Source organism: Pseudoalteromonas sp. 2CM36K (assembly GCF_023161865.1).
GTDB lineage: Bacteria > Pseudomonadota > Gammaproteobacteria > Enterobacterales > Alteromonadaceae > Pseudoalteromonas > Pseudoalteromonas tetraodonis.
In genome coordinates, this window is record NZ_JALNTK010000029.1 from 1 (window position 1) to 50907 (window position 50907).

Sequence of the window (50907 nt, forward strand, 5' to 3'; positions counted from 1 at the left end):
CGGCAATACGAAGGGTTGAATCAAAGTTCAACAGTAAACAAAGCGACTTCTTGTCGCACCTAACCGCTTGTACCACAGTGCAAATCCCGTTCTATCCCAGTAAACCAACTTGAGTTTATCTTTCGCCTTATTACAAAACAAAAACAACGCGCCAGTGTAGGCATCACGTTCAAGCTCGCGCAGTAATTGGCCTAGATACGATGCAGACGTTGTGGGTGGTAAGCTGACTTTTACTTTACTAATCGAGAGGATGATTGGCTGTTACGGTTCGAGGATATCGACGTGTTTTGTGACGTTTGCTCGAACAAAGCTGCCTGATGAGGCATTAAGTTTACCTCGCGCGGCATAAAACGTTGTTTTTGATAAAGCATTTTGCTTGCAATAGTCAGTGATAGTTAAATCACTGGCTTGTTATTTTTCAATAATACTGCGCCACTGTTCTAGGCTACGCGTTTTTCTCATGACTATCTCCTCAGTGAAATTTGGAAATAGCTTAATCATTTTACTGAGTTACTGGCAGGTGTATTTTGCTAGACGCTTACGATCTATCACCGCAGGTATTGTTTACCAGTCAGAATGGTTAGAAGGCTTTAGTGTAACAGCCGATTACTGGGAAATTGATATTGATGACACAATTAGTGGTATTGGTTTCCAAACAATTATCGATCGTTGTGTAGATTCACCAACTGGTATTGACAATCAATTCTGTGGTCTTATAACTCGTGATCCAAATACAAGTGAAATTACCTTATTAAAAGGTTTTGCACTTAATATCGCACGCAGTCTTAATTCTGGTGTAGATTTTGAGGTGGGTTATGATTTTGATGCTCTAGGTGGTAGTTTTGGTACTAGCTTTATTGGTACTTATTTGATTGAAGCAAAGGATTATCCTTTCTCAGCTGAGCCTGAAAATTACACAGACTATGAAGGTGTATTAGGTAATGAAACATGGCAGGGTAGTATTTCTGTTGATTATACTTATGAAAACCTGGTTGTAGATTTTAGCACACGCTTTATTAACGGTGTTGAGTTATTCGATCCTACACAAATAGAAGCAAACCCTAACCCGTCAAATGAAATGCGTTACGGTTAATACTTTATAACTGATGCTTCAGTCGCTTATAACTTTGACAGTGGTGTTGGTTTTAAGTTAGGTGTTGATAACTTATTCAATCGTGGCTTACCAGGAAGTACGACTGGCACAGGTGCAGGCTCAGCGATTTACGATAATATTGGTCGATTTGCCTACCTACAAGCTACTTACAAATTCTAAAGCTACTATTTATTAGTATAAAAATTTTATACTAATAAAGTTCCTTAGAATTGCAGATAAGTTAAGTATGTAATTAAATACCTTTAATCATTTTGATTAAGGGTATTTTTTTATATTTATACATAATATAGTGCTCAAAATTTATAAACAGTTTGAATATTAGTTTATGAATATAAATTATTTAAACAAATATGAAATAAAGCTGTCTTCCTAAAACATAACCATTAATTAGATTAAGAATTCTTACCTTTGATGACCTACACCCTTAGACCCTACCAAAGCGAGGCGGTTGAACGAACCGTTTTACACTTTAGAAAAACCAATGATCCTGCTGTTATTGTGTTGCCTACGGGGGCGGGTAAAAGTTTAGTGATAGCTGAACTTGCGCGTATTGCTAAACAAAAAATATTGGTGTTGGCGCACGTAAAAGAATTAGTGGAGCAAAATGCTCAAAAGTATAAAAGCTTTGGCCTTGAAGCGAGTATATTTTCCGCAGGACTCAAAGAGAAGTCGTTAACCCATCAGGTCACTTTTGCGAGTGTGCAGTCGTTATCGCGTAATCTAAATAAACTTAATGAGCACTACTCATTACTTATTATTGATGAGTGTCACAGAGTAAATGGCGAAAAGAAAAGCCAGTACGGAAAAGTTATTAATGCACTTAAATCTCACAACCCTGAATTAAAAGTATTAGGTTTAACCGCGACGCCTTACCGACTAGGGTTAGGCTGGATTTATCAGCATCATTACCATGGTTTTGTAAGAGGCAATAAAGAGAGTCCATTCAAACACTGTATTTTTGAACTACCTTTGCGCTATATGATTAAGCATAACTACTTAACTCCCCCTAAAGAGGTTGATGCTGCAATTAGCCATTATGACTTTTCATCTTTAACTAGCAATGCATTTGGGCAATATAGCAATGAGGATATGAATGCGCTGTTAAAAAAATCGACCCGTGCAACTCAAACAATTCTGCAGCAGGTTATTCAATATAGTGAGAACCGCCATGGTGTGATGATATTTGCAGCTACGGTTTTGCATGCACAAGAGATAATGACTTATCTACCAGAGGATCACAGTGCGCTGATCACTGGAGATACGCCAAATAGCGAACGCGATAAAATAATAAAGCAATTTAAAGCTAAACAGTTAAAATATTTAGTGAATATATCAGTACTGACGACGGGTTTTGATGCCCCCCATGTTGATTTTATTGCTATTTTACGCCCCACGGAGTCGGTAAGTTTATACCAGCAAATTGTCGGTCGAGGCTTGAGGTTAGCTGAGGGTAAAGATGATTGTTTAGTGATTGACTATGCGGGCAATGGCTTTGATTTATTCTACCCAGAAGTTGGCGATAAAAAAGGTGATAGCGATAATGAACCCGTGCAAGTGCTGTGTCCTGGGTGTGGCTTTGCCAACATATTTTGGGGAAAGACAGATGCTGATGGCAAAGTAATCGAGCACTTTGGTAGGCGTTGTAAAGGTTTGCTAGAAGATGATAACGGTTTAAGCGAGCAATGCGATTACCGCTTTCGTTTTAAAGAGTGTGAGCAGTGCGGCGCACAAAATGATATTGCTGCTCGAAAATGCCATGATTGTGACGCTGTGATGGCCGACCCTGATGATAAGCTTCGTAATGCGTTAAACCTTAAAGATGCATTAGTCCTTCGTTGCAGTGGCTTGAGTGTGACTAAACTTAAAGAGCAATTGTTAAAAATTACTTATTTTGATGAAGACGGAGCCAGTTGTGATGAAATTTTTGATTTATCAAACAAAGGTGCTCGGTATTACTTTAATCAGCAATTTGGTAAGCGTGTAGGGCAGGGACAGTCACCAGTTGAATTTAGCAGTGCAGAGCAAGTTATAAAAGCGCAGTTTGATTTAATACCACCGGACTTTGTGATTGCGCGAAAAAGTAAAAAATATGGCTGGAAAGTAGCAGATAAACTTTTTGATTATAAAGGCAGCTTTAGAAAAGCAAACCAGCTAAGTCGATAGACTAAGCTGGGTATCTCATTCATTATTTAAATTAGGGATTATGCTTCTTCTGCGTCTAATCCCCAACCATCACCATAGCCATTAAAACTGTTCGCTATGCTTTCAATGTATTGTTCTGCTTGGCCTAACAGTGCATGTTCAGGCACCATTTGTACATGGGCAATTACTTCCCAAACGCCGGTATCTTTACATTTTTCAACATCAGCAGTTTGCACTAATGCATCGTTTACAATCTCAGTTGCAAATTTTTCGGCATCAGCCTGTTGTTCAAATAAAATGTAAAAATCAATTTGTTGCATTTTACTTAAATCTACACCGGCGGCGGAAATTTCAGCAAGAAGCTGGCCATTGTCATCATCAGGGAATTGCATTAAAAACTCATTAATTTTATTTTGTACTCGTTATAGCTATTGTAACCAAAATAAACCGTTAACGCGTACTAAATTTTGACTGCATCTTTGAGTGTTAATTGCGATTAAGTTAATGTTAGGCTCATTGTGGCTATGGTATGATATTTCTGTCTAACGGTTTATTTTATGGATACCACAGTAAGGATATTTACTTGTTCAATCAGCTTTTAAAGTTTTTTTGTTTTTTTTGCTTATTAGTAAGCCTGTCTTCTATTGCCTCTGAAAATATAATTGAAGATTATGAAATTAAAGGGATCAGTGGCGACTTAGAAAATAACGTTGCACTTTATTTAAAACAACTTGTTGGTGAAAAACCAACCCGTACACTTCGTCGGTATGCAAAAACGCAAGTTGAGAATAGTATCAAAGCCTTAGGTTATTACACTCCAGTAGTAAATATTGATTTTGATAAAGACGAGCGCGAACTTGTTGTAAATATAGAGCGAGGCCCAGCCACACGTATTGAGTCACTTAATATAACTATTAATGGTGAAGCAAAACAGGATCCGTTCGTTCAAAAAACGATTGAAGATCTTAATTTAAAACAAGGTGATATTTTAAATCATGGGGTTTATAGCAGCGCGCATCAAAAAATAGAGTCAGTGTTGCTAGAGTATGGATATTTCGATGCAAAATGGCCTGTTAGAAAATTTGAAGTATCACTTAAAAAACACAGCGCAACCATTACTTTTACTATTGATAGCGGAGTTCGTTATCAGTTTGGTGATATTTTAATTGCCAGAAATACTCCAGCTGAAAAATATATCCGCTCTTTGGCGCCATTTAAAATGGGTCAGTCGTACAAAGCATCCTATATTGCCGATTATAATTTTGATTTATCAAGTACCCCTTATTTTAAGAGCGTGCGTGTTTATGCCGATATTACAGCGAGAAAAAACAAGCAAGTTCCTATAAAAGTAGATGTGTTACATAAACCAGAAAATAGTTATGAAATTGGTGGTGGCTTTAGTACAGATTTAGGGCCGAAAGTACGTTTTAAATGGAGTAAACCATGGATCACCGATAACGGGCACTATCTTGAAAGCAATTTAAATGTTTCTCAAAAACAGCAAGATATTTCCATGGCTTACACCGTGCCGGTGAATGATCCGAACGATGATTTATGGCGCTTTTCTGTCGGTTATAAGTTGGAAGATGAATTAACCAATCAAACCTACAGTGAAATATTAACAGGGCAGTTACAGCGCCAGTGGTTAACTGAGCATGAATGGGTACGAACGGCTTTTTTAAGGCGTGAGCAAGAAACCTACCGCATAGGGGATGACGAAGAAAAAACAACTGAAATGTTAATGCCTGGGATCAGTTATGCGCGTAAACAATCAAAGGGTGGCACCACACCTTATTGGGGGGAGCAGTGGTCTATTTCAGCTGAGTTTGGACTCGATAGCGTACTCTCAAGTACCAATTTGGTTAGAGTTCAATTACAGCATGCTTGGTTACGTACTTACCTTGACCGCCATCTGATCTTTTTAAAAGCAAACGTGGGCGCAATGATTGTTAATGATATAAATAACGTGCCATTTTCTTTGCGATTTTATGCCGGTGGCGATCAAAGTGTCAGGGGTTTTGCTTATCAGTCGATTTCTCCGCAAAACGAGCAGGGTGAGCGTATTGGTGGTAAATATTTATTAGCGAGTACCGTTGAATACAACTACCAATTTGCTAAAAATTGGCGGGCTGCGCTGTTTGTTGATGGGGGGACCGCAACCAATGATTTTTCAGAACAATTTGAAGTAGGTGCAGGATTTGGTTTTCGTTATTTAACACCGGTTGGTCCGATAAGAGTTGATCACGCGTGGGGGCTCACAAAAGAAAGTAAAAGTACCCGTTTAAGTATTACCATAGGGCCTGAAATTTAATGTCAGTATTTAAAAAAGTAACGGCGATAATTAGCGCCGTTTTAGCAACGCTGTTAGTTACACTGTTTTGCGTTTTGTTTACCGCCCCAGGTAATCAATTGCTTGCTTACACAGCGAATAAATTGGTTGATGGATTAACCATTGAAATAAAAAATGGCCGATTTTTATACAATGACGCGTTTAACTTACAGTTTGACCAAAATGGCGTAAGTGTTAATGCACAGCAACTAAAGATAGATTTATTTTGGTGGCAATGTGATGGTATTTGTATTGATAATTTAAGTGCTAAGTCGATTAAATTAACCTTGCCAAAAAGCGCTGAGAATAAAGACGATACGCCAACCGAAGCATTAGAACAAATAACCTTACCCTTTAATATTGCATTAAAAAATCTAGCTATTGATGAATTTATTTTAAATCATTCAAGTGCAAACGTAACACTTAACACTCTGCAATTGTCGGCAAAGGCTGAAGGGTCTGATATTACAATTAAACGTTTAACCACTCCTCGCATTAATGTGGTATTGAAAGAGCAAACCGCAGCTCAACAAGCAGCGGCTAATCAACAAACAACAACGGCTATTAATGAATTGCCAGCTTTACCCAATATCGATTTTATCTCACCACTTAACATCAATGTTGAGCAGTTCAATATCACCAACGTGACAATAAATCAGGGCGAGCAACACTATTCAATTAATGATATTGCTCTGCAAATGAGCGTAGAAGATGCCACTATTAAGGTACAGTCACTATCGGCAGGTTATCAGCAGTGGCAGTTAAAAACTCAGCTTGATGCAACACTTGAAGGGGCAATGCCAATTAACGGCAACATTAGCTTAAAAGGGAATGAACATGGAGCTACTCTTGATATAAATGGTGATCTAGCCAAGCTTAACATTGCGCTTGATACCACAGGATTATTTCCTTTAAATTTGAGAGCAACAGCCAATCTCAAACAGAAAAATTATCCCTTTAGTGTTAATGGCAAAATTAATCAATGGCTTATTAATACACAAAGTAATGAGCTAAAGGTTAAAAACATCAATTTAAGTGCCCAAGGTAATGCTAACGACTATCAATTAAGTTTAACGGGTAATACTCAGCTAGATGCTTATCCAAGTGTAGATTTAAATGCTCAGCTAAAAGGCACACTAAACAAGGCAACGCTTGAAACGCTTGCTTTAAAAGCTAACGATAGCGCTGCGAATATTAAAGCACAGCTTGATTGGCAACAGGGAATTAAAGCGGATTTCACCGGCGTTTTATCAAATTTAAAAGCGCAATACTTAACCGATGCCCTAACTAGTGATGTTTCAGGGACGTTTAAAGGCGTATTTAACGCCCAAGCCGATACCTGGCAGCTAAGAATGAACAATACTAAGCTAGCCGGCTTACTGAACAACGTTCCCTTAGAGTTTGCTGCAAACTTTAAGTTAGATAATCAATTAAAAGCCGATATCGATAGTTTTTATTTAAGTAGTGGTACTAACAAGTTAACTTTGAATGGGCAGGTAGATGATACATGGCAAGTTGACGGTGATATTACGCTTAATAGTGATGAGCAGGCTAATCTGCCTTTTATTGCTAACGGTAAAGCGGACTTAAAAGTACGCGGCAACAGATTAACCCCTTCGGTTGACTTAGTTGTTATGCTAGAGCGCTTTATTTTTAATGAGATAAACATTAATAAACTCGCTATAAAATCTCAATTAGATACGGCCGCTGATTGGCAAACTGATCTCAGTGTTAATGTTGCATCTGCACTGGTCGCTGGGCAGCAAATTAATAATATAAACATAGCTGCCAGTGGTGATAAAACAGATCATCAACTTAGCGCGTCGATTGATGCCGAAAAAGGCGCGGTGGAACTTGAGCTTAATGGCAAAATGAAAAATGCCATTTGGAATGGTGAGCTAAGTGACATCACCCTTAGTGATAAAAAGCTGAGTTTTAATAATACTAAAAAAATATCCGTTATGGTGAATACACAAAACGGGGATTTTGATGTGAGCGCTCATTGTTGGCAATCAGATCAGAGCAAGTTGTGTATAGATACCTTGTCGCAAACAAAAGCGCTAGGGCAGTTTAATGCAAAGCTTGCTAACCTCTCACTTGCAGAGCTTAAGCACTTATTACCAGATAATATTCGCACACGCGGAGACTTAACAGGTGATTTTGCTGCTAATTGGCAGTCAGGTGCACTTAAAACGCTCAGAGCGAATGTAAATTCTAATGGGTTAAATGCAGTGCTAACCTCAGAAGAGGATCGATTTAAACTCCCAATAGAAACACTCAATATTAGTGCTTTTTCAGATTCGCAGATTGGTAAAATTGAAGCTAACTTGGCATCCAGTGTGCTAGGTAAAATAGCTACCGAGATAAATATTGACGACATTCAAAATACACAAACACTCTCTGGTAACGTTAATATAGATAAAATTTTACTCTCAGACATTCAGCCATTTTTAGATACGCTTGAGCAACTTAAAGGGGCAATCAGTGGGCAGGTTTCATTAGCAGGAACGCTCAAAGATCCTCAGTTAGATGGTGAGCTTAATATTGCAGACATTAATTTAGAGGGAGAGCAATTACCCGTTGCACTTAAAGACTCTAATATACATATTTTATTTAATAAAACCACGGCAACAATTAATGGCAACTTAAGTGATCCTCAAGGCGGGCAAGTTAAACTTACCGGTGATGTTGATTGGCAAGGCGAGCAACCCGCGGTTAATGTTGCAGTTATTGGCAATGAGTTTTTTGTTAGAGCGCAGCAGGGTGTGATATTTAAAGTATCACCTGATCTAAAAATCGGCATAGCAGATAACGCGCTTAACCTTGTTGGTGAAGTGGTTGTGCCTTATGGACGTATAGAAATTGAAGAGCTGCCCGAGGGCGCAGTGCAAGTAAGCGATGATGAAATAATTATTGATCAAAAAACACAAGCGGCTAAAAAAGTCCCTTTTGATTATGATATAGACTTAAAAGTAACAGTAAAAAATGATGTAAAAGTTGAATCGTTTGGGCTCGAGTCTAAAGTGACTGGTGATTTAGCGCTTAAAATGAGCCAAGGTACGCCAATTATTGCCACCGGAGAGCTTAATTTAATAGAAGGGACGTATTTAGCCTTCGGGCAAGACTTGATAATTAGAACAGGGCAAATAGGCTTTAGTGGCGCAATCGACAAACCGTATCTCAATATTAAAGCGATTCGTAACCCAGATAATACCGCTGATGGTGTGATTGCCGGAGTGACTTTAACCGGCAGTGTTGAGCAACCTACGTTAAAAGTATTTTCTGAGCCTGCGATGGATCAAGCCCAAGCCTTAGCCTATTTACTCAATGGGCAACCATTAGGAGAGGGCGACAGCTCTACAGATGCTATGTTAACTCAGTTATTACTTTCTCAAGGTGTGAGTCGCAGTGAGGGAGTGGTTTCTAAGGTGGGTGAAACCTTTGGTTTATCTGATGTAAGCTTAAGCTCTAAAGGCAGTGGTGAACAAACAAAAGTAGAGATATCGGGTTATATAGCTCCAAGCTTGCAGGTTAAGTACAGTGTTGGGGTGTTTGACTCACTCAGTGAAGTGGCTGTGCGCTATCAGTTACTCTCTAAACTATACATAGAAATAACCAGTGGCTTATACCAAAACGTAGATATACTGTATAAGTTTGATTGGGACTAGGGTCTGTTGACCTTTGCGGATTAAAATTTGTTCAAACTAGGGGCGGTTTAATCGCGGCGCGAGGTTTGTAACCTAGTGGGCTAAGTAAAAACCGAGTAACAAAGAGTAAATTGCCCCTAGGCAGAACCCGAAGGGCAGCGCCTGTTTGGCATTGATGCTGCGTTATCGCCTATTTATGGGGAATAACCACACCACATAGGCTCTGCCTTGCCTAAATACCAAACAGGCTGCTGCAAATTTAACCTTGAAAGGTCAACAGACCCTAATAGATAACTATAAAAAAGGAAAGGTATGAAAAAGTGTGTAGTGACCCTTTTAGTGTCGGCTTTGTTAGGTGGGTGTGCCCAGCAGACTACTCAATCACCAGCCTCGTCGGCTAAAAAGCTAACAAGCAGTGAGATTATTGCGGCGGCTAAAGATGATGAATGGCGATGGGTCGAATCAGAGAATATTCTAAAGTTAACCCTGCCCACAGGCGCTGCATATATTGAGCTTAACCCCAAACTTGCGCCTAAACACACTGCGAATATTAAAAAACTGGCAAGACAAGGCTTTTATCAAGGTACTCACATTTACCGTTTTGTTGAAGGATTTGTAGCCCAAGGTGGCGATAGTACGGGTAAAAAGTTAGCCAAAACTAAAGATAACACGGTGCCAGCGGAATTTTATTTAACCACCACTGAGCCACTTTCAATAACCGAGATGGGCAGTGATGGTTATGCACCCGTAACGGGGTTTTTAGGTGGTTTTGCGGTTGCACAAAACCAAGCGCATACACAAACGTGGCAAGTCCATTGTCATGGCATATTTGCAATGGCGCGCGATAACGATATAAACAGTGCCAGCAGTGAGTTTTTTGTCACCATAGGTCAAGGGCCGCGTTATTTAGACAAAAATATTACCGTGTTTGGTCGGGTGCTTAAAGGCATGGCACATTTTCATCAGCTAGCGCGAACGCCAACTGAGAATACCGAGTTTAACCCCATTACTGATCTACAAGTATTAGCGGATGTAGCAGACGATAGCAGCCAATTTAAAGTAATGAAAACAGACTCTGATTCATTCAAACAATTAATTATTGCTCGGGGTAACCGCAGCGAGGAATGGTTTGCGTACAGCCATAATTATATTGATGTGTGTGGCATGGCGGTGCCAACTAAGCAACTTAATGACTAAAAAAGGAGCCTGAGGCTCCTTTTTTGTTAAGGTAACGCGACACTTATTGGCGGTTTATTTTTACCGAAAATGGGGTTTCGTTATAATGTGTTGAGCGATATGGGTTTATATCAAGCCCACCACGGCGCGTATAACGCGCGTATACTTCAAGTTCTTTAATATTGAGTTGAGTGGTTAAGTCGCTATAAATACGCTCCACACATTGCTCATGAAATTCATTATGGGTTCTAAATGAAATTAAATAGCGTAATAAGGACTCACGACAAACTTGCTCACCAGTATAGCGAATAATAATACTCGCCCAATCTGGTTGTGAAGTAATTAAACAGTTAGACTTAAGCAAGTGGCTATGCAAAGTTTCGGTGACTATTTTATTGCTTTGTGATTTAAGTGAATGGGCATCAATATGGTAGTTATCTATCTCAATATCTAACTCATCTATACACTCACCTGGAAGCGGTGTGCAAGGAATACAATTGTAGTCATCAGCGCTGTATAAGGTTACCTTTACAGGGCTGTTTACCGCATTGGATAAGTCGTCAATTAAATGTTGTTTAACAATTTCAATACTCCCAAAACGGCTTTGATTAAAGCTGTTTAAATAAAGCTTAAACGACTTTGATTCAATAATATGACTACTTTGACATTCGAAAGTAAACAATGCCACCGCAACTTGAGGCTTACCTTTAGTATTTAACCAAGACAGTTCGTAACCTGTCCATATGTCTTGGCCTTTAAACGGCAGCGCAGTTTCATCAATACTTAATGAATCACGATTAAGCTTGCGAGCAATAGGAAAAAGCAAGCTGGGCGTGTATTGAGCGACATACTCAGTAGATTGACCAAGTACGCTGCCTTTAAGATCGGGAGAATTGCTGTAATCTGTCATGTTTGCTCTTAAATAGTTACAATGGGGGCATTATATATAAATTAAATGAGTTTCACAGTATGTCTGTTGCAATGCAATTAGCTCAACTTCACGAAAAATTTAGCCAACAAACGATTACTAATACACAAAGGCGCCCATTAATCGTCCACGATGAGCAATGGCCAAGCCCATGTGAAATAGGTAGCGCCGATGAACATGGTATGATCCAATGGCAAGCGATAGTTAGAGAGCCTACAGGTTCATTAACCGATCTCGCTAACGCATTGGAGCTTGAGTTTCCAGAGGCGTTGAGTCAATTTTATGGTCATATGTTTGCTGGCAGTGTTGTAGCCAATATTGACGGACATCAAGTGGAATTATTACAAGCATGGAATGAAGATGATTTTGACCTACTGCAACAAAATATCACCGGTCATGTTTTAATGAAACGTAAACTCAAACAAGCGCCAAGTGTATTTATTGGGTTAACCGACCAAGACGATTTGCTTGTTACCGTATTAGTAGAAACAGGTGAGGTGTGCCTAGAATATGTAGGTAAAAAACCACATCATGTACTTGCCAAAAACCTCAGTGAATTTATAGCATCGTTGTCAGTATAATTATAAGGTAGTTTTAAGGTGCGATGTTTTTAGACATAGCACCTTAAGTGTGGGATTTATTGAAAATCCCACGAAATATTAGAGACTATACCACACGGTTCACACCTAAAATCAAACAAGCCAAACCAAGGCTCGGGTAATTTCCATTCACCATGGCAACTCGGGCATTTACGCTCAAGTTCAGAGGCTTTATCAACCCCCCCTACACGGTATAAATAATAGTAAACAGGCTTTTTAGTTAAAAAACTAATCCGTTTAGTTATATCTTTACCACGGCGGTATAAATCACTTTGGGTGCTGGCTATTTCTTCAAGCGCTGGAAATTCACAGCGTGTTGCACCATTAATTTGAATTTGATCGCACGCTTGCCAATCTTCTTGCCATTTAATTAGTGTTTTATAGTCACCATTAGCAATCGCAGGAATATTAAATAGCGGCACGGGTAAAAAGTCATCGCCACAATACAGTGGGCTACATGTATGCACATAGGTGGTATATAAAATATAGCTTGATGGCTCTTTACAGCCATCGGCACCATTGGAGTGAATATCTTGGCCGATGACCTTTACTTTGGGAGCAAGCAAACCAGCGCCATGAAGCTTTTCAACACTGTGTTTAACAAACGCACTGTTATTAAGTGGGTGCATGGCGTCTTCGGTCGGGCACATTACACGAGTAATAAAATAGCCATCTTTTAACACCGTTGGAAATTCCTCTCCAATGATTTGGCCATTAAAGCGTAATGCATTCACTAAGCGGTTTATTGCCTGCTCGGCTTGCTCTAGGGTTGTGTCTTGGTAGCAATCAAATGTTAAATCAACAACAAACATTTATAGTCTCAAATTATTTTTGCTCTAGCAAAGCAAGTAATCGATCAAGTTTTTGCTCAATTCTATCTAACTGAGTGTTTTTAGGAGCTGAGTTACTTGCTTGCTCGGGTGTTTTCATTAAATTATAAATTGAATCGGGATTATTTTTATATTGACTCACTGCTGCAATAATAACCGGCATAGGAAGTGGTTTTACTAAACGGCTTTTAGTTAGTGCAACAGTGGGGACTTTGCCTTCATCAAGAAGGACTTTAATAGCTTCAAATACAGCAGCATTCATTCGATTTATAACTCTTTAATAAAGTAAGCTCGCAACATGGAAGTTGCGAGCAGGTATGGTAACAATAAAGTGGCTCAGACACATTAAAATGTGCGATTTAATTCTTTTGACGAAGGCGAGAGTCGAGTTCGTCAATTACCTCACTCCAATCGCCATCAACCGCCAGCGATTCAGCAATAAAGTGTTGTTGGGCTTCATCCCAAAAGGGAGCATCTTGCAATAATGTGGTATCCGAAATGGCATGCGATGCTATAAATGCATCTATTTCTGCTTCTGTATTAGGTAACCCTAATTGTGCGAACAATGTATTTATGTCGTGCTTAGTCGTATCCATAATCGTGCTCCTTAATGAATTAATACTTAATACTTATTAACTCTAGGGGGGAATGATATATCTTGCCAGTTTAACCCTTACTGAATTTACGCTTTATTTACTCAGTAGTAAGTCGCTAAAGCATGATCTGACTCAACGCAGTGGATGAGCGTACTAACTAAAATGTAAATTCGCTTATTTGTCCCACTTAGGTCTATAGTTATATGAGCATTTGGTCATCGTTGTAGTTCAAAATTAATCCCAAACAAGTTACGCGGCGTAATGACAAAAGGTATAAAATAATAAAGGAAATAAAATGACAGCCACAGCAGAATCCACAGACACGTTTAGCGTGCAACATATTGCACCAGAAGATATCAGTACCGCTGCAAGCCTTATATATCAGGCCTACCAAAATGACCCTATTTTACAAACTCTGCTCGGGTATAACGAAAAAAGCCCTCTGGACTATGAAAAAAAACTCCGTGCGCTTATTCGCGAAGAGCTCAGTAGCTTTTGGCAAGAAAAACAGCCTTTAATTGGCCTTTACCGTAACGATAAGTTAAAAGCAGTTGCTTGTGTATTTGAGTCAAATAGCCAACTTCAAGCAGAGCGTTATTGGCATTGGCGATTAAAGTTGATGTTAAGTGCCGGTTATTTGCAAACGAATCAATTAATTGAAAAAGAAAAAACTATTCGTGATGCACTAAAGCCGCAAGGCAATTACTACTTTTTAGCGTTTATAGCCGTTGACCCACATTTTCATGGTCAAGGGTTTGGCCGCCAATTACTTAAAGGCTTAGATGGTTTATTACATGACAATCCTGAGTCCTCTGGTATAGCGGTATTTGTGACTCGTGACGAACATACGCAATTTTTTAAATCACAAGGCTTTGAGCACTTTAAGCAGCTCACATTTAACCGAGTTAAAGGTGAATTACTTTTTAAAACTGCTCTATCTGTACAAGGCTAGGTGTTTAGAATTGTGATTATGTAAGCCAATGTTCCAAATAGGGCGCACTTACGTGAGATATATCCTACATTAACGTGCGCCTTGTCAGTTTAACTCCATATTTTATCTTCTTAAAAATATCAAGCCATTGTATTTATTTTTATTTTTCAATTTTATGACGTAATTTTTTTGTTTTCCTCACTATCATACTAAGCCGCTTGCTTTAAACTTTACTTTGTCAAAACGACATAGCCCAATGATTGAGCTACTGCCACGGATAAGGAATAAGTAGTTACTAGCAGGAAGCACAAAGGACAAGTTAACACGGATGCAGGGATGAAACAGGAAGTACACTGAGGACTAAAATAGCTGGGAGCTATTTAAAGGACACCAAGGATGATGCGATAGGAAATTGCAGGAGCGTTAGTTTACGCAGGATAGCCAAGGCGGCAAGTGGATATTGCAGGATGCAATGGAGAGTAAACACGGTAGTTTGCTCGTTCAGAGGATGATAAACAGGGAACAGGTAAAGGATACCTTACAGGATGTTGGCAATTGGGGCGTAACTGAGGTTACGCCTTAGTTTTTTGTGCTAAGAAATTATATTCTATGTGGTGGCACAACCACACTTTTTAGTTTTTCATCTTCCATGATTAATACCCCTTGGTAGGCGTTTTCACCGTCACTTGAAAACTCAAAAATAAATTCGCTTTTCATGCCCGGTTTACCACTTTTTAAAATGCCAAATCGACGCTTGTTGCAAGCTACACTCATAAGTTGCACTTGCAATTGCTCGCTTTGGCGTTTGGCATGAACGTTCGCGGCTTCGGCTATTTTACGATTTAGCCAAAAAAAATAAATTACAGCACCAATAAGTATGAACGTCCATAAACTAGCCATTTAAGAGAATAACCTTCCAATTGCGCGAGCTAATGTCTCGCTTCTGTTTTCTTCACGTAATAAAGCTAATAAGTGAGGGCGAATAGTCGCAATTGCAACTAAATCTGCAAAAACGCTAGGAAATAATTCAGCTATTTCCTTATGATGCGCGCATTTATCCATAAAAACATGTAAACGCTGTGGCTGTTCTAACTGTTTAAAGCAGCGACCAGCAATGGTCAACAAAATATCAGAATCCTGCCCTAAAGGTGAGTTAAGCGCGCAATCAACAAGCTGTGCACTCAGCCCAGTAGCTTGCCCTGATGATATTGCACGCAGCGCGGCAGAGGCCGCAACAACATCATTATTACTAAGGGCGGTTTGCCCATAACTTAACAATAACTCACTTAACGAGGGCGGTATTTCGATATGTTCAAGCATTGCACTTAATGGCTGTAATACTTCAACTGGTAATTTAGGCCACGCTGCTTGTAAGTGCTTTAAGTTATCAGCACTATGAAGACGATAAGCAAAATCGGCAATGCCTTGTAACGCGACATTTTGCCAATTATCAAAGCCAATTTGGCCACTAAAGTAGAGTTGGGCGTGCTCGTAGTATTGCGACGCTGGTTGCTTTAGTAACACTTTAACTTGTGCATTAAACGCCGCTAATTTATTTGCGTTCGGAGTAAATACATAAGGGTTGTTATCGAGTGTGCCATCGGCTTGCTCGCCGGTAATTTCTGTTCCTAGTGCCTGAATAACCATATCTGCAAAGTGATCACGGCTCGCGCTTACTAACTTACTTTGCTCATCAAGTGGGAATTTTAAAAACCACACATAAGGTTCTTTACTGGCTTTGCTATCCCAAAACTGAATAGCTAACCATGCATGACCTGCTAATGGGTAAGGGTAAGGAATTTGCGCTTGTTCAACGGCTAAAAATTGTTGTTTATCAAGCTTGGTAATGTGCCTGCCAATATCAAAAGCACGCCATTGAGTGCCTGCACCATCTAAAAGCTGGCCTAACGTAGCTATATGTTCACTCATGGATTTCCAACTGTTTTTACTACAAAATTACCCCAATTATACGCCATAGCGACTGTTGTGGGAACAGGGTATAATTGCATAATACACAAACCAAAGGGTGATTATGTACCAGCAAACCCACATATATTTACAGCAATTAGTGGCGCTACTTAAAAAGCATCAACTGTGGCAGGTTGAGCCGCTGAATCCCGATTTATTAGATTCTAGCGTACCGTTTTGTCACGATACACTGGCATTTGAACAATGGTTGCAGTTTGTATTTATTGAAAAGTTACAGCGGCTAATTGACAACAAGCAGCCGTTACCGCGCAATTTTGCAGTCGCCCCGATGGCGCAAATGACACTCACTGATAAATCAGGCAGCGAAGACATTATCGCTTTACTGACCCAATTAGACTCATTGCTAGGAGAGTCAGATGAGTGAGCGCCTAGAGCCTATTGAATACGGCGAACTGTCGATTCTTTATCAAGATGAAAATTATGTAGCAATAGATAAACCCTCTGGGCTACTTGTTCATCGCTCATTTTTAGATAAACATGAAACTCAATTTGCAATGCAAATGCTGCGCGATCAAATAGGGCAACATGTGTTTCCGGTTCACCGTCTTGATAGGCCTACTTCGGGTGTATTACTGTTTGCATTAAGCTCAGAGGCGGCGCGTGATATGAATCAATTATTTATTGAGGGCACAATAACAAAACGTTATTTAGCGTTGGTACGCGGGTTTGCGCCTGAATCTGTTTTTTTAGATAAACCGTTAAAAGAAGAACTCGACAAAATAGCCGATAAGTTTGCTGATCAAGACAAAGCCGCGCAAGAAGCACAAACCCAATTTAATTGTTTGCATCAAGCTGCGCTGCCTATCCCAATAGGAAAATACCCAACGGTTCGTTATTCTTTGGTAGAGTGTTTTCCTAAAACGGGTCGCAAACATCAAATACGTCGGCATTTAAAGCACTTGTCTTTGCCTATTATTGGTGATGTAAATCATGGCGATAACCAGCATAATCAGTTTTTTAGGGAGCATTTTTCGCTTCGCCGTCTAATGTTGTTTGCATCAGAGCTTAGCTTTGTGCACCCTTATAGTAATAAACCTATAACAATTAAAGCGCCGCTGGGTGACGCAATGTTAAACATTTGCAAACAGCTGGGTTGGCCAGAACAAGAAGAGGATTATTAAATGGCACATATTAGTATTTTTGTTGGCAGCGTGTATGGCGGTGCAGAGCGATTAAGTGAGCAAGTTAGCGACACGCTAGAGCAAGCTGGCCATCAGGTTAGTGTCTTCGAGCAGCCTACTTTAGATGATATAAAAAATGCTTCGCATATTTTAATTATTACCTCGACCACTGGGCAAGGCGATATTCCTGATAATTTAGCCGATCTTTATCATCAATTAAATAGTACTTTTCCAATGCTAACAGGCAAGCCTTTTGGCATTGTAGCCATGGGTGACAGAAGCTACGGTGATACGTTTTGCGCAGCAGGGCGCAGCTTTGATGAACTATTACGTGACTTACAAGCTAAACCTGTTGGTAACCGACTCGAAATCGATGCCTGTGAAGACTTTGAGCCTTGGCCTGTCGCCGAGCCTTGGTTACAAACTTGGCTTGGTAAATTACCCTCTTAAATGCGCAGACTCTAGATGAAAAAACATAAACTGAGTTTGATTGTGCTTGCGGGCGGGCAAAAGAGCCTTGGTTTGGGGTTACCTATAAATCAGAACTGACAAGTATTGCGGCTACTTTGTGCGCATTGCGTCAAGCGTAGCTATTGAATTATTGTCGCCTTGGGCGAAAAGGGTGAAGTAGAAAATGAATTCAATTCCTATTGAAGTTTACTTATCTGAGAATTTTGGCCTTGACGATAAGCATGCGAGTATAAAACCCATCGGTAGTGGTCATATCAATACTACCATGTTATTGAGTACACCTAAGCGGTCATTGGTTGTACAAAAGCTTAATACGGTGGTGTTTCCAAAACCACAGTTACTTGTTGATAATGCAAGATTAATAGAACAACACTTAAGCAAAAAGCAGCAAGTAGGTGAGTTCAACTTAGCAATTGTGCGGCATGTAGCGACAACTCAGCATGACTATTTAGTAAATAATAATGACGATACTTGGCGAGCCCTTGAGTTTATTGGTGGCAGTTACAGCGAAGATGTGGTTAATACTGTTAGCCAAGCGCAAACCGCGGCTAATGCCTTTGGCCAATTTGCTGCAGCATTAGAGGATTTTGACGCTAACAAATTACATGCGGTTATCCCTAACTTTCATAATTTAGCCATGCGTGCAGAGGTTTTTAAGCAAGTTATTAACACCGATCCTCATAAACGTGTAGCTCATTGTCAGGAGGAGGTTGATTTTTGCTTGTCGCAGTTCTCACTCATTGATGAGCTCAATGAATTAGCTGGAAAAGTCCCTATTCGCGTGTGTCATAACGATACTAAAATAAACAACATGCTATTTTGTTCAGATTCTAATAATGCAAAAGCGGTGATTGATTTAGACACCTGTATGCCAGGTTATTGGCTTAATGACTTTGGCGATATGGTCAGAACATTTTGCTCTGCAGAGCAAGAAGACTCAACAGCGCTTGATAAAGTAAGTGTTCGTGAAGACATTTTTGCAGCCATTGTTAAAGGTTATGTTGAACCATTAAAATCAATATTAACGGCCGCGGAAAAACAAAGCTTTTGGTTAGGTGCTAAAGTGATGCCTTTTATGATTGGCTTACGCTTTTTAACCGACTATATAGACGGCGATAATTACTTTAGTGTTAAACATGAGAAACACAATTTAGATCGCGCAAAAAATCAATTTGCGTTGTACAGGGATATAGTAAGTAAGCAGCAGGTATTAAAGGCGATGTTAACTAAGATATAAGCCCAATCGGTTATATTGCTCAAAGTGCTAAAGTTAAGCTTTGAGCAATATAAAGCGAGGTTAAACGCTAAAAATACGTATAAACTTCTAACCCCTCAATCGTTATTAAGCATCGGCTAGTTTTACGCGGATTTTGCTTTTATCAACGGTTGTTTGATTAAGGGCTTTAATTGCGCCTTTAACTTCAATGTCGTTTGGCATTTCTACAAAAGCAAAACCTTTTGATTGGCCAGTTTCTTTATCGAGTACTAAGTTACAGGTAGTCACTTTACCGTGCGCTGTAAATAAAGTACGAAGCTCATGCTCAGTGGTAGCACGAGATAAGTTGCGAACTAATAGTTTCATAATGAACCTAATTAAGGGTATCAGCGGTAATTGTGAGTTACAACGTTAAGCGCGACTAAACAACGCTATTTTGTACTACAACGATATTTTGTACTGTAAGGAAGAGTAAAGATGTCGCAAGGAATACCTAAAATTAGTGAATTTCCTTGTGACGATCGTTATTGGAGGGTCGATTGGTTTGGCGCTATTGAGCGCAACCCAAACGTGCCCTCCGAACCTTTCTTACAAATCGTAATAAGCCCTCTCATTCAAAATGAAAGCATAGACTCCACCGCTAAGCATCTAACTTCCACTCATGTCACAAATTATGATGACCAAACAGTTATAAAAATTGGTGTTGGACAGCTTCCATTTATATCTATCGGTTCGATCTGGCTAAATGGCCAATGCCAAGCAGCCAAGGGTGGTCAAACGAAGCTTTTACATAATCTTCATATCGCCGAACACACCACTCAATCCATCCCTGGTAATCATAAAGTTGAGGATAAAAACCTCATCCCGTACGACTCTTATCGAACGGGAAAAGGGTTTATGGCTAACCTGATAGCCATTGGACATGATAAAGATCCCTTTGGAATACTCGTTCCTGTTATGGAGTTAATCCGTTTCTATTACGCCGTTTCGACAGATGTGGCGCACATTGTTTTTTCTGGCGATTTAAAACATCAGCCGCAGAATGTGATTAATACCGAAAAGTGCGGCTTTGATGAGGGAGAAAGACGCTGCATACTTCACTTACGGCAACACCTGTCGGACGAAGATGGTTGGGTTATTGGAAGAGCACTCACATGTAAAGAAGCTTGGGAAGGCTTTACGCTGCCACATGACACTATAATGAAACACTCCTTGAATACTAAGTTTCTTCATCCCCAGAGTGCATTTCCATTCTCAGGTTCAAGTAACTTAAAAGTCAGAGGTAAGTTCATTCCTGCTAAAGATGAACTATCAAAAAGTGGCTGGCGATATCTAGTATTGGCCATAGAGCACTGTACAGCACCATTTCCTTTTGAGCATCTTACGGCTGATAGAGACAATAACAATAGTCAGGCTGAGGGAGAAAATAAAATCAATGATGGTGATAAGAAACCAGCGTATCCTAAACCTAAGCATAAAACGTCAAATGCTGATAAGCCTTTTCAAAGTCAAAATGAGCCAAATAAAAACAAAACCAATGAACATGTGCTCTTACCAACCGACCGATTTGGCGCAATCATGGGTAAAAAAGTCGATAGGCCTAAAAAAGATCAATGTCGTTATATAAGCGCACTACGCTATGCGCCAAAAGAAAAAGAACCAAAGCAGCTTGGCACTGGACAAGGTAATTCTGGTGATCTAAAGACTGGCCGTGGACACGCGAACCCAATCCGCACACGTCGTCAAGCCCTTCCTGCCAGCTTTGAAACATTTGAAGAGGCTATCCAGCTACTCACTCAAGTTGAGGGCGTAAAAGCTCGTCTACGGCCCATAGAAGAAGCCATTGAGTATATCCCGCTCACAAAACCTGCCGATAAAAGGCAATGGTCTTACTTGGACTCAAGCTCTTACTGCCGACGGCAGGTAATTATTGCGGACATTTACTATCGAAACCGTTGGTATACACTGATTGAATTTGAGATGCGTAACAAAGAAAATTGCAGTGTTGCATTAGTTAATGCCGAGAACTTTGAGTATTGCTCTAACCAGAGACTGAACAATTTACTCCATCAGCTTGCAATAAAAAAAGGGATCTGGTTAAACATTCCCTCAATCCCTAACATAACGATTAAAACCATGAAGCATACATGGTCAACACCGTTAGATTTTAAGAGCTCTATCTTTGATAGGCTTTGAGTAAGTCTTCACTATAGTAAGGAATACTACATTTATGTGGGATATTTACAGAATGCAACTACTTAGGCTTATCTCTGAAGCTGGTAAGAAATTTGAAATACCTACGACATGGGAAAACGCACATAAATCACAGCGCAACGGGTTATTTTCAGAAAGTGAATACAGCAACCACAGCTGGTTTTTTATTAAAGATGGCAAAGAGGCTTGGTATCTTGAATACAATTCTTCAGATGGTGGGTGCTGGAATTCAAAGGGGCCGCTAGTTAGCGGCTATAAAGCCCGTTATACCACTGAAATAGGCAAACACATAGCCCTGATGTGTGATTTTAAAAATCAGGAAAACTCAGCAAATAGTAACTATCGAAGACTAAAATATAAAGACAAGTAAAAATGACAAAACTTATCTGCAGGATACTTTTTACGAGCTAGTTTGCAGCCTGCTGTAGGCTTGTCATCTACCTAAGTAAAACAAGCTTAAGCTAGATGTACTAGAACTGGGTGACTAAACTCTAATCGACTATCTTGAAACCGCACAATTCTACTAACGAGCTGTACTAAATCTGGGGCAGTTACACTACTGTGGGTGAACAATAGAGAGATTCATACTAATTCCTACTACACAGTGTGAATCACGCTACAACTGAGTAATGAAGTATCATGCTGGTTGTCTTGAGCTGGACAGATTGCTCGGTTCCATTCAAACACGTTTCTGGACAAAAATGATTTTAGTGTTCGAACATGAACATCATCTACAACTATAATTGCCCTCAATTCTCTACTGGTCCGTTAAGGAAAAGCTGACGTGAACATCCCTCAGCAGTAACATTTCAATCAGTAAGTATTATTTATAATGTAATCATAGCATCAATTAATTTCATTTCATTAATAATTAAATCCCTTTTTTATATTTTTAGATTTAACTTTCTATTTTTAAAGTCAATCGAAATTAGTTTTTTAGATAAAAAATCTCTTCCTAATATTGCATCACAGCCTGTAGATGCATTTATTTTTGATAAAGCAGCGACATTGTATAAAGTCAAATTACTTTCCCCAAACCCAACTACTATTTTATCTATTTTCTTTCCTAATATAAAATTACTTCCACCAATGTCGTTTACTTTAATTTTTTTCACTTTTCTCTCTCTTATATTACTTCTTATTTTTTGATAACCTTTAGTAACAATTACACTTGCTGCAGAACCAGTATCCACACACAAATTCAAGTTGTTAAATTTCACACCATCAATGGAGATATAACCAATAGAGAATAAGTTTGTACTGTCTTCTAAGAGTTCTAAGGAGTATGAGCCTTTACTTTCATTAAAAACAATCAGTTCGAAATTTTTTAAAAAATTCAAACCAAGTAAATTATATTTATCATCCTTTAAAAATAGCATTTTCTTTACATATCTAGTGTCAAGGTTAAAAACCTCTCTTTTCTCAATAATTCCAGAAAATGACAGCGAGTATACATCTACCTTACTTACTTCCTTATTATTTAAGGTGCTAAATTGTGCACCGGTATCTGTTGTAAATTCTAAATAATCTTTACCAACTTGCAACTCAAAACTAAAATCTTCAACATATATTGTTTTTTTTGATTTATACTCTTGCTTACCAGAAAGATATAGCAACCTTTCCCTATCTACCAGCATTTCAAACAACTTATTATCTATTTCTTTATTTTCAATTTTCTCTCTGTAAGTTCTCAATATGTTATAGCCATCATTATATTTAAGCCTATTTGAATAATTACTCTCCAATGAAAGTACACAGGAGAATTCCCAAATATAGTTTTCCGATTTGCAATCTGACAACGACAGTGAACTACTTTCACCTTTTAAAGTACTATAAGTAATAGCTGAAAGAGGACTTTTTAAGGATAGTTTTTTTATGCTTTCAACATCTGTTTTGTAAATAGCTTTAAGTTCATATTCATCATCAAAATTCAATGCCTCGCTTTTGGGTATACTACAAAAAAACAGCAAATTAATAATAATTATTACATATTTCATTAATCTTATCTTTATTATGACTTATAATGACAACTCTCTCTCTGAACAGTTTATAGAAATTATTCTGTGCAATTAAATTTCCATAGTCTGAATAGAAAGCACTAAGATAATTTAAATCAACACCCTTTGGTATCAAAGGTATTTTAAAATCTTCACTTACAGCGTTCTTTGATAGCTCATAAGCTGAGACCCCATCTGAAGTTAATACGTAACAAAGTGAAACTGTAGAAGCTTGAATTTCACTAATGAGAGGATCTTCCTCAAAAGGCTGTAACAAATGAGTTAGCTCATGGTAAGTCTTTTGAAATACTTCATAGACCCTCGTTTCTAATTCCTCATAGCTAATTTCACATAAATCATCTTTAAAATATAAATATGCACTATTGTTTATGTACTTCTCTGATATATTAAATTTATCACTTAACAGAAATACTATTCTAACGTTTATCCTTTCTTTCCTACTAAATATTTTTATTTTTGAAGTTGACTTTTCGATATAACTTAGAAATTCAAAATTATCACCTAAGCATGACATTGTTTTTTTAGATACATATATATAACCCGACAAATCTTCAGTAATAAAAGGGAATTTTTCGTAATCACCTGAATTTAATTCAAAGTTTCTATTTAAAATTGCGGGTTCGCCATTACTAAAATAGGATTGAATTTCTACATTATCATGCTCTTTAATTACTGCATTTCCAACACTCCCTTTTTCTAAGGTGTATATTGAGATGCTTGAGCATGCTGAAAAAAAAACAACATGAAAAAATATGATAAAATTCTTTAACATAATCTAATGACTTAAGAGATTAAAATAGCCTAAAGCAGCTCTTTAGGCCAAGGTTTTACTAAAGTGGATCGCAACCGAATTCAGCACAAGGATCAAAATACTTTGATACAGTATATGAATGTGAAGCAACATTACCCGTTCCATCATTTACTGACACAACCACATTCTGTGAATTACTACCCGGAATTGTTTTTACTGGCAAATTAAAAGTCAGTTCATTACCCACGCCGACAAATTCGCCAGCCCAATTTTCAAAAGCAGATGGGTTATCCAAGAATACATTTGAACCTATAGTTTTAGTCGTAAAGTTTTTAGTCTCTATTTTTGTTCCATCAACCCATACACTAAATGAAATAGTATTGTTTACAACTGATGATACAGAACCACTTCCATCATTGATGTTTATATAAAACTCTTCAGCATTTAATGCTTCATAATCTTCTTCTGTAAAAAAACCAGAAGCAGCTAATAAGCTTGTAAATGGTTTGATTAAACTTGCCTGACCGAGATTTTCTATAATTATACGACCATTAGTATCAATGACCATTCCACTCGGGTATGTAACCTTACGTTGCCCCTCAAGAGTCATTTTGCAACCAGTAATTAAAAGTGATGCGATAAGTGCAAGTAATAATTGTAATTTCATGTATTTTTCCTTATTTTTTATTTCCAAATAAACACACTTTTATTTTCCAATAATATTGTATGGTAAACAAAAAAGTAACCAAATATTAAAGTGCGTTAAATAAACAATATACCGCCGCCTACTCAAGTATACTTTTTTGAGACAAGGTGTTGATAAAAGCTGATGAAATAACATGATATTCAATAAATAGAAAGTTTATCAACCTGACCTTCCCCAGAACCTCTTTTCTCTCAGGGGCATTACTAAATTTTCTTCTGTTTGGTGAGGTATTCTGTTGCGATTGCTTCTTTAATTATCTCTTCAACTATTTGGTCGCCTTTAATCGCTCCTTTATCACTTCTCGTCTTTGGTAACAACGAGGTAAGTAACCCTGAACCTTCATATGAGCGAAGCCATAAGTACACCGTATTCACATGTAAGTCATGCGCTTGAGCTCTTTCAATAACTTGGTCTCTCGTACGCCCACCTTTATTAACTAAAGGCTTGATGACCTCGTATCTTTTATTGGCAGTTTCCCAAGCTTCTTCTGAAATAAGCATGAGCTCTTCGTCGCATTTGCGAGGTTCGAATTCAAGAGGGGGCAACAATGATTCTGCTTTAGTTTCTAACGTTTCACCTGTTGACTCATCCACTAATATCACTTTAGACAGATTAAACACTTCAGCAATACGGTAGTTTTTACCTTCCCTTGAGACCTTTTTCCCTGGCTCTAACACTAACGACTTATTCACATCAACAGCTCCATATTTCTCGTGTCATGGTGATCTTTTGGTTGAGATTCATGCCAATTTGGCCCGTTCCAATCAGATACCACAATGTTGGCAACAGTCTGGCTTGATTCCACGGATCAGAGTATATCTTTTCAAGTAATCCTGTTGGTGTTGCGCGCCCAAGCTTTTTTAAATTTCCAACTAGCAACGCCATATCTGCTTCTTCACTAGCACCTTGCCTTATAAAAGGAAGAAGAAACTTAACTGACTCCAGATAGGGTGTTCTAATTTCCTTTTCAGTGACGATTTTAAACCTCCACTGATTTTCCTTTGCATATTTGATAGCCATCCGGAACTTCGGCTGTAGCTTGTCCCAATTTACCTTGAGATCACTTCGATACTTTACTTCATATAAAGTGGGTTTTTCACCTTGCCTGAAAGCTACTACATCAGGCGTATAACTACGTCGCTTGTCTTCTTTATTTAGCCAAGTAATTTTAACTGGCTGAACTTCAAATCGGCTTACGTGCTTGTCGAATTCAAGTAGACTTATAAAGTCTCGCTCCAGTGTTGACTCAAACATTGCTTGCCCATCAGCTTTACTGTGCGCTGCAATTCCTGTCACATTTCGATAGTTTTTTGGAATGGTTCTTACGGGCATAAATACCTAATATATTTGATATACAAAGACTATTTAAAAAACCATCGCAAACATCCAGTACAATATAAAGATGTAAATTAGGTTTTAAACAGACTCAACTATGTTAATAGTAGCCTATAGCGATGTAATTTCGACTCTAAATTGAGGTTTCAGTACAAAAAAGCGATGGAACTCACAGTAATTATCTCAAGTAACCCCGCTTTAGCCTAACTTTATTTTACATTTGCTGAAAATAACGCCCAAAAACAAAAAAAGCTGCTCGTTGGCAGCTTTTTGTTTATCAGCAGGCTTATTTTACTTCTTTACCCGCTGCTTGTTGATCTGCGTGATAGCTTGAGCGTACAAACGGGCCAGAAGCCGCGTGTGTAAAGCCAATTTCATCAGCATACTCTTTTAGTGCATCAAACTCAGCAGGCGGCACGTAGCGTTTTACTGGTAAGTGATGCTTAGAAGGTTGTAGGTATTGGCCTACGGTTAGCATATCAACGTGATGCTCACGTAAATCACGCAGTACTTCTTCAATTTCGCTAATTTCTTCACCTAAACCAACCATTAACCCCGATTTAGTTTTAACCTCAGGGTGTGCTTCTTTAAAGCGGCGTAATAATTCAAGCGACCACTTGTAATCAGCACCAGGACGCGCCAATTTGTACAAACGTGGTGCAGTTTCTAGGTTGTGGTTAAATACATCTGGCGGCGTTTCAATTAATATTTCCAACGCTCTGTCCATACGACCACGAAAATCAGGGACTAATATCTCAATGGTGATTTCTGGATTGTGCTTGCGAATTTCACGGATACAATCGGCAAAGTGCTGAGCGCCACCGTCACGTAAATCATCACGGTCTACCGAAGTGATCACTACGTAGCTTAGCTTCATGTCTTTAATGGTCAGTGCAAGCTTTTCAGGCTCTGCTGCATCGGGCTTTAATGGACGGCCATGTGCTACATCACAGAATGGGCAACGACGTGTACAAATAGCCCCTAAAATCATAAAGGTCGCCGTACCGTGGTTAAAACATTCTGATAAGTTAGGGCACGAGGCTTCTTCACATACAGAGTGAAGGCCATGCTTACGCATTGCTTGTTTTATGCCGTCAATCCGCTCGGTTGACTTAGGTAAGCGGATTTTAAGCCACTCTGGCTTACGGAGCATTTCGGTTTTTTCTGTTGGTAAAACTTTAACGGGGATCAACGCCATTTTTTCTGCGTCGCGTAGTTTTACACCTGGTTCCATTTTGACTGGTTTATTCATTCGTTTTCAAACCCTTCAGTATGCTTAACCTGTGTTGCATTAAGCTTTTTGATCATGTGTTTTACCAGCCCTTGACCTGCAGCTTCAAGGTTTTGAGGGCCATTTAATTCTTTAGTTTGCACCATATTCATGCCCGCATAACCACAAGGGTTAATGCGTAAAAATGGACTTAGGTCCATGTTAACATTTAATGCTAAGCCATGAAATGAGCAGCCACGACGAACTCTTAGGCCTAAAGAGGCAATTTTGCTGTCGTTCACGTAAACACCGGGTGCATCGGCTTTTGCGTATGCATCAATACCGTACTCAGCAAGGGATTCAATAATACATTCCTCAAGCCATGTTACTAGCTCTCGTACGCCAATCTTTAAACGACGTAAGTTAAATAATACATACATCATTTGCTGACCTGGGCCGTGGTAAGTTACTTGTCCGCCACGATCCACTTTAATCACTTCAATATCACCTGGGGCGAGCAAGTGCTCATCTTTACCGGCTTGGCCTTGGGTAAATACACTTTCGTGCTCTACCAGCCAAATTTCATCTGGGGTATTTTCATCACGGGTGTCGGTAAAGTCTTGCATTTTTTGCCAAATCGGCATGTAACGCTGACGACCCAGTTGGCGTACGATTAGGGTGTTTTCGCTCACAACAACTCTCAACTATGGATTAAAGCATATGGCGTACGTCATCGATGTTGCTGATCACGTTGTAAATTTCTTCAATGTGTTTGCCGCTTGTTACAGTAGCTACTAGCGTTACAGACTCGTAATTACCTTTACTGCTTGGTTTTACTTTTGGCGCATAATCACCTGGAGCAATAGGTTGTAATTTAGCTAAAATTTGATCAGTTAAGTTTACATTAGCTAGACCCATAATTTTAAATGTAAATGGGCAAGGGTACTCTAAGTACTCATCAAATTTAGTGTCTTTAACAGGTTCAACCACGACGGGAACTCCTCAAACAAAAAGTGTTGGCTTTGCTAAAACGCGAAGCTTAAAACTGACAGGCTAATGGCAATCTTGAAATGATGCTATTGTTGACCCAAGCCAATGATAGTCATTCAATACGATTGGTATATATGGGGCGCATTCTAGCACTTTTCAAGCAAAAAAAAACGCCTCACAGTGGAGGCGTTCATATTACTTTACTCGCAATTACATAATCTGTAAGCGTAAGTAGTCATATATTTTACTAAAGAAGCTACCTTCTTGTATTTCTTCAAGTGTAACTAGCGGATATTGTGCAATATCTTCGCCTTCAAGCTGTAAAAATAAAGTACCTACTTTAGTGCCTTTGGCTAAAGGTGCCTCAAGGGTATCGTCTAGCTCAAAGTTTGCTTTAAGGTTTTTATGCTGACCACGAGGAATAGTAATAGGTGTATCTTCTAAAATTCCTAAAGAAACATTCTCTTTATTACCCATCCAAACACGTTGCTCAGCAAAGCTATCGCCGGCTTTATACGGGGTAATTGTTTCAAAAAAGCGAAAACCGTAGTTAAGTAGTTTTTTGCTTTCTACTTTACGCGCGCGCTCACTTGAGGTGCCCATTACAACGGCAATTAAACGCATGTCGTTTTTTGTTGCAGAGGTGACTAAGCTGTAACCGGCATCAGATGTGTGACCTGTTTTAATACCATCTACATCTAGGCTTTCATCCCACAACAAAGAGTTGCGGTTATATTGCTTTATGCCATTGAAGGTAAAAGACTTTTGTTTATATAGAGCGTATTCATCAGGCACATCTCTGATAAGTGCAGCCCCTAATGTTGCCATGTCGCGTGGCGTTGTATAATGCGCATCAGTATCAAGGCCATGGCTATTAACAAAATGCGTATTAGTCATGCCTATTTTTTCGGCGTGAGCATTCATTAAATCTGCAAACGCGCTTTCGCTGCCAGCAATATGCTCTGCCATAGCAACACATGCATCATTTCCTGATTGAATAATAATGCCATGGTTAAGATCATCGACACTAATTTGTTTACCGACTTCAATAAACATTTTTGATGATTCAGGGAAGTTTTTTGCCCACGCTTTTTCACTAACAGTAACCATATCGGTGGGCGCAATATTACCAGCATTAATTTCGGTACCAATTACATAACTGGTCATCATTTTAGTTAAGCTGGCCGGTGCGAGTTTGGTATCAGCCTCGCCTTGTGCAATGACTTTACCTGTGGTGAAGTCCACCAAAAAGTAACCTTTTGCATTAACTTGAGGAGGCGCTGGAATAATTTGAGCGGTGGCTGAAAATACGGCGGCAGAACAGACTAAGCCGCAAACACCAGTAAGAATTTTATGTTTAATAGATTTCATCATACTCATTAATGGTTAAAGTTAAAAATATGCGTATTCCCATTCTAAAGGGCTTACTGAGTGTAAAGCAAGAACGCGTTTTGAAATTGATTTTGTTTTAATGTTTCTAGTACTTGTTGCGCATGTTGGGCATCTTTTATTGGCCCTAAGTGCAATCTATAAATAGCGTCTTTTTCAACGATATTTGTCGGTAACTTATACTGTTCTCGCAGTGTACTTGCTAACGCTTCTATGTTGGCTAAGGTACTGCCCGCGGCAACTTGAACATAGGTTTTTCGTGCATGGGTATCGGCTAGAGTAATGGCTTCTAGCTTAACCTCTGCTGTACCATACTTATGGTATCCAAGTTTGTATGCAGCGGCATAAGAAAGGTCAATAATTCTATTATCATGAAAGGGGCCACGGTCATTAACACGAACAATAATTGATTTGCCATTAGCCGTATTTGTTACCCGCACAAAACTAGGTAAAGGCAACGTTTTATGAGCTGCGGTCATCGCGAACATGTCGTAAATTTCGCCATTAGAGGTGTGATACCCATGAAATTTACGCCCATACCACGAAGCAATGCCCGTTTCTGAATAGCCGGTTTCATCGAGCATCGGGGTATAGCGTTTGCCAAGCACTTCGTAGGGGCGCGTGGTACTCGCACTTTTAATAACTTGAGTAACAATGGCATCTTGCATTTCTAATTCGGTCGGTGCACGAAGCGGCGCCGCATCATGGCGCATGCTGTAACGACTATTTGAACTGCTGCATGCACTTAAAAAGAGGCTAACGAGAATAATAATTATAAGTTGTTTGTAAAGGCGCATTATTTTAAGAGCATCCTTTTATCTGTGGCAATCGACATAATAATGCCAAATGCAGCCATCAGGGTCACCATTGAGGTACCGCCATAACTAATTAATGGTAACGGTACACCTACAACAGGTAGCAAACCCGATACCATGCCAATATTTACAAAAATATAAACAAAAAATGTGAGCGTGAGTGAGCCGGCTAATAGTTTACCAAACGCATCTTGTGCGTTAACCGCAATATACAGTCCACGGCCAATAATAAATAAATATAAACTAAGTAAAACACACACACCAAATAAGCCAAACTCTTCACTCAGTACTGAAAAAATAAAATCGGTATGTCGCTCAGGTAAAAATTCTAGTTGCGATTGCGTGCCTTGCAGCCAGCCTTTACCTTCGATACCGCCTGAACCAATGGCAATTTTTGATTGAATAATATGATAGCCAGAACCCAGCGGATCGCTCTCAGGGTCTAAAAAGGTCAGTACCCTTTGCTTTTGATAATCGTGCATACCGTAGTGCCAAAATGGCCATGCTGCCAAAGCAACAACCGAGCTTAAAAAGCCGATTAAACGCCAACTCAAGCCAGATAAAAACAATACAAACACACCGGAGCTGGCAATCAAAATTGAGGTGCCTAAATCGGGCTGTTCCTTAATAAGTAAGGTGGGTAACATAACAATGGCAAAGCCAATAATTAAATGAAGTGGACGCGGTGGTAAGTGGTTACGACCAATGTACCAAGCCACCATCATAGGAACCGCTAATTTCATCAGCTCTGAGGGTTGAAAGCGGGTAATGCCTAAATCTAACCAGCGTTGAGCGCCTTTAGAGCTTACACCAAATAGTAGTACTCCAACTAGCATGAGTAATCCTAGGCAATACATGGGAATTACTAAGCGTTTTAACGTAGCGGGGGGGATTTGCGCTAAAAAAAACATTCCAATAATTGCACCTGCCATGCGGGTTACATGGCGGATCATCATAGCCGAGTCTTGCCCTGAGGCGCTGTATACAATGGTGATACTACCGGCCATCATCAGCAATAACGCAATTAAAAGTGGCAAGTCGATATGCAGGCGAAGCCAAATAGAACGCTTATTATGTAAAGCCGTCATGGTACTTGACTCCCTGAGGATTGAATTGGGTTAGCTGCAAAATAATAATCCATTAATTGACGGGCAATCGGCGCACCTACTGAGCTTCCCCCACCGGTATTTTCTACCACAATAGAGACTACTATTTGTGGGTTGTTGTAGGGGGCAAAACCGACGTAAATGGCGTTATCACGTTGGCGCTCTTTAAGTGCATCGGCGTCGTAACGCTCGCCCTGAGCAATACTCACCACTTGGGCAGTACCGGTTTTACCTGCTGGATCGTAGGTAGCGCCTTTAAACGCACGATGGGCAGTTCCGGTGGTTTTTTTAACCGTGTTATGCATAGCATCAATAGCAATGCGCCAGTTATCTTCGTTATTAAGAACAACAGGTGGCTTTTCTTCATTATTGAGCTGAGTAATTTGATCTTCTTTTTTAGCAACTTGCACTAAATGAGGAGGGTGATTTATCCCTCTGTTAACTAAAATATTAGTGGCATTCGCTATTTGAATGGGGGTGGCAGTCCAATAACCTTGGCCAATTCCTACAGAAATAGTATCGCCACGCCACCAAGACTCTTTAAAACGGGCTTCTTTCCACTCTTTTGAGGGTAAAATAGCGGTTGTTTCTTCATGAATATCAATACCGGATAATTCACCAAAGCCAAAGCGAGCCATAAAGTTACTTATTTTGGTGATCCCCATTCGATAGGCTGCATCGTAAAAGTAGGTATCGCATGACTCTTCTATTGCTTTGTAAACATCAACATGGCCATGGCCCCAACGTCTCCAATCTCGCCATCTATGCTCTACGTTTGGTATTTGAAAAAAACCTGGATCCCACATGCTGGTGGTTTCTTGCACTATGTTTTCTTCTAATGCCAAAATAGCCATGTGCGGCTTAATAGTTGATGCGGGTGCATAGCGTCCTTGAGTGGTACGGTTGATCAGTGGACGATCAGGGTTGAGTAAGGCTTTGTAATCTTTACTGCTAATACCGTGCACAAATAAGTTGGGGTCATAACTAGGGTTTGAATAAAGCGCTAAAACGCCGCCATCTTTTGCATCCATTACCACAATAGCGCCGCGCATATCTTTAAGTGCATGTTGGGCTATTTGTTGTAAACCAATGTCGAGAGTAAGTACTAAGTCGTCACCCGGCTGCGGTGGATCGATGTTTAAGGTGCGAATAATACGGCCACGGTTGTTTACTTCAACTCGCTGTGAGCCGACCTGACCATGTAGTAACGGCTCGTAATATTTTTCGATACCCAGCTTGCCAATATCATGCGTGGCTCGGTAGTTTGTGGCTTCATCTTGTTGCTCAAGTTTGTTTAGCTCTTTTCTATTAAGCTTTGCAACGTAGCCTAATGCATGGGTTAAAGTATCGCCAAAGGGATAATATCTCGCTAGGCGCGCTTCAATGCTAAACCCTGGAAATTTATGTTGATTTACTGAAAACATCGCAACTTCGTTTTCATTTAAACGGGCTTTGAGGACTTGACTTTTAAAACGTCGAGTATGTTTTATATCATCAATAAAATCAGCTTGTTGTTGCTCGGTTATTTCAATGATTTTGCTGATAGACTCCAAAGAGGCGGTTAAATCATCAACTTCTTCAGGGATCACTTCAAGGTTATAAACGGGCTTATTTTCTGCCAGTAAAACACCGTTGCGGTCGTAAATAAGTCCGCGATTAGGTGCAATAGGGATTACTTTTATGCGGTTGTCGTTAGAGCGAGTTTGGTAATCTTGGTGGTCGTCAACTTGAATGGTGTACAAGTTAGACAATAATATGGCTACTAAGGCTAAGATAAAAATAAAACCCACGAATGCACGCCGAGCAAATAAATTAGCTTCTGCTGAGTGGTCGCGAATAGTGGGTCTTCGTTTTAGCATGGCAAGAAACTACTCGCGATGATAAGGGTGGTTGTTATTTAAGCTCCAGCCTCTGTAAAGGCTTTCAGCAACAATAATGCGTACTAAAGGGTGTGGGAGCGTTAAATTTGATAACGACCATTTTTGCTCAGAGGCCGCAATACACTCGGGAGCTAAGCCTTCTGGTCCGCCAATCAGTAAACTGACATCGCGACCATCAAGTTGCCACTTTTCCATGTTTTTCGCTAGCTGGTGAGTATCCAGTGCTTTACCGGTTACTTCCAGTGTGACAATACGGTTGCCTTTAGGTATAGCGGCTAAGGTTTTTTCACCTTCGGTGTGTAAAATACGCTTTATATCTGCGTTTTTGCCACGTTTACCTGCAGGTATTTCGATTAGTTCCAGTGCCATATCTTTGGGAAAGCGGCGCTGATATTCTGCAAAGCCTGTTTCTACCCATGCTGGCATTTTTGTACCAACAGCAATCATTTGTATTTTCACGACGTTACTTCCAAGCGTTGTCTAAAATAGGGAGCTATTAGCCCCAAAGCTTTTCTAGATCGTAATAGCTACGTGCTTGATCTTGCATAACGTGAACAATCACATCACCTAAATCAACGAGTGCCCATTCGCCATCGCTTTGGCCTTCATACCCTAATGGCTCTTCACCAGCGTGGCGAGCTTCTTTTGCTAAGTTATCAGCAATTGACAATACATGACGTCTTGATGTGCCTGAACATACAATCATGTAATCGGTTACGTCTGAGCTGCCAGTTACGTCAAGTTGAATCACATCACGTGCTTTCATATCGTCAATTTTGTCTAGTGCAAAAGCGAGTAGTTGTTTCGAATCCAAGGTTTTGTCTCAATTTAAAATTTAATAGCGGCTATTTTAACACGCTGAGGGGTTTATACCAATCACTCTTGATAAAGCTGATGCTGCTTAATATAGTGACTCACGGCGTCGGGTAATAGTTCACTCTTTTTAGTTCTTTTTTTAAGGGCTTGACGGATTTCGCTGGATGCAGCGTCCAGCTGTTCTCCCTCTAAAAAGTAAAGGTGTCCGGCATTTGTTTTGTTGAGCAGAAAAATATCGTTGGTCACAGCCTGCTGTTTGTAGTTTTTAAGTTCCCCTTGTACATCACAGCTTTGGCCAGGGCGTTGATACACCACCAGATGACAAAGGCGAGTTATTGTTTGCCATTGATACCATTTATCGAAATTGTTGAATGAGTCCATGCCGATTAAAAATAAAATAGGGGTATCGGGGTTTTCTGCTCTTAGCTCTTGCAAACTTAATAAAGAATACGACGGGCCGCTGCGTTGCAGTTCTCGTAAATCAAGTTTGAACGGCGCATAAGGTGTAATTGCGGCTTTAAGCATTGCTATACGATGCTCGGTGCTGATCCCCGGTGCCGCTTTGTGTGCGGGTATTGCACAGGGCATAAAATAGAGTGAGTGTAATTTAAAGGTCGCAACGCATTGCTGCGCCATATTAAGGTGTCCCAAATGAACGGGATCAAAAGTACCACCAAAAATTGCAATCATGTATTTCCCTTTACTGACGGTTAGTATGGCAGGGAAGTGGAATATCGAGCGGTTGGCAGAACTTAATGCAAATATGCGCCAATGCTTGATAAGGGGCAATCAATGCGCCTTGCTTGTAACTTGCATCAAACAATGCCAGTTCACTGCTAATATTCTCTAGGGTATGAATGTTTAGCCTGTTAATGGCTGTTTGTACTGGCGCTTGTTGATTTTTCCAAATCGCTTTTTGTTTAAATAAGGTTGCTAATGACTCACCTTGCAATAATCCCTGCTGCACACTCAATAATGTATTTAGGTCTTTATTGATAGCCCATAAGATACTCACAACCTCAGTGTTATCACTGGCAAGTTTGTTAAGTACTTTTATAGCTTGAGCGGTGTGGCCGTTTAAAAGCGCATCGCTTAAATCAAAAATATCAAACTTGGCTTGGTTTAGCAGTCCTTGCATCACCAGTTGTTGCGTGATCAGAGCATTACCGTGTATTAACGCTAGTTTTTCGAGTTCTTGATAGCACGCAAGTAGGTTGCCTTCAGTGGCATTAATTAAACTGAGTTTAGCCTCATTTTGAATATTTAGTGACAAACGTTGGCACTGCTCATCAAGCCAACGCTTTAAGTGATTTCCGCTAAGCGGGTAGCAGGGGACAAATAACCCATGCTTATCAAGTGCTTTAAACCACGCACCGCGCTGAACATCTTGACTGGCCTTGGCGCCTTTTACGATTAAGATCGTATCAGGGTTTTCAAGCTCTACTATTTTTTTAAAGGTGTTTGCGCCGGGAGTCCCCGGTTTTTGCTGGTTTAAATCTAGCTCAATAATCGTACGCGCACTAAACAACGACATACTTTGGTATTGCGCGATTATTTCCTGCCAATCAAAGCCCTGAGCTAAAGTGAATTTAATTACTTCATCAAATCCTTGTGCCTTTGCCGTGTCGCGAATGAGCTGTACACATTGCGCTTCTTGAAAAGGCTCTTCGCCAAAAACCAAATAAAAAGGTTTTAAGCCTTTTTTTAATTCACTCGATAGCTGATTTGCATAACAACGCATTATAGTTGCGACAACTCTCTAACAATACGACGACTCGCTTGTTGGCGAATTTCGCTAATTAGCAGCTCAAGCTCTTTTGCTTTTGCTAGTGCGTTATCTGGATCGTCTTGGTAGTTACGGTATAACTCAAAGCGTTTTTCGATGGCTTTTTGTTTCGGGCGTTTTACTACATAACTTACGCTGTATGCCAGTTCGTACTCAGCTACTTGTCCGTTTTGGAACAACGATAAGGTTTGACGCTCTAGTTGTTCTTTAAATAAATAAAGCTGCGCTGATTGTTTACTTGCAGGCACTAAAGTGACGTCGCTCATAATCAGTTCGCTTTGTAAATAGCTAAATAAAGCAGATTTTTGATCATCCCCCACAAGCGTTAGCTGTTTTAAATCATTGGGTAGGCTAGACGCTTTTTTAAGATGAAAGCCACAGCTCGATAACAAAAAGCAGACTAGCACTAAGGCTAGTCCGTTTTTAATGGCGTTTAAAGCAGCCATATTAGTTAGCTACCACGTTAAGTAATTTACCTGGTACATAAATAACTTTTCGTATCGTTGCACCATCAGTAAATTTAGTCACGTTAGACTCGGCAAATGCCAAAGCTTCTACTTGCTCTTGCGTAGCATCAGCTGCCACTGTTAGTTTTGCACGCAGCTTACCGTTTACTTGTACGATGATTAGTTTTTCATCTTCAACAAGAGCAGATTCGTCAACTTTTGGCCATGCCGCATCTAAAATATCACCTTCTTTACCTAGGTCTTGCCATAATTGATGCGATAAATGCGGTGTAATAGGTGCCAGCATAATTATTAATGCTTCCAGTGCCTCGTTAGCAATGGCAACATCTTGTGTGTCACTTAATGGCGCTTTTAATAGCTTGTTAGAAAGCTCCATAATTGCGGCAATAGCGGTGTTAAAGGTTTGACGACGCTCTACATCATCGCTCACTTTTGCGATTGCTTTGTGTAGCTCACGACGTAGTACTTTTTGCGGGTTAGTAAGCGCCGATTTATCAAGTGCTTGGTAACCTACTGTTTTAACGTCTACTGCGTATTTCCAGACACGTTTTAAGAAACGATGTGCGCCTTCAACGCCTGAATCTGACCATTCAAGCGTTTGCTCTGGTGGTGCTGTAAACATCATAAATAAACGCACTGTATCTGCACCGTATTGGGCAATAACTTCTTGTGGGTCTATACCGTTGTTTTTCGACTTAGACATTTTGCTCATGCCAGATGAGAACACCGGTTCACCATCTTTTTTATGCCATGCTTTAGTTACGCGACCTTTGTCGTCGGTTTCTGTGTTTACATCACTTGGCGAAATCCAAATGTCGCCACCTTTTTCATCTTTACGATAAAATGTTTCAGCAAGTACCATACCTTGACAAAGTAAGCGGTCGAATGGTTCATCTGAATTAACTAAACCAAAGTCACGTAATAATTTGTGGAAAAAGCGCGAATATAATAAGTGCAATATGGCGTGCTCAATACCACCAATATATTGGTTTACTGGTAACCAGTAGTTAGCGGCTGCTGGGTCTAACATGCCTTCGTCATGGCGTGGGCTACAGTAGCGAGCGTAATACCATGATGATTCCATAAAGGTGTCAAAAGTATCTGTTTCGTGAGTAGCAGGTACACCGTTTACAGTTGTTTTAGCCCAATTCGGATCGGCTTTAATTGGCGATGTAACACCATTCATTACCACATCTTCTGGTAAACGCACAGGGAGCATATCTTCAGTAGCAGCAAGCTCGTTACCGTTTTCATCGCTCAGCATTGGGATTGGAGAGCCCCAGTAACGCTGGCGACTTACGCCCCAATCGCGAAGACGGAAGTTTACTTTACGCTCACCTACACCTAATGCTTCTAGTTTGTCGGCAACAGCGTTAAAGGCGTTTTCAAAATCAAGGCCATCAAATTCACCTGAGTTAACCAGTACGCCTTTTTCGGTGAATGCTTCTTTGCTAAGGTTTACCTCAAGCTCTGAACCTTCAGCAGGGGCAATAACTTGTTTAATATCGAGGCCGTATGCGGTGGCAAATTCAAAGTCACGTTGGTCGTGCGCTGGTACTGCCATTACCGCGCCTGAGCCGTAATGCATCAATACAAAGTTTGCAACCCAAATAGGCACTTGCTCGCCCGTTAATGGATGAGTGGCGTAAAAGCCTGTTGCAATGCCTTTTTTCTCCATGGTTGCCATATCCGCTTCGGCAACTTTAGTGTTTTTACACTCTTCAACAAACATCGCAATCGCGTCGTTGTTTTTAGCCGCTTCTTGTGCGATTGGGTGGCCACCGGCCACAGCTAGGTATGTCACGCCCATAAACGTATCTGGACGAGTGGTGTATACACTAAACTTTTCGTTATTGTCGGTGCGCGTAAACTCGATATCTAACCCTTCAGAGCGACCAATCCAGTTGCGCTGCATGGTTTTAACCTGCTCAGGCCAATCTTCTAGTTTGTCTAAGTCGTCTAATAGCTCTTGAGCATAGTCGGTAATTTTTATAAACCACTGTGGAATTTCTTTTTGTTCCACGACCGCACCTGAACGCCAACCACGACCATCAATTACTTGTTCGTTAGCTAATACTGTTTGATCCACAGGATCCCAGTTAACCGTTGACATTTTTTTGTACACTAGGCCTTTTTCGTAAAGCTTAGTGAAGAACCATTGTTCCCATTTATAATATTCTGGGTGGCACGTCGCAATTTCGCGATCCCAGTCGTAGCCAAACCCTAATTGCTTAAGCTGGTTACGCATGTAGTCAATATTTTCGTAAGTCCATTTTGCTGGGGCTGTTTTATTTTTAATAGCCGCGTTTTCTGCAGGTAAACCAAACGCATCCCAACCCATAGGTTGCATTACGTTTTTGCCTTGCAAGCGCTGAAAGCGAGAAACCACGTCACCAATGGTGTAGTTACGCACATGACCCATATGCAGTCGACCACTTGGGTAAGGAAACATTGAGAGGCAGTAGTACTTTTCTTTGCTCTCGTCTTCTGTGACTTTAAATACTTGGTTTTCTTCCCAGTAGCGTTGGACTTTTGACTCTATGTCTTGTGGGTTATATTGCTCTTGCATTTACGTTTCCAAACTTCTTGCATACTAATAAAAAATTGTCGATAGGATACCCCAAATAAAGGGTTATTCACAGCGCCAAAGCGGCGCTTTTTACAAATTTGCCGCTAAATTAGTTTTCAGTGCAGGTTAACCTATACTTATCTACGTTAGGAGTCAGTTTTAACTTAGCGTTTGTTAATCTTTTTAGTTGAGTTTACACGCAAGTATTTGAGGTTTAAGCTAGGGTCTGTTGATCTTTGTGGATTACAATTTGTTCAAACTAGGGGCGATTTAATCGCGACGCGAGGTTTGTAACCTAGTGGGCTAAGTAAAAACCGAGCAAAGCTTCCGCGTCCTGCTCACGCCCCTTACCTACATCCATGTAGGCAACAAAGAGTAAATCACCCCTAGGCAGAACCCTTCGGGCAGCGCCTGTTTGGCATTGATGCTGCGTTATCGCCTATTTATGGGGAATAACCACACCACATAGGCTCTGCCTTGCCTAAATACCAAACAGACTGCTGCAAATTTAACCTTAAAAGGTCAACAGACCCTAAACAAAGCCTGTATGGTGTTGTTTTTATCAACAGCTAATAGCGCCGTATAAATATCAGTCCCCTCACAATTTTGAAGGAGTATAAAATGGCAGATTACAGAGCATGGCTTAGTGATTTAACCGATTGGTTAAAAGATGTGAAAGAGCATGAGGTTAAAGCTGCAGTAAAGCGATTTATTGAATCTGAGCAGGCACTTAAAGATTTAGGTGAAGAAAAATATCAGCTTTATCGTAATTACTTAATGCGCGATATCTCTCATCTACAAGAAAATAACAGCTACTATAATTCGCTTGCATGGCAGGAGCTTAAAGAGTCATTGTGGTTTGAACTTTCTCATATTGAAGACAAAACACAGCTTGAATGGCAGTCATTAAGTGAAGATTTTAAGCATAATGGTGTTTATCACGCAGGTGAATGGATAGCCATGGGCACATTAGTATGTAAGAATTGCAACCATAGTTACGATGTTTACCATGCAACGCAAATTATTCCTTGTACGCAGTGTGATGGCATCTATTTTAGCCGCCAGGCTTTACAACCCTAAATATAAGTATTGAGTGGCTGTAGGCCACTCAATATGCCCAAATCTAGCAATTAAGCTGGTAAAAAAAGAAGTTAGAATGACGAAAAAACTGCTGCCACTACCTGTATCAAATCTTGCACCGAGTATTTCTTCGAGCCATGTAAGCACTTGCATGAGCAATCCATACCCTGAGCAACTTACCTTTATAGGCCAACAACGTGCGCAAAGTGCGTTGGACTTTTCTTTAGGAATGGACCTACCCGGTTATAATGTTTACGTAATGGGAGAGGCGGCACACGGGCGTTTTACCTTAGTAAAAGACAAATTAAAACAACACGCTAAAGAGCGCACAACACCGCATGAATGGTTATATGTTAATAACTACGACGATCACCGTGAGCCTATTGCCTTATTTATGCATGCAGGGCAAAGCAAACAATTAGCCGATGATATTGACTCGTTTATTGATGAAGTACTCGACACCTTTCCTGCTGCATTTGATAACCCAGCCTATCAGCGTAAGAAAAAATCGATAGACCGTGAGTTTAACGATGCTTACGATGGCGCTATTACCGCAGTAGAAATAGCTGCGCTTGAGCAAAGTGTGGCACTAATTGAAGAAAAAGGCGTAGTCGGCTTTGCACCGCTGATTGATGGTAAACAACTTACCGATAATGAGTTTTCTGATCTTGAAGATGACTTACGCGAGATGTTTTTTGAGCGTATAGAAAAATTAGAAGATGCCCTCATTGAGGCGCTTATTGAGTTACCGCGCTGGAAACGTGAATCCAAAGAAAAGCTTCGCAACCTTAAAAAGTCTACCGCTGAGCAAGCTACTAAACCGTTATTAAAAGATTTAGAACATAAATATGCCAGCCATATTGGTGTACTGCGTTATTTAAAAGATATACGTGTAGAAATTATTGATGCCGTGCTCGAATGGCTTGATGATGAAGGTGAAAGCGAAGAAAACAAAGAAGACTTTGATCGTAAAGGCATGCTTACCGACTTTTTTGCGCCTAATATTTTGGTCGAATATAAAGAAGGCGATGCGGCACCGGTTGTTTACGAGCCAAACCCAACGTTTGGTAATATTTTTGGCAAAATTGAATACGCCACATCGCAAGGGTCGTTAATTACCAGCTATCGATCAATTCAACCAGGTGCATTGCACCGCGCGAATGGCGGCTATTTAATTATGGATGCTGAAAAAGTAATGGCTCAACCCCAAGTGTGGGATGGACTAAAACTGTCGTTAAAAACGCATCAAATTAAAAATGACTTACCTTATCAAGACAGTGTAGTTGGCAGTAGCTTTACGCTTCGCCCGCAGTTAATACCGCTTGATGTGAAAATTATTTTGCTTGGCTCACGTGAGCTTTATTACACCATCGGTGAATACGACGAAGAATTTGCCGAGTTATTTAGAGTACTTGCCGATTTTGATTATTACTTACCAAGTAGCGATAAGCTGCAGTATCAGTTTATTACTAAAGTCAGTGATTACTGCGAGCAAACATTAAAGTGCATGTTAAACGAATCAGCAATGGTGCGATTGCTTAAGTTTAGTTATCGCCAAGCTGAGCACCATAATAAACTCTCAGCCCGTTTCGCTGATGTATTAGAGCTGGTGGCTGAGGCTAGTTTTTACGCTAAACAAGACAAGCTAACGGTGATTGATGCACGCCATATTGACGAAGCGATTGAAGGCAAACAATATCGTACGGGGCAAATTAGTGAAAATATGCTCAGCGATATAAAAGAAGGGCACACCTTAATTGCGACCGACGGGCAAGCCGTAGGTAAAGTAAATGGTTTAACTGTACTGCACATTGGTGACACCTCATTTGGCACACCTGCACGTATTACTGCTACCGTTTATGCGGGCGCCGACGGCGTAATTGATGTGGAACGCGAAGCTGAGCTGGGTAAAGCAATTCACTCAAAAGGGGTAATGCTGCTCACTGGTTATTTAGGTAACAAATACGCGCAATACTTTAGCTTAACACTCAGTGCGAATATCGCTATTGAACAAAGTTATGGCTACATAGATGGTGATAGCGCCTCTCTTGCTGAACTTTGTGCGCTAATTTCCGCCATTACGAGCTTACCTATCAGTCAGTCTATTGCTCTAACCGGTTCAATTAACCAACATGGTGATGTACAGGCCATTGGTGGTGTAAACGAGAAAATAGAAGGTTTCTTTAAGCTATGTAAAATGCGCGGCTTAACGGGTGAGCAAGGCGTTATTATTCCAAAATCAAACCAAGTTAACTTAGTACTTGATGATGAAATACTCAATGCGGTTGAACTGGGTAAATTTAATATTTTCGCCGTTGAAACCGTTGACCAAGCGCTAAACTTACTAATGGACATTGACGCGGGTGACATGGTTGATGAACACTACCCAGATGATTCGGTTAATGGCATTGCATTAGCGCGATTAAAAGACATTGCCGATATTGTTAATGGCGATAACAGTGACGAAAAAGACCACGACTCAGAAGATGAAAAAGGGGAGTTATGATCAATATAATTTTACTGATTGTTATTGCAATTTTTTGTGTTTTAATTTTTAAAAACAGTAAAAAAGCTAAGCAGCAAGCAATCGCTAACGCACAAATTGAAAGTGATTATTTAATTGCTAATGCAAAAACTGAAGGCGTAAATGAAACCGCATCTGGCTTGCAATATAAAATAATCCATAAAGGACAGAGCGAAAATACACCTAGCCCAACAAGTCTGGTGAAAGTGCATTATCATGGCACTTTAATCGACGGCACTGTATTTGACAGCTCAGTAGAGCGTAAAACTCCGATTAGCTTTGGCTTGCACCAAGTGATAAAAGGCTGGACTGAGGGTCTGCAACTGATGAGCCCGGGCGATAAATTTCAGTTTTATATACCACACCAGCTTGCCTATGGTGAAAAGCGGGTAGGGAGTATACCTCCTGCGTCATTGCTTATTTTTGAGGTGGAATTACTGGCTATTGAGTCGTAATTTTAAGGTAAAAAATACTTTAAGCCCTGCTTTAATCAAGTAGGGCTTTTTTATTTGCTCTTATCAGTCAATCCTACTCAAGAGTTTAAAATATCAGCCGGTACCTAAAATAGTTACAAATTTATTTTAGGGATAAAATAATGAAGATTTCAACCGCCTCAATTCAATATCAAGCATCTAATTATAACAATCAGGCTTTAGTAGAAACAGAGCGGCAACCTACAGGTGACGAATCACAAGAAGAACTTGACTATGTTTTATCAGAGTTTTTAGACGCAAAGGTTCAAAAATACAGCGAAGATAGCGCAACATTTGCTGAGCAATATCAAAATTTAGAAAAGGCATATAAGCAAGTGGTTGCATTACAAGAGCATGTAAATAAGCTTAAGCAGAGCACTGTATAACGTAGTTTAACCATAAATAATAGCCAATATGGGCCAGCTGAAGACGACAATCGTTTGACTATGGATGCTGAGCATATCGGGGCTAAAAAATATAAAATCGAGCAACAACAAGAAGAGATAAATAGATTGCAGCCGCAACTTAGTGAGGTGAAGTCTCCGCAGGCAGCAATAAAACAACAAATTATTGAGCTAGTAACCAACGAATTTACTTCTTAAATCTAACCCCAAATCCAATCATACCCAATAACAATATAAACCCCCATACAAACCCATTGCCGTATTGGCTATACACGCTATCCCCTTGTATGAGCTTTATATTGGCTTTAAGTGTGGTAGCTTCAAACTGTGGCATAGTTTGACGTGTTTGGCTTATGGGGTCGTATACACCACTTATGCCGTTGTTGGTAACACGCACTAATGGACGCTGTAGTTCTAGGGCGCGCATGCGGGCAATTTGCATATGCTGGTGGGGGCCGATTGAATCACCAAACCAAGCATCATTACTCACCGTAAATAATATGTCTGAGTCGCTTTTGTAGTTACCACGCACTAAATCAGCAAAGACTATTTCGTAGCAAATAGCGGGCAGCAGGTTAAAGCCATTCGCACGTAAATTATCTTGTACTTTATCTCCGCGAGAGAACGATGACATAGGCAAATCAAATAACGGAGCTATGGGGCGTAGTATGTCTTCAAAGGGAACAAACTCTCCAATAGGCAATAACTGATGCTTTTGATAGCGGTTACTGTCTAAGTAACGGTAGTGGCCATGTTCATCATTTTGCTCTTTGTTACCGACCACAATCAGCGTATTGAAAATGGTTTTTGTATCGCGTTGGTAATCGACAATACCCGTTACTAGCGCGGTTTTATTAAATGAGGCGGCACTGTCTAAGCCTGCTAAATATGAATCAGCGAGGGCTTCTATTTCAGGCACTGCAGCTTCAGGCCACACAATTAAATCAGCATCCCAGTGACGGCGCGTCATATCTTGATACTTACTCATGGTGGTCCAAAACTCACTGGGGTCAAAGCGCAAGTGTTGTTTTATATTACCTTGTACAAGCAGCACAGAAAGGTCTTTATTGGAGTAATGGGGTGCCTTTGTAAAATGTGCACCTGCAAAAGCTAAAACAACCACAGCAGCGGTAACAACAGGCATTTTAAATTGTTTTTGCGTTAAGCTGTACAATGCAAAACCAATGGCAATACATAATAGCGTGAGTCCAAATTCACCAATAAAAGGAGCAAGGGCATTCAGTGGGCTATCTGTTTGTGTATAGCCAAAGCTTAACCAAGGAAAACCGGTTAATAGCTTGGCTCGCAAATACTCACTAATCGCAAAACAAGGGAGCAGTAGCGCTGCAAAACTTATAGAGCCGTTTGAAAAACGAGTGGTTCCCCACAGTGCCAACGCAGGAAATAATGAAAGGTAGCTGCACAGTAATACCATTAACGAAATGGAAGCGATAAGTGGCATACCACCAAAGGTGGCGATAGAAACATGTACCCAACTTATACCTGCACCAAACCAGCCTAGGCCAAATATAAAGCCATATTTAGCCGCGGTTTTAGCGTGTTTTTTTCCAGTGAGGTTTGCAGGGATACAATAAAATAATGCGACCAAGCTAAAAAATACAATTGGCCAAATACCAAAAGGCGCGTAGCTAAAAGTCAAAACAAGGCCCGCAACCAGTGCGAGCCATGCTTTTTTATCTTTTGCTAGTAGGGTGAGACTAGTTAGCAGTTTCTTCACTGTCGTTATCATCAGCCTTAGGAATGGTGACTTGCAGTTGTAATATACGACGGTTATCAGAATTAGTTACTTTAAACTGAAACCCGTCTATATCAATAGTTTCGCCACGACTCGGCATATGGCCAAAGGCATGTAATACGATACCACCAATAGTATCGGCGTCTTGCGAGCTGTAACCTGATTTAAAATGCTCATTAAAGTCATCTACAGGGGTCAGTGCCTGCACAACGTAAACATGTTTAGCTAGTTGACGAATATCTTGTTGTTCTTCTTCTTCATCGTGCTCATCTTCGATTTCGCCAACAATGATCTCAAGAATATCTTCAATAGTGACCAAACCAGATACGCCGCCGTATTCGTCTATCACGATTGCCATATGGTAGCGTTGCTGACGAAACTCGTTAAGCAGAGTATCAACCCGTTTACTTTCAGGCACCACCATAGCAGGACGTAAATAGTCACGTAGCGATGGTAAATGCTCATCTTTGTTTAAAATGAGAGGTAATAAGTCTTTTGCGAGTAAAATCCCTTCTACATGGTCTTTATCTTCACACACAACCGGAAAACGAGAGTGGGTAGAGTCAACCATCATAGGTATATGCTCTTCAAGCGGGCTATCAATTTCCAAGGTGACCATTTGTGAGCGCGGTATCATAATATCTCGCACTTTAAGCTCAGACACACCAAGCACACCTTCAATCATTTCTTTGGTTTCAGGATCGATTACATCCCGCTCTTGGGCATCGGCAATCACCTCAACCAGCTCTTCTCTATTCTGGGGTTCCCCTTGCAACATGTGGGTTATACGGCCCAGCCAAGTCCTGCCAGAAGAACCCTGGCTAGATTGCGAGTTATCGTCGCTCATTACGTCTAATTGCTCCGTTTATTTAAATATCGTCCCGGTATGGGTCTGCTATGTTTAGTTCAGCAAGTAATTGCTTTTCTATACTTTCCATCTCTAACGCATCTTCACTCTTTATATGGTCAAATCCAAGTAAATGCAAGCATCCATGAATAACCATATGGGCAAAGTGGTCATGAAATGACTTTTCTTGCTCTTGGGCCTCAGCCAAAACGATGGCTGGACAAATAATTAAGTCACCCACAAGTGGGATATCAATACCCGGTGGCGCTTCAAATTCAAACGATAATACGTTGGTAGGCTTATTTTTACCGCGGTAGTCATTATTGAGCTGTTGTGACTGTGCTTCATCGCTAATGACAATGGTCAGCTCAGACTCATCGCGGTATTGGCTAAGTACTTTATCGGCCCACATTGCAAACTGCTCAAGGCTGGGTAAGTTGTCAAACTCACACGCTATTTGTAAATCAAGTTCTGTTTTCACTGTATTACTCTTTAGTCGCAGGTTGCTCATGAGAGGCAAGCGCTTCTTTAGCTTGTTGTTTTTCTAATCGCTTAAGGCGCTCACGTTCGTCGTTGCGCTCATAGGCTTCAACAATACGTGCTACCACAGGGTGGCGTACTACATCATGCGATTTAAAAAAGTTAAAGCTAATTTCATCAACGCCATCTAACACATCAATAGCATGACGAAGGCCAGAGCGCGCGCCACGAGGTAAATCAACTTGGGTTATGTCGCCGGTGATCACCGCTTTAGAATTAAAGCCAATACGGGTTAAGAACATTTTCATTTGCTCTGTGGTGGTATTTTGGCTTTCATCTAAAATAATAAACGCATCATTAAGTGTGCGTCCGCGCATATAAGCCAGTGGAGCAATTTCGATGATGTTTTTTTCAATCAGCTTTTCAACACGCTCAAAGCCAAGCATTTCAAATAAGGCATCGTAAAGTGGGCGTAAGTAAGGGTCTATTTTTTGGCTTAAATCACCGGGTAAAAAGCCAAGTTTTTCACCCGCTTCAACCGCAGGGCGAGTGAGCAATATACGACGTATTTCTTGGCGCTCTAGTGCATCAACTGCCGCCGCAACGGCAAGATAGGTTTTACCTGTACCCGCAGGGCCAATACCAAAGGTAATGTCGTGGTGCAAAATATTAGCAACATATGAGCCTTGGTTATCGTTACGCGGTTTAATCACGCCACGACGGGTTTTAATCATCATTTCTTTGCCGTAGGCGCTACTTGAGGTGTCTTGCTCAAGCGCTTTAGACTCAGTGATGGCTAAATGGACGTTGTCAGGCTCAATTTCGCCAATTTCCCCACGTACAGGCTGAGTATCAATATAAAGGTTTTTTAAGATCTCTACCGCGCCGGCGCTACTGTGTAGTTTACCGGTTACTTTAAAAAAGTTATCACGATGAATAATTTCAACACCTAGACGGCGTTCAATTTGTTTGATGTTTTCGTCAAACGGGCCACATAATGAAGAAAGGCGTTTGTTGTCGGCAGGTTCTAAATAAATCTCTAATGTTTTTAACTGATTACTCAAAATTACTTCCTATTACAGTGCGCCAGCGTTAACTGGCGCAATGAATTTTTGCAACTAAGGTACGAAAGTAGCAACGCCAATTTCGTTAGCTGTCTCGGTTTTTTGCTCGCTCGCTGCTTTGGTTAAAATAGCAGAAGGGGCAATTTCGCGGCGTAAGTTCATTTCTGATTCTGTACGAATTAAATCGCCACGTAAAGAGTTTGGTAGTGCCTCGGTAATACGTACATCAACAAACTGACCGATCACTGTGTGTGGGCCAACAAAGTTAACTACACGGTTGTTTTCAGTTCGGCCACGTAGTTCCATCGGGTTCTTCTTAGAAGGACCTTCAACTAAAATACGTTGTTCGGTATCAAACATTTGGCGGCTAATTTGCTGTGCCATTTGTGTAATACGGTTTTGTAATAAGTACAGGCGCTCTTTTTTCTCTTGCTCGGTTACGTCATCTGGCAAATCGGCCGCTGGCGTACCTGGGCGTGCACTGTAAATAAAGCTAAAGCTCATATCAAAACCAATATCGTTGATAAGGTTCATGGTCGCTTCAAAATCGGCCTTGCTTTCACCTGGGAAACCTATGATGAAATCTGACGACATACTTAAGTTAGGGCGAATTTTACGTAGCTTACGAATAGTTGATTTGTACTCAAGTGCAGTATGGCCGCGTTTCATTAAGTTTAAAACACGATCTGAGCCACTTTGTACTGGAAGGTGTAAGTGATCAACCAGCTCAGGCACATCGGCATAAGCGTCAATAATGTCAGGCGTAAACTCAACGGGGTGTGAAGTGGTGTAACGAATACGGTCAATCCCGTCAATTGCGGCTACTAAACGGATAAGGTCTGAGAAATAGCAAATTTCACCATCGTGTGTATCACCACGGTACGCATTTACGTTTTGACCTAGTAAGTTAACTTCACGTACGCCTTGCTCAGCTAACTGTGCAACCTCTAATAACACGTCATCAACAGGGCGACTTACTTCTTCACCACGGGTGTAAGGTACAACACAGAAAGTACAGTATTTAGAACACCCTTCCATAATTGATACAAACGCAGTAGGACCTTCCGCTTTTGGCTCAGGAAGACGGTCAAATTTTTCAATCTCTGGGAATGAAATATCAACCACTGATGACCCTTTGTTACCTTGCACTTGTTTGATCATTTCAGGTAAACGGTGCAATGTTTGTGGGCCAAAAATAACATCGACAAACGGCGCGCGTTGACGAATTGAATCGCCTTCTTGCGATGCTACACAGCCGCCAACACCAATAATCAGGTCTGGTTTGTCATCTTTTAATAACTTCCAACGACCTAGTTGGTGAAATACTTTTTCTTGCGCTTTTTCACGAATTGAACAGGTGTTAAGTAATATAACATCAGCATCAGCAGCTTCTTCAGTTAGCTGATAGCCGTTGGTCGCATCTAGAAGATCAGCCATTTTCTGAGAGTCGTATTCGTTCATCTGACAACCCCAGGTTTTAATATGCAGCTTTTTGCTCATTGAAATATAGCCTCGTGTTCAATTCGATAGTGGCACAAACATGTGCTAGAAACAGATATAAGTGGCGCAATTATTAAATTTTGCTCGACTTAAAGGACGCGTATTTTAGCTGGATACACGCTCAAAACCAAGTATAGATTTCATGTTTGTGATCTGAAATCAATATAGTATGGGTTTAATAAGAGAATTAAGCGAAGCGCTCACACAGAGCAAACTAATTACGATACAATCAAAGTAGAGTTAAGTCAGAAGTAAAATGATGAAAAACATGGCTAAAAGTAATGTAATTGTAGTAGGGGGCGGCATGGTTGGTGCCGCTATAGCTATTAAATTAGCGCAACAAGGCAAAGCTGTACGTGTTATTGAAAAACACCCAATAGATGCATCACTAGTGCTTAGCAGTGATGCAGTTGATATACGAGTATCAGCTATTAACCGCTTTTCGGAAAAACTGCTTGATCAGCTCGGTGCTATGCCATTGCTGCGCGAAAATAGACTCGCTCCCTATGAGCAATTAGAAGCTTTTGAGCGTGGTAACGATCATTTATTATTTGATTGCCATGCCATCAATACCACGCATTTAGGTCATTTAATCGAGAATAAGTTAATTCAAGCAAGCTTATGGCAGCAATTTGGGCAGCATAATATTGAAATGATTAATCCTGCATCGGCTTTAACTGCAATAGAGCAAAACCCCGATAGCATTACCTTACACTATAACAAACAAAGCTATACTGCTGATTTAGTGATTGCAGCCGATGGTGGGCAATCACAATTACGTAGCAAAGCCAATATTGGTATAACTGGGTGGCAATATCAGCAGCATTGTATGGGCGTGCTAATAAAGCTCGATGCACCGCAACAAGTTAAAACATGGCAGCAGTTTACACCTACAGGGCCCGTTGCGTTTTTACCTATGCAAGCACCTTATGCAAATTTAATTTGGTATGACGATGCAAATACCCTCAAAGCATTTAAAGCCCTACAACCTAGCGCATTAAAAGCTCATATTATTGAAAAGTTTCCAAAGCTCGCTGGTGATTTTGAAGTACAAAGCCATGCTATATTTCCTCTAGCAAGGCAGCATGCCAATAATTATTCACAAGGGCGACTTGTTTTAGTGGGTGATGCGGCGCACACCATTAATCCTCTGGCAGGACAGGGCGTTAATTTAGGCTTTCAAGATGTGGCTGCCTTAGCTGAAGTGTTGCGTACAGCTGATGATGTAGGTTGCCCGCTAATGCTTAAAGAGTACGAACGTAGTCGTCGTAACGCTAATTTATTAATGATGAGTATGATGGATGCTTGCTACTTTGGTTTCTCAAACCAAATAGCCCCATTAAAATGGGCGCGCAGCACATTTTTAAAGTTAGCTAATAATACAGGGCCGGTAAAAAACTGGGTATTAAAATACGCAATAAGTGGTGAGCTTAGTTAGTTGGTGAAAAGGCTCAAATTTGGGTCTTTTTTTATATCTGAAAAAATGTGGTATTGGATTATAAAAGTAAAAATATTAGTGGTTTTGAAGCTAGTGTGGGGGGCAATCAAAGAAACATGCAAATTGGCTGGGATACCAGGATTTGAACCTGGGAATGCCAGGATCAAAACCTGGTGCCTTACCGCTTGGCGATATCCCAA

General features: G+C 40.3%; 51 protein-coding genes and 1 tRNA gene. 19 read left to right on the top strand and 33 right to left on the bottom strand.

Translation table 11 applies throughout. The annotated features are described in order from the left end of the window. Window positions 1-27: 27 nt before the first annotated feature. Window positions 28-255, bottom strand: coding sequence for an IS66 family insertion sequence element accessory protein TnpB (gene tnpB / locus MTN97_RS17960; protein WP_312842967.1), 228 nt, complete (start codon window positions 253-255; stop codon window positions 28-30). A 205-nt stretch (window positions 256-460) separates the two neighbouring features. Here tnpB and MTN97_RS15950 point away from each other — a divergent pair, with 205 nt between their 5' ends. Together MTN97_RS15950 and MTN97_RS15955 are read left to right on the top strand one after the other, a co-directional pair. Further along, window positions 461-1093 carry a hypothetical protein gene (locus tag MTN97_RS15950; RefSeq protein ID WP_409418117.1) on the top strand — a complete coding sequence of 211 codons (633 nt, stop codon included), beginning with the start codon at window positions 461-463 and terminating at the stop codon, window positions 1091-1093. Window positions 1094-1525: 432 nt separating this feature from the next. Continuing rightward, on the top strand, window positions 1526-3277 hold the full coding sequence (locus MTN97_RS15955; protein ID WP_248474881.1) for a DEAD/DEAH box helicase: 1752 nt from the start codon (window positions 1526-1528) through the stop codon (window positions 3275-3277). Between the two features lie 38 nt (window positions 3278-3315). On the opposite strand, the gene MTN97_RS15960 is transcribed toward MTN97_RS15955, so the two are convergent. Then, window positions 3316-3648, bottom strand: a complete 333-nt coding sequence (locus MTN97_RS15960; protein WP_036982019.1) for a ribonuclease E inhibitor RraB — start codon at window positions 3646-3648, stop codon at window positions 3316-3318. Window positions 3649-3839: 191 nt separating this feature from the next. Between MTN97_RS15960 and MTN97_RS15965 the strand changes: the two genes are divergently transcribed. The 3 genes from MTN97_RS15965 to MTN97_RS15975 all read left to right on the top strand — a co-directional run bounded on the left by MTN97_RS15965 (window position 3840) and on the right by MTN97_RS15975 (window position 10429). Then, on the top strand, window positions 3840-5567 hold the full coding sequence (locus MTN97_RS15965; RefSeq protein ID WP_248474855.1) for an autotransporter assembly complex protein TamA: 1728 nt from the start codon (window positions 3840-3842) through the stop codon (window positions 5565-5567). Beyond that, entirely contained in the window at window positions 5567-9253 is a 3687-nt protein-coding gene (locus MTN97_RS15970) for a translocation/assembly module TamB domain-containing protein (protein WP_248474856.1), read from the top strand. Before MTN97_RS15965 ends, MTN97_RS15970 begins: the two co-directional genes overlap by 1 nt. 291 nt (window positions 9254-9544) lie before the next feature. After that, complete coding sequence (locus MTN97_RS15975; protein WP_248474857.1) at window positions 9545-10429, top strand: peptidylprolyl isomerase; 885 nt, start codon at window positions 9545-9547, stop codon at window positions 10427-10429. A 43-nt stretch (window positions 10430-10472) separates the two neighbouring features. On the opposite strand, the gene queF is transcribed toward MTN97_RS15975, so the two are convergent. Further along, window positions 10473-11318, bottom strand: a complete 846-nt coding sequence (queF, locus tag MTN97_RS15980; protein WP_248474858.1) for an NADPH-dependent 7-cyano-7-deazaguanine reductase QueF — start codon at window positions 11316-11318, stop codon at window positions 10473-10475. Between the two features lie 59 nt (window positions 11319-11377). Here queF and syd point away from each other — a divergent pair, with 59 nt between their 5' ends. After that, window positions 11378-11917 carry a SecY-interacting protein gene (gene syd, locus MTN97_RS15985; RefSeq protein ID WP_214552871.1) on the top strand — a complete coding sequence of 180 codons (540 nt, stop codon included), beginning with the start codon at window positions 11378-11380 and terminating at the stop codon, window positions 11915-11917. A 56-nt stretch (window positions 11918-11973) separates the two neighbouring features. Here syd and MTN97_RS15990 read toward each other — a convergent pair whose 3' ends face one another. From MTN97_RS15990 to MTN97_RS16000, 3 genes are all read right to left on the bottom strand, one after another. Further along, window positions 11974-12747, bottom strand: a complete 774-nt coding sequence (locus tag MTN97_RS15990) for a Zn-ribbon-containing protein (RefSeq protein ID WP_013465369.1) — start codon at window positions 12745-12747, stop codon at window positions 11974-11976. Window positions 12748-12760: 13 nt separating this feature from the next. Beyond that, window positions 12761-13027 carry a hypothetical protein gene (locus tag MTN97_RS15995; RefSeq protein ID WP_138627680.1) on the bottom strand — a complete coding sequence of 89 codons (267 nt, stop codon included), beginning with the start codon at window positions 13025-13027 and terminating at the stop codon, window positions 12761-12763. A gap of 97 nt (window positions 13028-13124) precedes the next feature. Next, window positions 13125-13361, bottom strand: a complete 237-nt coding sequence (locus MTN97_RS16000) for a DUF2789 domain-containing protein (protein ID WP_248474859.1) — start codon at window positions 13359-13361, stop codon at window positions 13125-13127. A gap of 295 nt (window positions 13362-13656) precedes the next feature. On the opposite strand from MTN97_RS16000, the gene MTN97_RS16005 reads away from it, so the two are divergent. Further along, entirely contained in the window at window positions 13657-14313 is a 657-nt protein-coding gene (locus MTN97_RS16005; RefSeq protein WP_248474860.1) for a GNAT family N-acetyltransferase, read from the top strand. Between the two features lie 579 nt (window positions 14314-14892). Here MTN97_RS16005 and MTN97_RS16010 read toward each other — a convergent pair. Further along, window positions 14893-15192: a DUF3301 domain-containing protein gene (locus tag MTN97_RS16010; protein ID WP_013465365.1), complete on the bottom strand. Its 300-nt coding sequence runs from the start codon at window positions 15190-15192 to the stop codon at window positions 14893-14895. Beyond that, entirely contained in the window at window positions 15193-16221 is a 1029-nt protein-coding gene (locus tag MTN97_RS16015; protein WP_248474861.1) for a DUF3549 family protein, read from the bottom strand. It abuts the gene before it with no gap. Window positions 16222-16324: 103 nt separating this feature from the next. Between MTN97_RS16015 and MTN97_RS16020 the strand changes: the two genes are divergently transcribed. The 4 genes from MTN97_RS16020 to MTN97_RS16035 all read left to right on the top strand — a co-directional run bounded on the left by MTN97_RS16020 (window position 16325) and on the right by MTN97_RS16035 (window position 19110). Beyond that, on the top strand, window positions 16325-16645 hold the full coding sequence (locus tag MTN97_RS16020; protein WP_248474862.1) for a YqcC family protein: 321 nt from the start codon (window positions 16325-16327) through the stop codon (window positions 16643-16645). After that, window positions 16638-17402, top strand: a complete 765-nt coding sequence (gene truC / locus MTN97_RS16025) for a tRNA pseudouridine(65) synthase TruC (RefSeq protein WP_036982041.1) — start codon at window positions 16638-16640, stop codon at window positions 17400-17402. The genes MTN97_RS16020 and truC overlap by 8 nt, the downstream gene beginning before the upstream one ends. Beyond that, window positions 17403-17852 carry a flavodoxin gene (locus MTN97_RS16030; protein WP_138626353.1) on the top strand — a complete coding sequence of 150 codons (450 nt, stop codon included), beginning with the start codon at window positions 17403-17405 and terminating at the stop codon, window positions 17850-17852. Window positions 17853-18036: 184 nt separating this feature from the next. Continuing rightward, window positions 18037-19110, top strand: coding sequence for a phosphotransferase enzyme family protein (locus tag MTN97_RS16035; RefSeq protein WP_248474863.1), 1074 nt, complete (start codon window positions 18037-18039; stop codon window positions 19108-19110). A gap of 105 nt (window positions 19111-19215) precedes the next feature. On the opposite strand, the gene MTN97_RS16040 is transcribed toward MTN97_RS16035, so the two are convergent. After that, entirely contained in the window at window positions 19216-19455 is a 240-nt protein-coding gene (locus MTN97_RS16040) for an RNA recognition motif domain-containing protein (protein WP_008109433.1), read from the bottom strand. 111 nt (window positions 19456-19566) lie between these two features. Between MTN97_RS16040 and MTN97_RS16045 the strand changes: the two genes are divergently transcribed. Next, window positions 19567-21285, top strand: a complete 1719-nt coding sequence (locus MTN97_RS16045) for a hypothetical protein (RefSeq protein ID WP_248474864.1) — start codon at window positions 19567-19569, stop codon at window positions 21283-21285. Between the two features lie 34 nt (window positions 21286-21319). Continuing rightward, window positions 21320-21673, top strand: coding sequence for a hypothetical protein (locus MTN97_RS16050; protein ID WP_248474865.1), 354 nt, complete (start codon window positions 21320-21322; stop codon window positions 21671-21673). Window positions 21674-22187: 514 nt separating this feature from the next. On the opposite strand, the gene MTN97_RS16055 is transcribed toward MTN97_RS16050, so the two are convergent. From MTN97_RS16055 to leuS, 18 genes are all read right to left on the bottom strand, one after another. Then, window positions 22188-23300, bottom strand: coding sequence for a hypothetical protein (locus MTN97_RS16055; RefSeq protein ID WP_248474866.1), 1113 nt, complete (start codon window positions 23298-23300; stop codon window positions 22188-22190). Then, entirely contained in the window at window positions 23275-24093 is an 819-nt protein-coding gene (locus tag MTN97_RS16060; RefSeq protein WP_248474867.1) for a hypothetical protein, read from the bottom strand. Before MTN97_RS16060 ends, MTN97_RS16055 begins: the two co-directional genes overlap by 26 nt. Window positions 24094-24151: 58 nt before the next feature. Beyond that, window positions 24152-24739: a hypothetical protein gene (locus MTN97_RS16065; protein ID WP_248474868.1), complete on the bottom strand. Its 588-nt coding sequence runs from the start codon at window positions 24737-24739 to the stop codon at window positions 24152-24154. A gap of 242 nt (window positions 24740-24981) precedes the next feature. After that, the gene (locus MTN97_RS18045; RefSeq protein WP_248474869.1) at window positions 24982-25470 is read right to left on the bottom strand and encodes a helix-turn-helix domain-containing protein; all 489 of its coding nucleotides are present in this window, start codon (window positions 25468-25470) and stop codon (window positions 24982-24984) included. Between the two features lies 1 nt (window position 25471). Beyond that, window positions 25472-26110, bottom strand: a complete 639-nt coding sequence (locus MTN97_RS16075) for a TnsA endonuclease N-terminal domain-containing protein (RefSeq protein ID WP_248474870.1) — start codon at window positions 26108-26110, stop codon at window positions 25472-25474. Between the two features lie 289 nt (window positions 26111-26399). Next, on the bottom strand, window positions 26400-27365 hold the full coding sequence (lipA, locus tag MTN97_RS16080; RefSeq protein ID WP_248474871.1) for a lipoyl synthase: 966 nt from the start codon (window positions 27363-27365) through the stop codon (window positions 26400-26402). Next, window positions 27362-28015, bottom strand: coding sequence for a lipoyl(octanoyl) transferase LipB (gene lipB / locus MTN97_RS16085; protein ID WP_016898951.1), 654 nt, complete (start codon window positions 28013-28015; stop codon window positions 27362-27364). Before lipB ends, lipA begins: the two co-directional genes overlap by 4 nt. A gap of 19 nt (window positions 28016-28034) precedes the next feature. Continuing rightward, window positions 28035-28313, bottom strand: a complete 279-nt coding sequence (gene ybeD, locus MTN97_RS16090; protein WP_016898950.1) for a DUF493 family protein YbeD — start codon at window positions 28311-28313, stop codon at window positions 28035-28037. Between the two features lie 210 nt (window positions 28314-28523). Further along, the gene (locus tag MTN97_RS16095) at window positions 28524-29684 is read right to left on the bottom strand and encodes a serine hydrolase (RefSeq protein ID WP_036983423.1); all 1161 of its coding nucleotides are present in this window, start codon (window positions 29682-29684) and stop codon (window positions 28524-28526) included. Window positions 29685-29737: 53 nt separating this feature from the next. After that, window positions 29738-30499: a septal ring lytic transglycosylase RlpA family protein gene (locus MTN97_RS16100; RefSeq protein WP_028834084.1), complete on the bottom strand. Its 762-nt coding sequence runs from the start codon at window positions 30497-30499 to the stop codon at window positions 29738-29740. Further along, window positions 30499-31605 (bottom strand): rod shape-determining protein RodA, encoded by a 1107-nt coding sequence (gene rodA, locus MTN97_RS16105; RefSeq protein WP_036982047.1) that lies wholly within the window; start codon window positions 31603-31605, stop codon window positions 30499-30501. The genes MTN97_RS16100 and rodA overlap by 1 nt, the downstream gene beginning before the upstream one ends. Continuing rightward, entirely contained in the window at window positions 31602-33482 is a 1881-nt protein-coding gene (mrdA, locus tag MTN97_RS16110) for a penicillin-binding protein 2 (protein WP_248474872.1), read from the bottom strand. The genes rodA and mrdA overlap by 4 nt, the downstream gene beginning before the upstream one ends. 9 nt (window positions 33483-33491) lie before the next feature. Then, complete coding sequence (gene rlmH / locus MTN97_RS16115) at window positions 33492-33962, bottom strand: 23S rRNA (pseudouridine(1915)-N(3))-methyltransferase RlmH (RefSeq protein WP_008109455.1); 471 nt, start codon at window positions 33960-33962, stop codon at window positions 33492-33494. A gap of 37 nt (window positions 33963-33999) precedes the next feature. After that, the gene (rsfS, locus tag MTN97_RS16120; RefSeq protein ID WP_013465348.1) at window positions 34000-34317 is read right to left on the bottom strand and encodes a ribosome silencing factor; all 318 of its coding nucleotides are present in this window, start codon (window positions 34315-34317) and stop codon (window positions 34000-34002) included. Window positions 34318-34379: 62 nt separating this feature from the next. After that, window positions 34380-35009 carry a nicotinate-nucleotide adenylyltransferase gene (gene nadD / locus MTN97_RS16125; protein WP_036982050.1) on the bottom strand — a complete coding sequence of 210 codons (630 nt, stop codon included), beginning with the start codon at window positions 35007-35009 and terminating at the stop codon, window positions 34380-34382. A gap of 10 nt (window positions 35010-35019) precedes the next feature. Then, window positions 35020-36060, bottom strand: coding sequence for a DNA polymerase III subunit delta (gene holA / locus MTN97_RS16130; RefSeq protein WP_248474873.1), 1041 nt, complete (start codon window positions 36058-36060; stop codon window positions 35020-35022). Continuing rightward, window positions 36060-36551, bottom strand: a complete 492-nt coding sequence (gene lptE / locus MTN97_RS16135) for an LPS assembly lipoprotein LptE (protein ID WP_248474874.1) — start codon at window positions 36549-36551, stop codon at window positions 36060-36062. Before lptE ends, holA begins: the two co-directional genes overlap by 1 nt. A 1-nt stretch (window position 36552) precedes the next feature. Beyond that, window positions 36553-39141, bottom strand: a complete 2589-nt coding sequence (gene leuS / locus MTN97_RS16140; RefSeq protein ID WP_024601592.1) for a leucine--tRNA ligase — start codon at window positions 39139-39141, stop codon at window positions 36553-36555. Between the two features lie 621 nt (window positions 39142-39762). Here leuS and MTN97_RS16145 point away from each other — a divergent pair. The 5 genes from MTN97_RS16145 (at window position 39763) to MTN97_RS16165 (ending at window position 43820) form a co-directional block, all read left to right on the top strand. Next, the gene (locus MTN97_RS16145; RefSeq protein ID WP_138627455.1) at window positions 39763-40221 is read left to right on the top strand and encodes a zinc ribbon-containing protein; all 459 of its coding nucleotides are present in this window, start codon (window positions 39763-39765) and stop codon (window positions 40219-40221) included. Between the two features lie 76 nt (window positions 40222-40297). After that, window positions 40298-42727, top strand: coding sequence for a Lon protease family protein (locus MTN97_RS16150; RefSeq protein ID WP_248474875.1), 2430 nt, complete (start codon window positions 40298-40300; stop codon window positions 42725-42727). Beyond that, window positions 42724-43200 (top strand): FKBP-type peptidyl-prolyl cis-trans isomerase, encoded by a 477-nt coding sequence (locus tag MTN97_RS16155; protein WP_248474876.1) that lies wholly within the window; start codon window positions 42724-42726, stop codon window positions 43198-43200. The genes MTN97_RS16150 and MTN97_RS16155 overlap by 4 nt, the downstream gene beginning before the upstream one ends. Window positions 43201-43340: 140 nt before the next feature. Beyond that, window positions 43341-43604, top strand: a complete 264-nt coding sequence (locus tag MTN97_RS16160) for a hypothetical protein (protein WP_248474877.1) — start codon at window positions 43341-43343, stop codon at window positions 43602-43604. Window positions 43605-43664: 60 nt separating this feature from the next. Then, window positions 43665-43820, top strand: coding sequence for a hypothetical protein (locus MTN97_RS16165; protein WP_248474878.1), 156 nt, complete (start codon window positions 43665-43667; stop codon window positions 43818-43820). On the opposite strand, the gene lnt is transcribed toward MTN97_RS16165, so the two are convergent. The 5 genes from lnt to miaB are packed head-to-tail and all read right to left on the bottom strand — an operon-like array spanning window position 43810 to window position 49269. Next, window positions 43810-45360, bottom strand: coding sequence for an apolipoprotein N-acyltransferase (gene lnt, locus MTN97_RS16170; RefSeq protein ID WP_248474879.1), 1551 nt, complete (start codon window positions 45358-45360; stop codon window positions 43810-43812). The genes MTN97_RS16165 and lnt overlap by 11 nt on opposite strands. After that, window positions 45341-46225 (bottom strand): CNNM family magnesium/cobalt transport protein CorC, encoded by an 885-nt coding sequence (gene corC, locus MTN97_RS16175; RefSeq protein ID WP_036982057.1) that lies wholly within the window; start codon window positions 46223-46225, stop codon window positions 45341-45343. Before corC ends, lnt begins: the two co-directional genes overlap by 20 nt. A gap of 22 nt (window positions 46226-46247) precedes the next feature. Continuing rightward, entirely contained in the window at window positions 46248-46706 is a 459-nt protein-coding gene (ybeY, locus tag MTN97_RS16180) for an rRNA maturation RNase YbeY (RefSeq protein WP_008115159.1), read from the bottom strand. Window positions 46707-46710: 4 nt separating this feature from the next. Continuing rightward, window positions 46711-47769 (bottom strand): PhoH family protein, encoded by a 1059-nt coding sequence (locus tag MTN97_RS16185; protein ID WP_069439957.1) that lies wholly within the window; start codon window positions 47767-47769, stop codon window positions 46711-46713. Window positions 47770-47823: 54 nt separating this feature from the next. After that, complete coding sequence (gene miaB / locus MTN97_RS16190; RefSeq protein WP_069439958.1) at window positions 47824-49269, bottom strand: tRNA (N6-isopentenyl adenosine(37)-C2)-methylthiotransferase MiaB; 1446 nt, start codon at window positions 49267-49269, stop codon at window positions 47824-47826. 256 nt (window positions 49270-49525) lie between these two features. Between miaB and MTN97_RS16195 the strand changes: the two genes are divergently transcribed. Next, window positions 49526-50707 (top strand): FAD-dependent oxidoreductase, encoded by a 1182-nt coding sequence (locus MTN97_RS16195; RefSeq protein WP_248474880.1) that lies wholly within the window; start codon window positions 49526-49528, stop codon window positions 50705-50707. A 124-nt stretch (window positions 50708-50831) separates the two neighbouring features. On the opposite strand, the gene MTN97_RS16200 is transcribed toward MTN97_RS16195, so the two are convergent. Then, window positions 50832-50906 (bottom strand) — tRNA-Gln (locus tag MTN97_RS16200). Window position 50907 lies beyond the last annotated feature (1 nt).

Bases quoted from the DNA above. Each gene is read 5' to 3' on its own strand.
- MTN97_RS15950 (WP_409418117.1), top strand. From the start codon at position 461: ATGACTATCTCCTCAGTGAAATTTGGAAATAGCTTAATCATTTTACTG.
- MTN97_RS15955 (WP_248474881.1), top strand. From the start codon at position 1,526: ATGACCTACACCCTTAGACCCTACCAAAGCGAGGCGGTTGAACGAACC.
- MTN97_RS15960 (WP_036982019.1), bottom strand. From the start codon at position 3,648: ATGCAATTCCCTGATGATGACAATGGCCAGCTTCTTGCTGAAATTTCC.
- MTN97_RS15970 (WP_248474856.1), top strand. From the start codon at position 5,567: ATGTCAGTATTTAAAAAAGTAACGGCGATAATTAGCGCCGTTTTAGCA.
- MTN97_RS15975 (WP_248474857.1), top strand. From the start codon at position 9,545: ATGAAAAAGTGTGTAGTGACCCTTTTAGTGTCGGCTTTGTTAGGTGGG.
- queF (WP_248474858.1), bottom strand. From the start codon at position 11,318: ATGACAGATTACAGCAATTCTCCCGATCTTAAAGGCAGCGTACTTGGT.
- syd (WP_214552871.1), top strand. From the start codon at position 11,378: ATGTCTGTTGCAATGCAATTAGCTCAACTTCACGAAAAATTTAGCCAA.
- MTN97_RS15990 (WP_013465369.1), bottom strand. From the start codon at position 12,747: ATGTTTGTTGTTGATTTAACATTTGATTGCTACCAAGACACAACCCTA.
- MTN97_RS15995 (WP_138627680.1), bottom strand. From the start codon at position 13,027: ATGAATGCTGCTGTATTTGAAGCTATTAAAGTCCTTCTTGATGAAGGC.
- MTN97_RS16000 (WP_248474859.1), bottom strand. From the start codon at position 13,361: ATGGATACGACTAAGCACGACATAAATACATTGTTCGCACAATTAGGG.
- MTN97_RS16005 (WP_248474860.1), top strand. From the start codon at position 13,657: ATGACAGCCACAGCAGAATCCACAGACACGTTTAGCGTGCAACATATT.
- MTN97_RS16010 (WP_013465365.1), bottom strand. From the start codon at position 15,192: ATGGCTAGTTTATGGACGTTCATACTTATTGGTGCTGTAATTTATTTT.
- MTN97_RS16015 (WP_248474861.1), bottom strand. From the start codon at position 16,221: ATGAGTGAACATATAGCTACGTTAGGCCAGCTTTTAGATGGTGCAGGC.
- MTN97_RS16020 (WP_248474862.1), top strand. From the start codon at position 16,325: ATGTACCAGCAAACCCACATATATTTACAGCAATTAGTGGCGCTACTT.
- truC (WP_036982041.1), top strand. From the start codon at position 16,638: ATGAGTGAGCGCCTAGAGCCTATTGAATACGGCGAACTGTCGATTCTT.
- MTN97_RS16030 (WP_138626353.1), top strand. From the start codon at position 17,403: ATGGCACATATTAGTATTTTTGTTGGCAGCGTGTATGGCGGTGCAGAG.
- MTN97_RS16035 (WP_248474863.1), top strand. From the start codon at position 18,037: ATGAATTCAATTCCTATTGAAGTTTACTTATCTGAGAATTTTGGCCTT.
- MTN97_RS16040 (WP_008109433.1), bottom strand. From the start codon at position 19,455: ATGAAACTATTAGTTCGCAACTTATCTCGTGCTACCACTGAGCATGAG.
- MTN97_RS16045 (WP_248474864.1), top strand. From the start codon at position 19,567: ATGTCGCAAGGAATACCTAAAATTAGTGAATTTCCTTGTGACGATCGT.
- MTN97_RS16050 (WP_248474865.1), top strand. From the start codon at position 21,320: ATGTGGGATATTTACAGAATGCAACTACTTAGGCTTATCTCTGAAGCT.
- MTN97_RS16055 (WP_248474866.1), bottom strand. From the start codon at position 23,300: ATGAAATATGTAATAATTATTATTAATTTGCTGTTTTTTTGTAGTATA.
- MTN97_RS16060 (WP_248474867.1), bottom strand. From the start codon at position 24,093: ATGTTAAAGAATTTTATCATATTTTTTCATGTTGTTTTTTTTTCAGCA.
- MTN97_RS16065 (WP_248474868.1), bottom strand. From the start codon at position 24,739: ATGAAATTACAATTATTACTTGCACTTATCGCATCACTTTTAATTACT.
- MTN97_RS16075 (WP_248474870.1), bottom strand. From the start codon at position 26,110: ATGCCCGTAAGAACCATTCCAAAAAACTATCGAAATGTGACAGGAATT.
- lipA (WP_248474871.1), bottom strand. From the start codon at position 27,365: ATGAATAAACCAGTCAAAATGGAACCAGGTGTAAAACTACGCGACGCA.
- MTN97_RS16095 (WP_036983423.1), bottom strand. From the start codon at position 29,684: ATGAAATCTATTAAACATAAAATTCTTACTGGTGTTTGCGGCTTAGTC.
- MTN97_RS16100 (WP_028834084.1), bottom strand. From the start codon at position 30,499: ATGCGCCTTTACAAACAACTTATAATTATTATTCTCGTTAGCCTCTTT.
- rodA (WP_036982047.1), bottom strand. From the start codon at position 31,605: ATGACGGCTTTACATAATAAGCGTTCTATTTGGCTTCGCCTGCATATC.
- mrdA (WP_248474872.1), bottom strand. From the start codon at position 33,482: ATGCTAAAACGAAGACCCACTATTCGCGACCACTCAGCAGAAGCTAAT.
- nadD (WP_036982050.1), bottom strand. From the start codon at position 35,009: ATGATTGCAATTTTTGGTGGTACTTTTGATCCCGTTCATTTGGGACAC.
- holA (WP_248474873.1), bottom strand. From the start codon at position 36,060: ATGCGTTGTTATGCAAATCAGCTATCGAGTGAATTAAAAAAAGGCTTA.
- lptE (WP_248474874.1), bottom strand. From the start codon at position 36,551: ATGGCTGCTTTAAACGCCATTAAAAACGGACTAGCCTTAGTGCTAGTC.
- leuS (WP_024601592.1), bottom strand. From the start codon at position 39,141: ATGCAAGAGCAATATAACCCACAAGACATAGAGTCAAAAGTCCAACGC.
- MTN97_RS16145 (WP_138627455.1), top strand. From the start codon at position 39,763: ATGGCAGATTACAGAGCATGGCTTAGTGATTTAACCGATTGGTTAAAA.
- MTN97_RS16150 (WP_248474875.1), top strand. From the start codon at position 40,298: ATGACGAAAAAACTGCTGCCACTACCTGTATCAAATCTTGCACCGAGT.
- MTN97_RS16155 (WP_248474876.1), top strand. From the start codon at position 42,724: ATGATCAATATAATTTTACTGATTGTTATTGCAATTTTTTGTGTTTTA.
- MTN97_RS16160 (WP_248474877.1), top strand. From the start codon at position 43,341: ATGAAGATTTCAACCGCCTCAATTCAATATCAAGCATCTAATTATAAC.
- MTN97_RS16165 (WP_248474878.1), top strand. From the start codon at position 43,665: ATGGATGCTGAGCATATCGGGGCTAAAAAATATAAAATCGAGCAACAA.
- corC (WP_036982057.1), bottom strand. From the start codon at position 46,225: ATGAGCGACGATAACTCGCAATCTAGCCAGGGTTCTTCTGGCAGGACT.
- miaB (WP_069439958.1), bottom strand. From the start codon at position 49,269: ATGAGCAAAAAGCTGCATATTAAAACCTGGGGTTGTCAGATGAACGAA.
- MTN97_RS16195 (WP_248474880.1), top strand. From the start codon at position 49,526: ATGATGAAAAACATGGCTAAAAGTAATGTAATTGTAGTAGGGGGCGGC.